We start from the raw sequence: 50,787 nt of genomic DNA, 5'->3' as shown, positions 1-50,787 counted from the left end.
CTCAAAGAACAACCACACACCATCCAGCAACCCCACATTCGCAGGGCCACCATCCGGGGCATTTCGTTCACCGCGACCGCCGCTCTCGCGCCGGGCACTTTTACTACGTTACCCGGTGGTTTCTGCCGTGTCAAACCGCTGTTTGGCGGTTCGTCGTGCTTCCACCCCTTTACCGGGCACCCCGATTCGACCGGCTCGCGCCGGGCGCCTCGTGGATTTCGGCAGGACGGCCGCCGCGCTTGCTCGCCCGTGTCCCTGCCGGCCAGTAACCTTACCCGGTCGGTTCCGCCTCGCCAAATCCGCCTCGCGGCGAATCCGGGGCACCACCCGGGTCCAGGTCAGACGGAGAGAACCATCCGATCCTGGCGGTCATTTCCGCGCTCCGGCCTTTTGGGCTTTCGCCCTGTTTCGTCCGTTCCGCGCTGGCAGAGAGAAAGTTACGCGCCCAGCGGTTTGATCGTCAAATCCGCTGGGCGCGTCCCACGTCACATTGTCGAGATACGACTATTTGCGCAGCTCAACACCCGCGAAGGAACGCTTCCCCCGGCGCAGCACCAGGTACCGCCCGTGCAGCAGGTCGTCCGCCGACACTGCCGCGTCGACGTCCGTCACCCGGGTGTTGTTGACGTACGCGCCGCCTTCGGCGATCACCCGGCGCGCCTCCTTCATGCTCGGCACCAGCCCGGACTCCTTGAGCAGGCCGGCGACGTCCGGCAGCTCGGCCAGGTGGACCAGGCCGGCCTCGGTCAACGCGGCGCGCAGGGTCGCCGGGGTCAGCTCCTCGAGCGAACCCCGGCCGAAGAGCGCCTGGCTGGCGGCGACCGCCTGGGCCATCTCCCGCTCGCCGTGCACCAGCGCGGTCAGCTCCTCGGCGAGCGCCCGCTGGGCGAGGCGGGCCTGGGGCCGTTCCTCGGTCGCCTTCTCCAGCTCCTCCAACTCCTCCCGCGAGCGGAAGCTGAAGTAGCGCAGGTAGCGGACGACGTCGCGGTCGTCGGCGTTGACCCAGAACTGGTAGAAGGCGTAGGGGCTGGTCATCTCCGGGTCGAGCCACACGGAGCCGCCCTCGGTCTTGCCGAACTTGGTGCCGTCCGACTTGGTGACCAGCGGCGTGGTGAAGGCCTCCACCGGCCCGGCGCCACGCCGGCGGATGTAGTCGACCCCGGCGGTGATGTTGCCCCACTGGTCCGAGCCGCCGTACTGGAGCTGGCAGCCGTGCCGGCGGTGCAGCTCGAAGAAGTCGTTGGCCTGCAGCAGCTGGTAGCTGAACTCGGTGAAGCTGATGCCGGTCTCCAGCCGGGCCTTGACCACCTCGCGGGCCAGCATCTTGTTCACCGGGAAGTGCTTGCCGACATCCCGGAGGAACTCGACCACCGACATCTCGCCGGTCCAGTCCAGGTTGTTGACCAGTCGGGCCGCGTTATCCCCGGTGTACGAGACGAACGGGGCGAGCTGGTCGTGGATGCGCTGGACCCAGCCCGCCACCACCTCGGGCGGGTTGAGGGTGCGCTCGGCGGTCTCCTTCGGGTCGCCAATCTGGCCGGTGGCGCCGCCGACCAGCAGCAGCGGCCGGTGCCCGGCGAGCTGGAGCCGGCGCGCGGTGATGACCTGCATGAGGTGGCCGACGTGCAGGCTGGGCGCGGTCGGATCGAAGCCCACATAGAAGGTGGCCGTCCCGCCGTCGAGCAGCTCGCGCAGCTCGTCAAGGCCGGTCGAGTCCTGGATCAGGCCCCGCCACTGCAGGTCTTCGGTCAGGGAGTCCCGCCCCTGCGGGAGGTTGCTGTCGGTCACGGCTACCGATTCTCCCCCATCACCGGCCCGGACCCGTACCGGGTTTGCCCACGCCCGGGCGACTAGGCTGGCGCTCCACCGAGAGCGAGGAGGGCTGCCGTGGAGAAGCCGGACCTGACCGGGGGCTTCGTGGCCCTGCTGGGCCTGAAGTTCGACGAGGTCAGCGGAGACCGGGTGGTGATCCGCTGGCAGGTCCGCCCGGAGCTGCACCAGCCGTACGGGATCCAGCACGGCGGGGTCTACTGCGCGGTGGTGGAGACGGCGGCCAGCATCGGCGGCGCGCTCTGGCTGGGCGACAAGGGCCAGGTGGTGGGCGTGTCCAACCAGACGGACTTCCTGCGCGCGGTGCGGGACGGCGAGCTCACCGCGGTGGGCACCCCGATCCACCGGGGCCGGAGCCAGCAGCTCTGGCTGGTGGAGATCACCGACGGGGACGGCCGGCTGGTCTCCCGCGGTCAGGTGCGTCTGCAGAACCTCACCGCCGCCTGACCCCGGACGGGTGCCGGGCGACGGCGCTGCCGGAGCCGGCGCGGGCGACGGCCTGGTCGATTCACCCTAAAAGAGATACTTGACGCCGATATCGTCGCGTCGATGAGATCACCCGCTCCCGACCCGACGTGAGGAAGCTCCTCGCCGCCACCCTCGGCGTCCTGTCCGCCATCGGCGGCTTCGTCGACATCGGCGACCTGGTGGCGGCGAGCCAGGCCGGCGCCCGGTTCGGCATGGCCCACGCGTGGGTGCTGGTCGTCGGGGTGCTGGGCATCTGCGCGTACGCGGAGATGGCCGGCCGGATCGCGGCGGTGAGCGGCCGGGCCGTGTTCGACCTGGTCCGGGAGCGGCTGGGGCCGCGGGTGGCGCTGCTCAACCTGGTCGCCTCCTACCTGGTCACGGTGGTCACCCTCGCCGCGGAGCTGGGCGGGGTGGCGCTGGCCCTGCAACTGGCGACCGGGCTCAGCTACCTGCTCTGGGTGCCGGTGGCCGCGGTCGCGGTCTGGCTGGTGCTGTGGCGGATGCGCTTCGCGCTGATGGAGCGGGTGTTCGGGCTGGCCGGGTTGGCGCTGCTGGTATTCGCGGTCGCACTGTTCGCCCTGCCCACCGACTGGGTGCGCCTCGGCCACGAGGCGCTGTATGTCAGCTCCGCCGGGGCGGGCTGGTCGGTGTACTGGTTCGTGGCGGTGGCGCTGTTCGCCTCCACGGTCAGCCCGTACGAGGTGTTCTTCTTCTCCTCCGGCGGGGTGGAGGAGAAATGGACCGCCGCCGACCTGGCCGACGCGCGGTCGAGCGTGCTGATCGGCTTCCCGGTCGGTGGGTTCCTGGCGCTGTCGCTGCTCGCCGTCGCGGCCGTGGCGTACCACCCGTCCGGGACGGCGCTGAACAGCCTCGACCAGGTGGCCCGGCCGGTGGCGACCGCGCTGGGCGGAGCCGGGCTGGCGGTCGCGGTGCTGGCGTTCTTCGCGGTTACCTTCGGCGCCGCGCTGGAGACCGGGCTGTCCGCCGCGTACGCGGTGGCGCAGTACTTCGGCTGGCAGTGGGGCAAGCGGGTCACCCCCCGGGAGGCGGCCCGGTTCCACACCGTGCTGCTGGTCAGCGTGCTGCTCGGGGTGCTGATGCTGCTGACCACCATCGACCCGGTGCAGCTCACCGAGTACATGCTGGTGCTCAGCGCGGTGGTGCTGCCGCTGACGTACCTGCCGATCCTGGTGGTGGCCAACGACCGCAACTACCTGGGCGACCGGGTCAACGGCCGGTGGATCAACCTGCTCGGGGCGGTGTTCCTGCTGCTCATCGTCGCCGCGTCGGTGGCGGCGATCCCGTTGGCGATCATCACGAGGATGGGACAGTGAGGCTCCAGCTGGCCAAGCAGCTGCTCGACCGGCAGATCGTCGACCGGGACGGCCGGCTGGTCGGCCGGGTCGACGACATCGCGTTCGCGATCGACGCCGAGGGGGTGCCGTACGTGGACTGCCTGCTCTCCGGGCACGGCGTGCTGGGGCAGCGGATCGGCGGCCGGATCGGGCGGTTCCTGGTGTCGATCGCCGAGCGGTTCGCCGAGGAGGTGCCGGTGCCGCCGCGACGCATCCCGCTCGCCCAGGTCGCCGAGGTGGACAGCGCGGTACGCCTGCGCTGCCGGGCGGCCGACCTGCCGCCGTCCCCCACGGAGTCCTGGCTGCGCCGGCACATGATCGACCGGATCCCGGGGGCGGATCATGCGCGCCGGTGAGCTGCTCGGCCGGATGGCGTACGACCTGCACGGGCGGCGGCTGGGCCGGGTGGTCGACGTGGTGGTGCGCGGCGGCTGGCCGCCGGACCAGCTGCGTATCACCGACGTGATCGTCGCCGGCCACTGGTGGACCCGGGTGGTCGGACGCCTGATCGCGCCGGAGCTGCACCCGTCGGGACCGTGGCTGCTGCGCGCCGCCGCCCGGGTCCTCGGCCGGAGCACCCACCAGTTCCCCGCTGACCGGGTGCGGCTGGTCCCGCCGGTCCCGGACTTCCCGTTCGGCCCGCCGTCCGGGCCGCCGGACCGCACCGGCTGAGGCGGCCCGGTCGGCACCGGCGGGTCGGTGCCCATCGGGCGGGCAGGCGGGCGGATCCTCCGCCGCGCGCCGGATCCGCTCCCCCGGCTACCCGCGCTGCCCGGCCGGGGCTGCGGGCAGGTCCAGCACGAACGCGTCACCCTCCCGGTTGAAGCCGAGCCGGTGGTAGTACGGGGCGACCATGCCGGGCGGGCTGACCACCCGGCGGAAGCCGCGGTCGGTGAAGAGGCGGCTGCGCCGGTAGACGAACTCGCCCGGCGTGAAGTCGCGGAACGGCGGGGTGACGTAGTCGAGGTCGACCTGGGCCACCCCGTCGGCCTCGGCGTGCGACACCACCACGCCGACCACCTCGTCGGCGCGGACCACGAGGAACGCCGAGCGGTCGGCACCGGCCGGGTCCCAGCGGAAGGCGGGGTTGAACCGGGCGATGTCGGCGGCGTGCACCCGCAGCGTGTGGGCCAGGAAGGCGTCCTCGGTGCCCACCTCGACCACCTGATAGGTCTGCTCGTCGTGCCGGGTGGCCAGCAGCTTCCGCAGGTACCAGACGTTGATCACGGCGAGCACCACGTTCAGCCCGACCATGGGCCACACGTGCACGGCGGCGTTGTAGCCGATCAGGATGAGGCAGCCGACGAGGTTGAGGGCACGCAGCCGCAGGATGCGCGTCTGCAGCAGCGACCAGACCAGCAGCGCGGAGCCGGCCCAGCCGACGAGTTCCAGCCAGTTCACCCGGGGAAGACTAGTGGTCGCGCTGGTCAGCCGCCTCGGCGGGCAGCTCCAGCACGTACTCCTCGACCTCGGTGCCGCGGCCGTTGGCGTACCCGGAGTCCGCACCGACCACCACGAAGCCGCACTTGCGGAGCACGGCGAGCGAGGCGGCGTTGTCCTTGGCGGCGCGGGCGTGCACCGGACGCTGCGGCAGCTCACGCAGCAGCGCGGCGAGCGCGGCGGTCGCGTGGCCCCGGCCCCAGCGGCGCGGATCGATCCAGTAGCTGACCTCGGTGCGCTCCCCCACCGGGAAGGCGGTCACGCGCCCGACCACCTCCCCGTCGACCGTCACGGTCCGGAGGATGATGCGCGGGTCGGCGCGGATGCGCGTCCAGTGGTCGTCGAAGGCGGCCCGGTCGGCCGGGTCCTTCGGGCCGAACGCGGCCATCCAGTTGGCCTGCGGATCCTGCTCGTGGCGAAAGAACGCGGGCAGGTCGTCGTCGCGCACCGGGCGGAGCCGCATCTCACTGGTCACCGCCGGAGGATACGCGGACCGACCGACAGGTTCGGACCGGCTGGCGAACGGGCGACGTCACCCGGGCGGTGGACCGGCGCCCGGACCCCGCCCCGGACGCCGAGTGGGAGCGGAGGATTCGTCGGGTGAAGAGGATGACCCACTGCCGGCACCGGCCGGCATTCCCGATGCGTACCCCCGGAGCCTCCGTCACGGGCCCGATGCTGGCCGGCCCGCGGGCCCTGGGCCCGACGGCGGCCGCGCCGCTGGCGCTCGCCGCGGCGGCGCTCGGTGCCGTCGCGGTCGGCACGCTGGCGATCGGTCGGCTGGCGATCCGCCGGGCGGTCATCAAGGAGCTGCGCATCGGCCGGCTGGAGGTGGACGAGCTGGTCGTGCGGCGGACCGACGGCGGTCAGCCGGTGGGCGGCAGCGTCGTCTGATAGCCGTACAGCTCCAACAGGCGGACCCGGGAGGCCTGCAGCCGGTCCACCACCACACTCATGAAGCGGGTGGTGAGCTGCCGGCCGAGCGCGTCGTCGGACTCCATCAGCCGGCGTACCCCGGCGGCCTGGAACTCGACGGCGAGGCTGCGCCGCACGGCCACCGCCCCGAACTGCCACCGGTACGGCGGGAAGAGCCAGGACCAGCCGACCACCCCGCCCGCGCCGATCGTCTCGATCCCCACGTCACCGCGACCGGGCACCGGGAAGTCCAGCGCCACCTCGCCGCCGCGGACCAGCCAGAACCGCTCCGCCGGCTGCCCGGCGCGGAACAGCCGGTGCCCGGGGTGCCACACGACGGGGCGGGCGTGACCGGTCAGCGGGGGCAGCCACTCCGGCGGCAGCCCGGCGAGGAACGGATGCGCGCGGAGCATCTCCAGCGGAGTCATCAGTCTCACCCCCGTCCACGGTGCGGGTCGACGGTCCTGGATCCATTGGACCTCGCCCCGGCCGGGATCGTCAGGGCCGAAGGTCCCGGGTCGCGGAGGCGCACCGCCTCTGCCGGCCGATCCCGCTCGGGAGCAGCCTGGGGGTGGACGTATGACCGACAAGACCGGCGGCCTGAGCCGATCGAAGGGATGCCGATGAACCGACCTGTCGTGGTGGGGGTCGACGGATCACCGACCAGCCTGACCGCCGCCGAGCACGCCGCGCGGGCGGCCGTCCAGCGGTCCCGGCCGCTGCACCTGGTGCACGGCTACCTGCACCCGCTCGGCTACGGCGTGCCACTCAACCCGTACGACCTCGGCGTGCCGGCACCGACCGAGGCGGCGCGGAAGATGCTCGAACAGGTGGCCGGCGACCTGACCGACCGGCATCCGGGCCTGCGGGTGGAGGTACGCCAGGTGGCCGGCGGTCCGGGCGCCACGCTGGTCGAGGAGTCCCGCCGGGCCGACCTGGTGGTGGTGGGCAGCCGCGGGATGGGCGGGTTCGCCGGGCTGCTGCTCGGCTCGGTCAGCGGCCAGGTCGCCCAGCACGGGCACTGCCCGGTGCTGGTGGTCCGCCCGGCCGAGCAGCCGATCCCGGTCGACGGACCGGTGCTGGTCGGCGTGGACGGCTCCGAGTCGGGCGGGCTCGCCGTCCGGCTAGCCGCCGACGAGGCGGACCGCCGCGACACCGACCTCGTGCTGGTGCACGTCCGGCCGCCCGAGCGGGCCGGCACGGTGCCGGAGCAGGCGGCCGAGTCCGCGGCGGCCGGGCAGGCCGAGTCGGCCGAGCTGCTGGCCCGGGCGGCGGCCCAGGTCCACGCGGACCATCCGGTGCTGACGGTGGTCGAGCGGCCGGTCCGGGCCGCCTCCCCGGAGCAGGCCCTGGTCGAGGCGAGCGGGGAGGCGGCGCTGGTGGTGGTCGGGTCGCGGGGCCGCGGCGGCTTCGCCGGACTGCTGCTCGGGTCGGTCAGCCAGGCGCTGGTGCTGCACGCGCACTGCCCGGTGCTGGTGGCCCATCCGTACGAGCGGGCGGAGTGAGGACCGCCGGGGACAGGCCGGTCAGACCGGGTCCCGGCCGGCGAGCAGGTCCTCGAAGGTGGTGGTGAGGGCGAACGGGTCGGCCGGGCCGGTCGCGACCGGGCGGCGGTCCACCTGCTCCGCCAACTCGATCCCGGCCCGCCGGATGCGGGCCCGCAGGGCACCGTCGGCGCTCTCGCCGGACCAGTCCTCCGGCGCCGCGTAGACCACCGTCGGCACCACCACCGCCCGCAGGTAGGCGAACATCGGCCGGACCGCGTGCTCCAGGGCGAGCGAGTGCCGGGCGGTGCCCCCGGTGGCGCCGATCAGCACCGGCCGGTCGGCCAGGGCGTCCCGGTCCACCACGTCGAAGAACGACTTGAACAGCCCGTTGTACGAGGCGTTGAAGATCGGGGTGACCGCGATCAGGCCGTCCGCTCCGGCGACGGTGTCGAGCGCCTCCCGCAGGGCGGCCGACGGGAAGCCGGTGAGCAGGTGGTTCACCACGTCGTGGGCGTGCTCGCGCAGCTCGATCGGGCGGATCTGCACCTCGGCGCCGCTCCGGACCAACTCGTCGCGGGCTGCCGCGGCGAGCTGGTCGGCGAGGAGCCGGGTCGAGGAGGGCTGGCCGAGGCCGGCGGAGACCACCGCCAGGGTGCGCCGGGTCATCGGGCCGCCTCGGGCGCCTTGCCGGTCACGTCGTCGACGGCGTGCACGGTGTTGTCCTTGGCGCCGCCCGCCGCGGCCAGCAGCGAGGCGTGGGTGGGCGCCTCCGGCACGTGCACCGGTCGCAGCGAGTCGAACTCCTTACGCAGCACCGGGACGACCTCCTCGCCGAGGAGGTCGAGCTGTTCCAGGACGGTCTTCAGGGGCAGCCCGGCGTGGTCCATCAGGAAGAGCTGACGCTGGTAGTCGCCGACGTACTCGCGGAAGCCGAGCGTGCGGTCGATGACCTGCTGCGGGCTGCCCACGGTCAGCGGGGTCTCCCGGGTGAACTCCTCCAGCGACGGCCCGTGCCCGTAGACCGGGGCGTTGTCGAAGTACGGCCGGAACTCGCGGACGGCGTCCTGGGAGTTCTTCCGCATGAACACCTGCCCGCCGAGGCCGACGATGGCCTGGTCGGCGGAGCCGTGGCCGTAGTGTTCGAAGCGCTGCCGGTAGAGCCCGATCATCCGCTGGGTGTGCTCCTTGGGCCAGAAGATGTGGTTGGCGAAGAAGCCGTCGCCGTAGTAGGCCGCCTGTTCGGCGATCTCGGGGCTGCGGATCGAGCCGTGCCAGACGAACGGCGGCACCCCGTCGAGCGGGCGTGGGGTGGCGGTGAACGACTGCAGCGGGCTGCGGAACCGGCCCTTCCAGTCGACCACGTCCTCACGCCACAGCCGGTGCAGCAGGTCGTAGTTCTCGATGGCGAGGGGGATGCCGTTGCGGATGTCCTGCCCGAACCACGGGTAGACCGGGCCGGTGTTGCCGCGCCCCAGCATCAGGTCCACCCGGCCGTCGGCGAGGTGCTGGAGCATCGCGTAGTCTTCGGCGATCTTCACCGGGTCGTTGGTGGTGATCAGCGTGGTCGAGGTGGAGAGCAGCAGCCGCTCGGTCCGGGCGGCGAGGTAGCCGAGCATGGTGGTCGGCGACGAGGGCACGAACGGCGGGTTGTGGTGCTCGCCGGTGGCGAAGACGTCGAGCCCGACCTCTTCGGCCTTGAGTGCGATGGCCACCATGGCCTTGATCCGCTCACGCTCGGACGGCAGCCGCCCGTTGGTCGGGTCGACCGTGACGTCGCCGACGGTGAAGACTCCGAACTGCATGATCCAGCTCCTCGCGTGACGTCCGGGCCGGTGCGGCCCGGATCGCACCCCACAACATATTTGACGAGTCAACTATTCCGTCGCGGGTCGTGGCCAGGGTGGCCCAGCTCACCGCCCGCCGGCCGGTTGCGGCCCGCCGGCGGCACTCGTGACCGGCGTACGGCCCCGTCAGCCGCCCGCCACGGAGGGGAGCACCTGCACCTCCGCGCCGTCGCCGACCGGGGTGTCCAGCCCGCCGGCGTGCCGGCAGTCCTCGCCGTCGACGTAGACGTTGACGTAGCGGCGCAGCTCGCCGCGCTCGTCGCGGATCCGGCGGCCCAACCGGGGCCAGGCGCCGTCGAGCTCGTCGAGGACGGCCCGCAGCGTGCCGGTGGCGGCGACGGTCAACCGGCTCGCTCCGCCCGCCTCGCCGCGCAGCGGGCCGGGCAGCAGCACGGTGATCACTCACACCTCCGCGGCCCGGACGCAGAGCACGTCCGGCAGGTGGGCGGCGACCAGCGACCAGGAGTCACCCTCGTCCGGGCTGGCGTAGACCTCGCCGGAGCGGGTGCCGAAGTAGACCCCGGCCGGGTCGGCGTCGTCGGCGCACATCGCGTCGCGCAGCACCGACGGGTAGAACGGCCCCTCGGGCAGCCCGACCGAGAGCGGCTCCCACTTGTCGCCCGCGTCCGTGGAGCGGTAGACCCGGCAGCGGTGGTCGACCGGGAAGCGCTGCCCGTCGGCGACCAGCGGGAAGACGTAGACCGTGCCGGGGCGGGACGGGTGGGCGACCGTCGGGAAGCCGAAGTCGCTGGGCAGGCCGGCGGCGATCGAGCTCCAGGTGCGCCCGTCGTCGTCGGAGCGGTAGACGCCATGGTGGTTCTGCGCGTAGAGCCGGTCCGGGTTGCCGGCGTCCCGGGCGATCTTGTGGACGCACTGCCCGAACTCGGGCCACTCGTCCGGCAGGAAGTAGGCCCGGATGCCCGTGTTGCCGGGCGTCCAGCTCGCCCCGGCGTCCTCGGTACGGTAGACCCCGCCGGTGGACATGGCCACCGCCATCCGGGCCGGGTCCCCCGGATGCGGCAGCACGCTGTGGATCGCCTGGCCGCCGAAGCCGGCGCCCCAGGACTCGCGGTGCGGATGGTCCCAGAGCGCCCGGACGAGCTGGAAGCTGCGCCCGCCGTCGTCGGAGCGGAACAGCGCGGACGGCTCGGCACCGGCCCAGACCACGGCGGGCTGGTCGGCGCCCGCCGGAGCGAGCTGCCAGACCCGGCCCAGGCTGGCGCCGGTGTCGGTCGGGAAGGCCACCGGCGCCCGGTCGGGCTCCTGCCAGGAGGCGCCGAGGTCGTCGCTGGTCGCCACGCTCGGCCCGAAGTGCGAGCTGGTCATCCCGGCGAGCAGGCGGGGCCGGCCGGCGCGCTTGTCGATGGCGACCGCGTAGACGCCGGTCATCGGGAAGTGCGGGCCGGTCACCTCCCAGGCGCGTCGATCGGTGCTGGTGGCGAGGAAGAGCCCCTTGCCGGTGCCGATTGCGAGCAGTGTCGCCATGCCGGTCCTCCGATCCGTGCCGAGCGGGTGGCTGCCGGGTCCGGGCGGCACCCGGCGAGAGGCGCACGACGCGGGCGGGTGGGACCTGGCGTCGTGATTATGGCCACCCCGTCCGACAGAATGCCGCTTCACCGGGCCGGTGGCCAGCCCGCACCGCCGTCCGGCAGCCGCCGGCGTCAGCGACGGGTGCGGGGCACGTGGCGGCGGTAGGCGCTCACCGTCGGGTCGCCGGCGATCCAGAACCGCCAGGGCACGTCGTGCGCCCCGGTCACCCCGACCCGGGGGCCGGCCGCGATCGCCGCCGCCGGCACCGGCGCCGCCGCGGGCCGCAGCCGTACCGGGCCGTCGCCGAGCAGGTCGACGCCGTAGACCGCGCCGTCGATGCCGAGCGCCGCGCAGAGCCGGGCGGGCCCGCGGGCCAGGTCCACGTCCCGGCGTACGGCAGGTCGCCGCGGCCGGGCCGCACCCAGCCCGTCGACCACCTCGCCGGCGCGCAGCAGCACCCCCGAGGCCTCCCCGTCCCGGCCGGTGACCACGTTCATGCACCAGTGCATCCCGTAGGTGAAGTAGACGTACGCCCGCCCGGACGGGCCGAACATCACCGCGTTGCGCTTGGTGCGGCCCCGGTGCGCGTGCGAGGCCGGGTCCCCGGCGGTGCCGGCGTACGCCTCGACCTCGGTGATCCGGATGGTGGCCCCGCCAGCGGTGAGCAGGCAGCCGAGCAGCCCGCGGGCGGCCGGCACGACCGGCCCGGCCAGCAGGTCGGCCAGGTCGGCTGCGGTGGTGGCGGGCTCGGCACTGGTCATGGGTCGACGATAGCCGGTCGGGCGCTGGCGATCTTTTCAATACACCGTTGACAAGATGCCGTTCAAGGGTGTCTCATGGAACACATGCCCACGCTGGACAACGACCCGTTCACCGCTCCGGACGCGGCCCAGGCCCGCGCGCACCGCAACTACGCCGCGCTGCTGCGGATCGCCGAGCGCCACGCCGGCACCAATGCCCGCCGACGGCGGTACGCACACCCCGACGTGCCAGACGCGTACGAGGCGGCCACGCTGGTGATGGCCCTCGCCGGCGGCGCGGAGCTGGAGCCCGGCGAGGAGCCGGTCGACCAGGCGGACCTGATGGCGGCGCTGACCCTGGTCCCGCACGTGCGGGCGGAGGTGGACGCGCTCGAGGCGGGCCTGGTGCAGGTGGCCCGCGGCCGGGGGCTGACCTGGCAGGCGATCGCGTATGGGCTCGGGCTGGGCAGCGCCCAGGCGGCCCGGCAGCGCTACGACCGGATCACGGTACGCACCGGCACCGCCGACTGAACCCGGTCGCCCCGCACGACCCGCCGCGCGCCGATCGGCTGTCACACGGGCACGCGAGAATGTGCCGGCAACCGGGGATGGAGGACGCGATGACGCGCGACGAGATGCGGGCGTACTGCCTGGCGAAGCCGGGTGCCTGGCTGGACCAGCCCTGGGAGGGCGACGAGGTGGTCAAGGTCGGCAGCAGGATCTTCGCCTTCCTCGGCTCGGCGGAGGGCGACGCGCGGGTGGGCCTGAAGTGCGGCCCGTCCCGGGAGGTCGCCGACGAGTGGCTGCACCGGTTCCCCGACGACGCCCGCGCCTCCCCCTACATCGGCCGTTCGGGCTGGAACACGCTGCGGCTCGACGGCGGCATCCCCGACGAGGAACTGCGCGAGGCGCTCGACGGGTCGTACGACGCGGTGGTGGCCAAGCTGCCCAAGCGCGAGCGACCGACGGCCTGACCGCAGTCACGGTGGGACACACCCGCCGCTTTGCGCTGGCCGGCAACCTGCCGGGCGTGGTTGCCGTCCGCGACAGCAAGGACCCGGCCGGTCCGCTGCTCGCCTTCGACCCGCAGGCGTGGCGCTCGTTCGTCGAGTTTGCCAAGCAGTCCTGACACGGAAAGGAGCAGGCCCTCAGCAGCATGCTGAGGGCCTGCTCCTTTCCGTCGCTGGGGTCAGCGGGGTACGACCTGCTCGGCGGCCCAGTCGCGCCAGCCGGCCAGCTTGTCCGCGGCGACGGCGAGCTGGTCGGCGACCGGGCCGGGGCCGGTCGAGCCGGGGGTGGTCCGGGCCGCGAGGGCGGAGCGCACCGAGAGCACGTCCCGCACCGAGGGGTCCAGGTGCGGGCTGACCGCGGCCAGGTCGGCGTCGGAGACCTCGTCCAGGGCACAGTCCCGGGCCACGCAGAGCGAAACCAACTGGCCGGTGATCTCGTGCGCGTCACGGAACGGCACGCCCCGGCGGACCAGCCAGTCCGCCACCTCGGTGGCGAGGGAGAAGCCGACCGGCGCGGCGGCGACCAGGCGGTCGACGCGTACGGTCATCGTGGAGATCATCCCGGCGAGTGCCGGCAGCAGCAGCTCCAGGGTGTCGACCGCGTCGAAGGCCGGCTCCTTGTCCTCCTGCATGTCCCGGTCGTAGGTCATCGGCAGGCCCTTGAGCATGGTGAGCACGCTCATCAGCCCGCCGACCAGCCGGCCGGACTTGCCCCGGGCCAGCTCGGCGATGTCCGCGTTCTTCTTCTGCGGCATGATCGACGAACCGGTGGCGAAAGCGTCGTCCAGCTCCACCCAGCCGAACTCGTGCGACGTCCAGAGCACCACCTCCTCGCCGAGGCGGGACAGGTGCACGCCGATCATCGCGGTGACGAAGAGGAACTCGGCGACGAAGTCCCGGTCGGCGACCGCGTCCATCGAGTTGGCGAAGGACGTGCGGAAGCCCAGCTCCTTGGAGACCGCCACCGGGTCCAGCGGCAGGCCCGAGCCGGCGAGCGCGCCCGCGCCGAGCGGGCTGACCGCCGCCCGGTGGTCCCAGTCGCGCAGCCGCTCCAGGTCGCGCAGCAGCGGCTGCACGTGGGCGAGCAGCCAGTGCCCGAAGGTGACCGGCTGGGCGTGCTGGAGGTGGGTCATGCCGGGGGCCGCGGTGTCCACGTGCCGCCCGGCCTGCTCGACCAGCGCCTCGGCCAGCTCGACCAGGCGGGCGGCCACGCCCCGGGCGTGATCGCGCAGGTAGAGCCGCAGGTCGGTGGCGACCTGGTCGTTGCGGGACCGGCCGGCGCGCAGCTTGCCGCCGAGGCTGCCGAGCCGCTCCAGCAGGCCGCGCTCCAGGGCGGTGTGCACGTCCTCGTCGTCGACGGTCGGGCGGAACGCCCCGGAGGCGCAGGCGGCCTCCAGGTCGTCCAGCGCGGCCAGCATCTTGCCCAGTTCCTCGGGGTCGAGCAGGCCGGCGCCGGCCAGAACCCGGGCGTGCGCCCGGGAGCCGGCGATGTCGTACGGGGCGAGGCGCCAGTCGAACTGGACGCTCACCGACAGCCGCGCGAGCGCCTCGGAGGGGCCGCCGGCGAACCGGCCACCCCAGAGACTCGTCCGGTTGGTGGCGGCGCTGTTCTCGGTCAGGCTCTTGTCGTCCACCCCACCCATTGTGCTGCTCACGATCAGGCGCCACCCAGCCGGGCGTCCCGTGCGGCGGCCATCCGGCTGGGCAGGCCCCACAGCTGCACGAAGCCCTTCGCGAGGGACTGGTCGAACGTGTCGCCGGTGTCGTAGGTGGCCATGCCGAAGTCGTACAGGCTGGCCTCGGAGCGCCGGCCGGTGACGGTGGCCCGACCGCCGTGCAGGGTGAGCCGCACCTCGCCGGAGACGTGCTGCTGGGCATCGTCGATGAACGCGTCGAGGGCGTTCTTCAGCGGCGAGAACCAGAGGCCGTCGTAGACCAGCTCGCCCCAGCGCTGGTCGACGCCGCGCTTGAACCGGGCCAGGTCCCGCTCGACGGTGACGTTCTCCAGCTCCTGGTGGGCGGTGATCAGGGCGATCGCGCCGGGCGCCTCGTACACCTCGCGGCTCTTGATGCCGACCAGCCGGTCCTCGACCATGTCCAGCCGGCCGACGCCCTGGGCGCCGGCCCGCCGGTTGAGCTCCAGGATCGCCTGGTACGGGGTGACGGTCTCGCCGTCGACGGCGACCGGCACGCCGGCGTCGAAGGTGATGACGACCTCGTCGGCGTCCCGCGACTCGGTCGGGTCGGAAGTGTAGGAGTAGAGGTCCTCGATCGGGCCGTTCCAGATGTCCTCCAGGAAACCGGTCTCGACCGCGCGGCCCCACAGGTTCTGGTCGATGGAGTACGGCGACTTGGCCGACACGTCGATCGGCAGCCCCTTCTCCTCGGCGAAGGCGATCGCCTTGTCCCGGGTCCAGGCGAAGTCCCGGGCCGGGGCGATGATCTTCAGGTCGGGGGCGAGCGCGCCGAGGCCGACCTCGAAGCGGACCTGGTCGTTGCCCTTGCCGGTGCAGCCATGCGACACGATGGTGCCGCCGTGCTTCTTCGCCGCGGCCACCAGGTGCTTGACGATAAGCGGCCGGGACAGCGCGGAGACCAGCGGGTAGCGGTCCATGTAGAGGGCGTTGGCGCGGATAGCCGGCAGGCAGTACTCGGCGGCGAACTCGTCGCGCGCGTCGACCACCTCGGACTCGGCGGCGCCGCAGTCCAGCGCCCGCTGCCGGATGACGTTCATGTCCTCGCCGCCCTGGCCGACGTCGACCGCTACCGCGATCACCTCGGCTCCAGTCTGCTCGGCCAGGTACGGGATGGCGACGGAGGTGTCGAGACCCCCGGAGTACGCCAGGACGACCCGCTCGCTCATGGTGTGGTGCTCCCTTCAACGTTCTCTTCCCGGCGGGCCCACGCGGCGAGCTTGTCGCCCAACGCGGCGCCGCCGACGGCCTCGCGGGCCACGACGAGGATGGTGTCGTCGCCGGCGATGGTGCCGACGACCTCGGGCAGGCCCGCTCGGTCCAACGCGCTGGCCAGATAGTGGGCTGCGCCCGGCGGGGTGCGCAGCACGGCGATGTTGCCGCTGGAGTCGACCCCGTTGAGCAGCTCACGCAGCAGCCGGACGAGCCGGGCCGGGGCGGCCTCGGCCTCGCGCAGCGGCCGGTGGCCGTCCTCCGGGATCAGGTAGACGCCCCGCCCGTCGCCGCCGCGCGCGGTGACCGCCCCCAGCTCCTTGAGGTCCCGGGAGAGGGTGGCCTGGGTGACCTGGATGCCGTCGCCGGCGAGCAGGTCGGCCAGCTCGGTCTGCGAGTGGATGGCCCGGTCGCGGATCAGCTCGACGATGCGGGCGTGCCGGGCGGCGCGGGTCAGCGGGGCGGTCATGGGGTTGATGCCTCCAGGAGAAACGTCAGCAGCGCCTTCTGGGCGTGCAGGCGATTCTCCGCCTGGTCGAAGACGCCGCTGCGCGGCCCGTCGAGCACCTCGTCGGTGATCTCCTCGCCCCGGTGGGCGGGCAGGCAGTGCAGCACGATGACGTCGGCCGCGGCGTGGCCGAGCAGCACGTCGTTGACCTGGTACGGCAGGAACGGGGTGGTCCGGTCGAGGCCGTCGGACTCCTGGCCCATGGAGGTCCAGGTGTCGGTGGCGATCACGTCGGCGGCGCGGACCGCCTCGACCGGGTCGGTGAGCACGCGGACCGACCCGCCGGTGCCGGCGGCGATCTTCTCGGCCCGGGCGACCACCTCGGGGTCGGGCTGGAACCCGGCCGGCCCGGCGATCCGGACGTGCATCCCGGCGGTCGCCCCGGCCAGCAGATAGGAGTGCGCCATGTTGTTCGCCGCGTCCCCGACGTACGCGAGGGTCCGTCCGGCGGTGGCGCCGAACCGCTCGCGGACGGTGAGCAGGTCGGCGAGCAGCTGGCAGGGGTGGTATGCGTCGGTGAGCGCGTTGACCACCGGCACGGTGGCGTGCGCGGCGACCTCGGCGATCCGGTCGTCGCCGTGGGTCCGCAGCACGATCGCGGCCACGTAGCGGGAGAGCACCCGACCGGCGTCGGCCAGGGTCTCGCCCCGCCCGAAGTGGGTGACCTGGGTGTCCACCACGAGCGGGTGCCCGCCCAGCTCGGCGATGCCCACGTCGAACGAGAACCGGGTGCGCAGGCTCTGCTTGTCGAAGAGCACCGCCACCGACCGCGGCCCGGCGAGGGGCCGGTGGCCGAAGCGGTCCGCCTTCATCCGGGCCGCGAGGTCGAGCACGGCCGACTGCTCGGCGGGCGAGAGGTCGTCGTCCCGCAGGAAGTGCCGGATCATGCGGGGACCTCCGTCGTGGTCGGGGCACTCTCGGCGGGGATCGCCGGGGCGGGCGCGGCGGCGTCGAACGCGGCCGGCAGGGCGGCGAGGAGGGCGTCGACCTGCGCGGCGCTGAGGATCAGCGGCGGGGCGAGCCGGACCACACTGGGCTGCACCGGGTTGACCAGGAAGCCGGCGTCGCGCAACGCGGTCGCCACCGCGCCGGCCACGGGCTGGTCGAGCACGACGCCGAGCAGCAGGCCGGCGCCGCGTACCTCGGCGACGAGCGGGTGGCCGAGCGCCTCGATCCCCCGCCGTAGCCGCTCCCCGATCCGCTTGACGTGGTCGAGCAGCCCCTCGCTGGCGATCGTCGAGATCACCGCGAGGGCGGCCGCGCAGCTGACCGGGTTGCCACCGAAGGTGGTGCCGTGTGAGCCGGGGCCGAGCAGCTCGGCGGCCCGTCCGAAGGCCAGGCAGGCGCCGATGGGCAGGCCCCCGCCGAGTCCCTTGGCGAGCGTGACCAGGTCCGGCTCGACGCCCTCGGCCTGGTGGGCGAACCAGTGCCCGGTGCGGCCGACGCCGGTCTGCACCTCGTCGAGCACCAGCAGGGCGCCGTGGGCGGCGGTGATCCGCCGCGCCTCGGCCAGGTAGCCGGGCGGCGGGACGACGACGCCGTTCTCGCCCTGGATCGGCTCGATGATCACCATGGCGGTGGCGTCGGTGACGGCGGCCGCCAGGGCCGCGGCGTCGCCGTACGGCACGTGGGTGACGTCACCGGGAAGCGGGCGGAAGGGGTCGGCCTTCGCCGGCTGGCCGGTGAGCGCCAGGGCGCCCATGGTCCGGCCGTGGAAACCGCCCCGGGTGGCGACCACGTGGGTGCGCCCGGTGAGCCGGGAGAGCTTGAACGCGGCCTCGTTCGCCTCGGCCCCGGAGTTGGCGAAGAACACCCGGCCAGGCCGGCCGGCGAGGGCCAGCAGCAGCTCGGCGAGGGCGACCGGCGGCTCGGCGACGAACAGGTTGGAGACGTGCCCGAGGGTGGCGACCTGCTTGGACACGGCGGCCACCACGGCCGGATGGGCATGGCCGAGGGCGTTGACCGCGATGCCGCCGAGCAGGTCGACGTACTCCCGGCCGGCCTCGTCGACCACGACCGCGCCGGAGCCGGAGACGAGCGCGAGCGGCGGGGTGCCGTAGTTGTCCATCATGGCCGCGCCCCAGCGCTCCACCAGCGTGCTCATCCGACCCTGCCTTCCTTGTTCGCGACTGCGGGGCTCGCAGGCTCACTCCTCGCGCTCACGACCATCGTGCCGAAACCTTCTGAGGTGAAGACCTCGAGCAGCGTGGAGTGGGCGACCCGGCCGTCGACGACGTGCGCGGCGGGCACTCCTCCGCCCACCGCCCGCAGGCAGGCCTCCATCTTCGGGACCATCCCCGACTCCAGGGACGGCAGCAGCTTCGCCAGCTCGTCGGTGCTGATCTCGCTGACCAGGCTGGACGTGTCCGGCCAGTCGGCGTAGAGGCCGGCGACGTCGGTGAGCACGACCAGCTTGCGGGCGTCCAGGGCGACCGCCAGCGCGGCGGCGGCGGTGTCGGCGTTGAGGTTGTGCAGCACGCCGTCGGCGTCGGGCGCGACCGTGGAGATCACCGGGATCCGGCCGGCGGCGATGAGGTCGGCGACCGCCGACACGTCCACCGACTCCACGTCGCCGACCTGGCCGACGTCGACCGGCTCCCCGTCCACGTACGCCGGGCGGCGCACCGCGGTGAACAGCCCGGCGTCCTCGCCGGAGAGGCCGACCGCGAACGGGCCGTGCGCGTTGATCAGGCCGACCAGCTCCCGGCCGACCTGCCCCACGAGGACCATCCGCACGACGTCCATCGCCTCGGGGGTGGTGACCCGCAGGCCGCCCTTGAACTCGCTGGCGATGCCGAGCCGGCCGAGCATGGCGGAGATCTGCGGCCCGCCGCCGTGCACGACGACCGGCTTGAGGCCGGCGTACCGGAGGAAGACCATGTCGGCGGCGAAGGCACGCTGCAACTCGGGGTCGACCATGGCGTTGCCGCCGTACTTGACCACGACGGTGGCACCGGAGAAGCGGGCCAGCCAGGGCAGGGCCTCGATCAGCGTCTCGGCCTTGGCCTGGGCCCGGGTGAGGTCCGCGGTGAGGCTCATGTGGAGTACGCCGAGTTCTCGTGCACGTACGCGTGCGACAGGTCGTTGGTCCAGATCGTCGCGGCGGCCTCGCCGGCGTGCAGGTCGATCCGGATGGTGACGTCCCGGCCGGTGAGGTCGACCTTGGCGCGGTCCTCGGCGGCCGCACCGCTCCGGCACACCCACACCCCGTTGACCGCGACGTCCACCCCGTCCGGCTCGAAGGCGGCGGCGGTGGTGCCGACCGCGGCGAGGATCCGGCCCCAGTTCGGGTCGTTGCCGAACAGCGCGGTCTTGACCAGGTTGTTCCGGGCCACCGACCGGCCGACCTCGACCGCGTCCTTCTCGGTGGCGGCGCCGACCACGTCGATGGCGATCTGCTTGGTGGCGCCCTCGGCGTCGGCGATGAGCTGCTGGGCCAGGTCGTGGCAGGCGGCGGTGACCGCGGCGGTCAGCTCCGCCTCGGTGGGCGCGATCCCGGACGCACCGCTGGCCAGCAGCAGCACCGTGTCGTTGGTGCTCATGCAGCCGTCCGAGTCGATCCGGTCGAAGGTGACCCGGGTGGCGGCCCGCAGCGCGGCGTCGAGGGTCTCCGGCCCGGCCACCGCGTCGGTGGTGAGCACGCAGAGCATGGTGGCCATCGCCGGGGCGAGCATGCCCGCGCCCTTCGCCATGCCGCCGACGGTCCAGCCGCTGCCGCCGGCCACGGTGGTCTTGGGCCGGGTGTCGGTCGTCATGATCGCCTCGGCGGCCGGCTGGCCGCCCTCGCGGGACAGCCCGCGGACCGCGGCGCGGACGCCGGGCAGGAGTTTGTCCATCGGGAGCCGCTCGCCGATCAGGCCGGTCGAGCAGACGGCGACCTCACCGGCGCCGAGCATCAGCCGGGGGCTGCTGGCGGTGAGCGCGGTGGCGGTGTGCTCGGCGGTGGCGTGGGTGTCCTGGAAGCCGGCCGGGCCGGTGCAGGCGTTCGCCCCGCCGGAGTTGAGCACGACGGCGCGGACCACGCCGCCCCGGACGACCTGCTGGGTCCAGAGCACCGGGGCGGCCTTGACCCGGTTGGCGGTGAAGACGGCGGCCACCCCGGCGTCGGGGCCGTCGTTGAGGACCAGGGCGACGTCGCCGGCGCCGCTGGCCTTGAGGCCGGCGGCGACACCGGCGGCCCGGAAGCCCCGGGGGGTGGTGACGGTCATGGGGCTACTCCGAAGACGGGGAGTCCGGTGGTCTCGGGGAGGCCGAGCATCAGGTTGGCGTTCTGCACGGCCTGGCCGGCCGCGCCCTTGCCCAGGTTGTCGATGGCGCTGACCACGATCACCCGGCCGGAGTCGACGTCGACGGTGGCCTGGAGGTGGCACGAGTTCGAGCCGGCGGTGGCGGCGGTGTGCGGCCACACCCCCTCCGGCAGCACGTGCACGAAGGGCGCGTCCGCGTACGCCCGCGCCAGCACCGCGCGCGGGTCGGCGTCACCGGTGGGGACGGCGGTGACCGTGGCGAGGATGCCCCGGGGCATGGGGGCGAGCACCGGGGTGAAGGAGAGGCCGGTCGCCCCGGTGGCCTGCTTGATCTCCGGCACGTGCTGGTGGGCGCCGACCTTGTAGGGCGACAGGTCGCCCATCACCTCGCTGCCGAGCAGGTGGGCCTTGGCGGCCCGGCCGGCGCCGGACGTGCCGGAGGCGGCGACCACCACCACGTCGGCGGGGTGGACCGCACCGGCGGCGATCAGCGGGGCGAGGGCGAGGGTGGTGGCCACCGCGTAGCAGCCGGTGCTGGCCACCCGGGTCGCCGCGGCGATCGCGGCCCGCTGGCCGGGCAGCTCCGGCAGCCCATAGGTCCAGGCCCCGGCGTGCGGGCCGCCGTAGTAGCGGGACCAGGCGTCGGCGTCACGCAGCCGGTGATCGGCGCCGAGGTCGACCACCTTGACGGTGGCGGGGAGCGCCGCGGCGAGCGCCGCCGACTGGCCGTGCGGCAGGGCCAGGAAGACCAGGTCCGCGTCGGCCAGGGTGGCCGGCTCGGTCGCCCCGAGCACCAGGTCCAGCCCGGCGAGCTGCGGGTGTACGGCGGCGACGGGCTGGCCGGCCTGCGAGTGGGCGGTGGCCGCGACGAGGTCGAGCTCGGGGTGCCCGGCGAGCAGACGCAGCAGCTCACCACCGGCGTACCCACTCGCCCCGGCGACCGCGACCCGGATACCCATACTCACCTCCGCATGACTATGCATAGCAGGCTAGCAGGATCGGCGATGCGCTGCAAGTTCATACAGACGGCTGCATGAACCTGCCGTCAGGCCCTCGGCGGCACGTCGGGGGGCGCCGCCTCCCTCGGGTACAGCCGCCAGGAGATCACGTTGGCGGTGGCGACGCCGACCAGCACCAGGGCCGCAGCCAGGGCCACCAGCAGGGGTGGCATGGCGTGCGCCACCGGGACCAGGACCGCGAGCAGCGCGAGCCCGATCAGCCGCGACCAGGAGACGCGACTGAAGGCGGCGTAGTCGAGCATCCCCCGGCCGACCAGGAACAGCGCCGGGCCGCCGAGGATGACCAGGAACCGCGACGGCTTGGTCTCGCCGAAGGGTTCCGCGATGATCAGCCGGTCCCCCACGGCGCTGACCGCAACGCCGACCACCATGATCAGGTGCGCGTACGACGCGAGCTCACCGACGTAGGCCGGGGCCCGGGACGACGCGATGGCGGCGGGGAGCAACTCACCCGCCCGGTAGTAGTAGATCTGCCAGAGCAGCACGGTGATCACGAACGCCACGAGCAGCGCGGCCGTCCGCTCGCGCTGGAAGCCGTACGGGCTGATCTGGATGCCGGACGTCAGGATGGTTTCCCCGAAGGCGATGATGAGCACCTGCCGGTAGCGCTCGGTCAGGTGCTCCTCGGCGATCGGCTGACCGCGCAGGCCCGCGCGGCCCAGCCAGGGGGTCGGGAAGTCGAGCAGCCCGCCGACGTAGTCGATGAGGACCGCCACGGTCCACCAGACCAGCCGGATGTTCCCGTGGGCGAAGATCCCGGCGAGCCACGGGACTGCCGAGATGCAGGCCCAGAAGAGGATCCGGATGCTGACCCCCCGCGCGTAGCCGTCCCCGCCGAACAGCACGAGCCAGAGATGCCGGAGAACCTCGACGGCGACGTAGACCCCCGCGAAGACGGCCCCGTAAGCCTCGAACGCCGCCGGCAACGCGGCGCCCATCAACAGGGCGCCGAGCATGGTCACGATGACCATGACCTGGATCATCGGACGGGTGGGGTCGTACCGGTTGGCCGTCCAGGCCATCCGGTACCAGAGCCACCAGATGGCCAGGGTGAGCACCAGCGCCGAGTAGAAGCCGTGCCAGTCGAGCTGGTGGACCAGGCGGTCGGAGAGGCGGGTGAGGGCGAAGACCAGCACCACGTCGAAGAGCAGTTCGACGAAGCCGGCCCGCTGCGGGGGCTGGCGGCTCCCCGGCAGCTCAGCCGCCCCACCCCGCACGACCATACAGATCTGCCCTACTTTTCCCCTTTTGGGCAGTATTCCACGCCATCGCGCAGGGGAGCGTCAGGTCGAGGGATTCCGGGTGCGCCGGCGGGCGAGGCGGGCGGCCAGGGCCATCAGCAGCACCGCCTCCGCGGCCAGGATGGCGACGGCCCACCCGGGACCCACCCAGCCGGCCAGCGAGACGTACCAGTAGCGCACCAGCAACGTCAGCACCGTCACCGCGAACGCCAGGGAGGCGAGACCGTAGAGGGCGTACGCCACCCGGTCCCGGGGGCGGTAGCCACGGACCGCGCCCGGGCCCTGGCGCAGCAGCCGGCCATAGAACCGGTAGCTGTCGGTCCGCAGGTCGCCGAGGTTCAGCGCGTGGCTGAGCATGTAGTAGCCGTCGAGCCGGAGGAAGGGCACCAGGTTGAGCGCGGCGGTCGCGGTGCCGAAGAGCAGCATCGTGCCGGCCAGGTCGTGGAGCACACCCGGCGCACCCCAGAGCCGGATGGCGGCGAACGGCACCAGCGCCAGCATGCTGACGAACACGCCGGCGAACGCGGTCGCCACCCGCCGGCGCGGGGTGAACAGCACGATGTCGTCGACCTTGCAGTACGGGGCCAGCAGCGGGAAGCGCCACATCACCCCGATCTCGGTGCCACGCCCGCCGAAATGCCGGCAGGTCAGCCCGTGGGCGCACTCGTGCAGGAAGACGATCACCCAGGTGATCACCACGGCGGCCAGGATCGCGGGGAGCGGGCGGTCGCCCCGGGCGACCACGTCGAGCAGCGCCGGCAGGTGCAGCGCCACGTACCCGGCGACCGCCAGCACGACCAGCAGCGCCGGCAGCACGAACCACCAGGTGAACAGCGGCGCCAGCCGGGGCAGCAGCCGGTCGAAGAACCGGTCGGGGTCGTACAGCGGCCAACGGGCCGACAGCGGGCCGCGCCGGGTCTTGGCCGCGCCCTCGGCGGCCGCCGCGGTGAGCCGGGCGACAGCCTCCGGATCGGTGGCGCCGTCGAGCAGTTGCCGCTTGTGCAGCATGCCGAAGAGCTGCTGCCAGTTCTCCGGCCCGAGCCGCCGCCGGAACGCGGCAGCGTACTCGGTGGCCAGGTCGTCGAGCGTCCGGGTGCCGTCCATCCGGGACAACAGGAAGTGCTCGCGCGGCCCGACCCGGTAGTACCAGCCGGTCTCCGGGTCCTTGACGTGGTGGACGAGCTTCTCCCCCCGCCACTGACCCGGACCGAGCACGATCCCGGCCCGCAGCCGGGGCCGGGTCCAGGTCGCGTCCACCGTGGTCATCGCGGACCGGCCGGAGCGACGTCGTCGAGGAGCGCGGTCCGCATCACGTACGAAAGGTAGATCTCGTCGAGGATGCTCACGCCGAGCCGGTTGTTCGTCATGTGCAGGTACGAGCTGAGCAGGATGGGCAGCGCGACGTCGAGGTCGCGGACCGGGGTGGGTTCGCCGCCGCCACGCTGGAACACCAGGTCACCCCGTTCGACGGCGGCGACGACCCGGTCCCGCAGCTCCCGGCAGTGCGCCGACCAGCGGCCCTCCACACCGCCGGGCCGGACGCCGGCCCCGTCCCGGGCGGCCGCGCGGATCTGCGCCAGGCGCCCGCGCAACGCGGCGTCCATCCGCCGGTAGCTGGTGTCGAAGCTGGCGTGGTACTCGTCGCTCGGCTCCGAGTAGGAGACCTCCCAGAACCGGCGGTACTCGTCGAGGAAGTCGGCGACCCGCCGGTCGTCGGCGAGGAACACCGCGCACATCATCATGCTGAGCTGGGCGGAGAGCCCGAGCAGCACCGGGCGGACGTGCACGTTGGTGGTGGCCAGCAGGTCCAGCACCACGTCGCTGGAGTGCTCGAAGTGCCACTCGGCGAGTTCGATCCCGGCCGGTCCGCCGTAGCGGCCGTACTCCCGCTCGTACGCGATGTGGTGGTAGCTGTTGTTCGCCCGCATCGGCATCACGCCGTCCGGCCCGTACTCCTCGTCCCACCGTTGCCGGCCGTACTCGGCGAGGAACATCTGCTTGTACAGGTCGCCCAGTCCCTCGCTGTCCACCTCGTAGAGGGCGGGACGGCGGCGCAGGAACGCCCCGATCGCCTCGTCCACCCGCGCCCGGACCACCGCCGGGTCGACGCCCGGCGCCGGCAGCACCCGCAGCCGCACGTGCGGCCCCTCCATCCAGTACTTGATGAAGAAGTACCGGCTGATCAGCCCCTCGGCCCGGAGCTCGTCCACCAGCGGCCGGACGCCCTCGACGAGCATCGGGTTGGCGTTGCTGGCGTAGAAGACGTGGACGCTGAGCCAGCCGTGCTCCACCGGGGAGGGGAAGTGGTTCATCGGTCCACCTTTCCGGCGCGGACGCCGTTGAGTTCCACCGTCAGTTCGGTGACGTGGCTGCCACCGGGGCCGCGGAGCACCTGCTGGTCGCGCTCCGGCAACATCTCGGTGAGCACCAGGCGGCTGCCCGCCCCCCGTCCGGTCGCCTCCAGCAACTGCAGGCAGAAGTGGCTGTCGAAGTCGACGTAGAGCGGCTTGTGGTCCGGCCGGCCGCCCGGCTGCGCCCCGGCCTGGCCGTCGTCACCGGCGGCCGGGGTGAGCCGGGTGCCCTCCGGCGTGGCGAAGACCCGCCGGGGCAGGCCGTTGTCGCGCCGCCACCGCTGCCAGCGCAGGAACCAGTCGGCGTCGCTCTGCTCCGGGGTACGCGCCGCCGGCAGGTGGTCCGGGTGCAGCTTCCACATCCGCCGTTGCAGCACCAGGTCGCCGTGCACGATGCGCGGGTACCCGGCGATGCCGCGACCGGGCAGCGGCACGGTGGTGCCGGCCCACAGGTCCGGCTGGGCCATGCCCAGGTAGGCGAAGGTGAGCAACACCTGCTGCACCTCGGGCAGCGCCATCGGCAGCAGGAAGCCCAGGTAGACCGGAATGACCTCGGCGTCGAGCCGGCGCGAGCGCAGCAGCAGCCGGTCGGCGACCGGGTCGTGTTCGACGCTGAGGTCGTCCATGTGGATCTGCTCACCGGCCGGCCGGAAGCTGATCTCTCCGGGGCAGACCAGCTCGTACGGGGTGACCGCCGGGTGCAGGTTCAGGTTGGTGGCGTCGTACCCGCCCTTCAGCTCGGCGAGCACCGCGCCCGGCGGCTGCAGCCGGGCCAGCTCGGCGCGGAGCGTGCCGGCGAGGTCCTGGTCGGCGAAGAGGTGGGCGAACCGGGAGAACAGCAGCGTCATGCCGGAGTAGATCCGGTTGACCACCACCCGGTGCCGGTCGCCCTGATCGGCGAGCTGGAGGAAGAACGACCGGGGATCGAGCGTGCCGAGCGTCTCCGGCACCATGGCGGCGACGTCCGCCATGAAGTCGTCGTCCAGCCGCAGCTCCTCGGCGCCGGCCGGCAACCGGTCGTACGCCTCGTTCACCCGCCGGGCCACCTCGATCCGGGCGTCGTCCAGCGCGGTGATCTCCTCCTGCCGGAACCAGTTCTCCTGCCGCACGTACGCGTTGTCGGCGTCGAACGCCCGGCGCCGCATCATCCGGCCGGAGTAGTGCTCGAAGAAGTCCTGTTGGAACTCGTGGGCGAAGGTGAGCAGGTCGTCGCAGCGGCCACCGGCCCCGTAGCGGGCCCGGAAGAAGCCTTTCGTGGCGAGCCGACGCGGCAGGTTGATGTCGAACACCGGCATGATCCGGGCCAGCGCCCGCAGGCCGGGCAGGACGTCGCGCTCCCAACGGCCCCGGTCGGCGGTGACCGGCACCCGGGTGCGCAGCGTCGCGTCCTCGTACACCAGGGTCCGGGGGGCCGGGACGTCGGCGCGGCCGAGATCCGCGTGGGCCGCGACCAGCTCCCGCCGGATGTCGGCGAGTACCCGGCGGCGGCCGGCCACGTCCTGGTCGGGATAGCCGGCGGCGAGCCGGTTGACGGTGCCGACCCGCTCGGCGAGCCGGTCCGCCCAGTCCCGGCCGATCTCCCGCAGCGCCCGCCGGTAGCCCTCGACCGGGTCGTCGGCGTGGATGTCCAAGTGCAGGTTCGGCACCACCAGCAGGCCCACCCGCAGCAGGTGGTGCAGGTACTGCTCCATCTCGGCCGCCGGGCGGTCGGCGGTGGCCAGTTCGGCGACCAGGTCGGCCATCCGCCGAGCCCGGCCGCCGTCGAGCGCGGCCAGGATGTCGTGCAGCACCCGGCCGGTGGGCAGCACGAACAGCGACTCGTGGATCGACTCCAGGGTGATCGCGGCCTCGCCGTCCTCCGAACTGGTCCGCCGCCGGCGCAGGTAACGCAGCCGGCCACGCTCGATGCGCCAGCCGGTGGTGAGGGCGACCGGCAGGTCCGCCCGCAGCCCCTCGTCCGCGAGCACGATGGCCGACAACCGGCCCAGCGCGGCCAGGTTCAGCCGGGCCACACCCCACTTCGTCTCCTCGCTCCGCCCGGTCACCGGCACGGCGTCGAGCAGCGCGCCGGCGCCCGGGCCGAAGGTGCCGACGTTCACCGTGGTCAGCCGGCTGAACGGGCTGGTCTTGGCGGTGGTGCGCAGCGCGTACTCCAGCAGCGACCGTTCCACCCGCCGGGCCCGCTTGCCGAGCCGGCCCTGCCCGGCGAGGTACGCGGGCAGGTACTGGTCCAACGAGGGCGATGCGAGCAGGATGCCGCCGCGAAGGTCGGGATCCTCGGCCAGCTCGTGCAGCACGGCCCGGCGTTCCGCCAGCTCACCGTCCAGCACCGCCGCGCCGTCGGCCAGCTCCCGCCGGTACGCGGCGAAGGTCTCCAGCCAGCCGACCAGCATCCGGTGCGTGTCCCCGCCCAGCGGACCGGCCGGCCAGGCCCCGGGGTCGGCGGGATCGGGCCGGCGGAGGTTCCAGACGTCCCGGCGCAGCCGGATCAGCCGCCGCCGCAGCTGGTCGTCGCCCAGGTTGCGGGCCACCGCCTCCTGCAGCGCGTCGGCCAGCGGCGGCCCGGTCGCCCGCAGCCGGTCCTCCAGGTCCAGGACGCGGCGGGCCCAGGCGGCGCTGCGGTCGAAGGCGAGCCGGTCGGCGACCTCCAGCGGCAGGCCGGCGGTGCGGAGCATGAACACCTCCGGCATCCGCCAGGACAGCTCGGTGACCGCTGGCGCGGGCAGGGACACGGTCACGGGTCTCTCCTTCGTCGACGTCTTCGCGAGGCGGGTGGTCACAGCCGGTACATCAGGTCGGCGGTGGCGTCCGGATGCCGCCCGAGCAGCAGGAACAACACGGTCCGTTCGTCGGTCCCGGTCAGGCCGAGGGCCTCGTCCATGGCGACGTTGTCGAAGCCCAGCACCGCGCCGCAGCCCAGGCGCTGGGCCGTGGCCGCGCAGTACGCCCGCTGGGCGACGGCGCCGATCTCGGCGTTGAGGATGCGGTAGCCGCGCGGGCCGACGGCGTCGAGCACGGCGTCCAGCCGGCCGGCGATCGCCAGCACCGCCCCGACCTGCCCCATCGTGTAGTTGGTGAGGAAGTACTGCTGCTGCAGGAAGGCGGACATCCCGCCGTCGGGCTCGGGCGCGGCGGGCAGCAGCACGTGCCGCCGGGAGCAGTAGGCGTAGGTGCCGGCGTCGAGGCCATCGACGTGGTTCGCGAAGACCCAGAGGCGGGTGAGGGCCGGGGCGTCCCCGGGCAGCCCGGCGTCGGCCGGGTGGTGTCGGCCCGCGGTGGCGAAGGCGAGGGTGGTGCCGAGTTCGGCGGCGGTCAGCTCGGGCGGCCGGCGGAACCGGCCGAAGCTGCTGGACCGGGTGGCCAGCACCGCCGACAGGGGACGGGCCAGCCGCGCCAGCTCCGGCGCGGGCAGGGCCTGCGGTTCGCCGGGCAGTTCGCGGGGCGCGGCGTCCGCCAGGGCGTCCGGGGCCGGGGTGGCCGGGGCCGCCGCCGCCCGGTGCACCTCGGTCGCGGCCGGGAACTCCCGCAACCGGCGGGACCGCTCGAACGCTGGGTACCGGACCCGGACCTCCGCCGGCCGCTCCCCGCTGGGTCCGCTTCCGCCCGCACGACCGCTGCCGTCGGGGGCGGTGTCGGCGCCGGCGTCCGGGGCGGCGCCGGCCCAGTCCAGGGGTACGACCGCGAAGGCGCTCTCCCGGTCGCTGTCGAAGCCGAGCAGCCGGTCCACCGGCGCCGAATCGAAGCCGAGCAGCCGGGGCAGCGGCACGCCGAGCCCGCGCGCGAGCAGGTCCCAGGAGCCGAGCAGGGCGCCGAGGTCCTGGGTGACCACGTGGTAGCAGAAGCTGTTGTACTTGAATGAGTTCTTCCAGAACCGGATGCTCGCCACCAGGAAGCTGTCCGCACCGCCCGCCGGGTCGCCGACGGCGGCGCGGACCGTGCCGCTGACGTCGCCGAGCAGCAGCCGCTCCAGCACGTGCTGGCCGGTGCCGTAGTGGTAGACCCCCGGCAGCAGCGGCGCGGAGGGCCCGGCGACCAGGAAGAGCTCCACCGGGTACATGCCCCCGCCGGAGGCGGTGGCCCGCCCCCAGACGGCGTGCTCGAAGTGCGCCCGCTTGGCCAGGTCCTGGTTCCAGTTCACGGTCAGCCGCCGGTCGAGCACCCCGTACGACAGGCGCAGCAGCGTGGCCAGGCGGTCCAGCGTCCAGCCCCCGGGCGGCGGCAGGTGCTCCCCGGTGAACAGGTCGCGCAGGGTGGGCAGGTCGGGCAGCGCCACCGGCAGCGGCACCCGGGGGGCGCCGGGGTAGCTGGTGTGCCGGGAGGGCTGGTCGGCCCAGTCCACCTCGTAGTTGAGCGGTTCCATCGGGACCCGGGCCCGGCGGAACACCGCCTGCGCGTACTCCCGGACGACCTCGAGGGCCTCCTGCTGCATGTCGGTGCTCCTACGGGAAGGGGTGCGGGTGAGGGTTGCGGCCGGTGGCACCGAGCCGGTCGCGTCCGTGCGTGCCCCGGGCCAGGTGGCGCTCCAGCCGGTCACTCCAGAGCACCCGCTGCCGCTGCCAACCGAAGTCGATGGGGACCAGGGCGGGCGCCACCACGGCCATCGTGTGCACCCCGGCGACCTCCTGCTCCGGGCAGGTCTGGTCGACCGCGACGACGTCGCCGCCGAGCCCGGCGATCAGCCCGGTGAGGTACTCCATGTCGGCCCGCAGGTCGTCGTGGTTCGGCCGGGCCGACAGCCAGTCCCCGTACAGCTCGGTCATCGACCGCAGCGGCGGGTCGTCGAAGAGGAACGCGGCGTGGCGGGTCATCTCCGGCAGCCCGTAGAGCAGGGCGTGATGGCTCAGCTCGGTGACCTTGGTGTAGTCCCGGGTCATCTCGCGCAGCTCCGGCTCGCTGGCGGCGACCCGTTCGTCGAAGCCGGGCACGTAGGAGGCGGTCTCGCAGACCGCGGCGCGGACCGCGTCGTCCGGGTCGAGGCTGGCGCCGGCGGCGAAGCAGAGCTGACCGAGCCCGTCGCCGCGCTTGACCGCGACCGCGGTGACCACCGGGACGGGCAGGTCCGCGCGGGTGTCGAAGAGCCGGATGTCGTAGCCGAGCAGGTCAACCCGGTCGAGCATGAAGTGCACCCGCTCGTCCCGGCAGGTGCTCGGGTCGATCTCGGCCAGCCGGGCCGAGCCGTACCAGGCGAGCAGGAAGGCGTCCCGCTCGATGAGTTCGAGCATGCCGTGCAGCAACGCCTCCTCCGGGCAGCTGCCGCTGGCGCAGCCGTTGGAGCACTCCTGGACGAACTTGCGGTGGTCGGTGCGGCGGTCCAGGTAGTAGACGAGCTGCTCGGGCACGAGACGGGGGGTGCGGTCGCGCAGCGAGTAACCCCAGACCCAGGGCATCGGCGCGTCCGGCGAGTACGGGGCGTAGTAGAGCCCATGCCCGTGGTAGAATGCCGGGTGGTAGCCCAGACCGGCCGGGTCGAGTGCGTCCGGGGCCAGGGTGGCGTAGCTGTCGACGACCGTGGTCCGCCGCGCCCGGGGGAACTGGCCGGCGTACCGCTCCAGCCCCTCCAGCAGGGCGTACGTCTCGCTGCTGCCGTAGCTGTTGGCGTGCCCGCTCCACCACATCTCGTGCAGGTCGTAGCGGCTGCGGATCCGGAAGTAGCCGGTCACCGGCGCGGTGGCGGTGGCGTTGTACGCGCGCAGGGCGCTGCCGCCCAGCGCCCCGGCGACCGGGTTCGCCAGCGCGGCGACCGGGAGGTCCAGCTCGCCGGCCGACCGCAGCCGGTACGCGGACGGGTCCGGCTTGGGCCGGCTGGTGAGCGGGATGACCGCGGCTTCCGCGGTGTCCGGGCGGACGGTCGCGCAGGCCGGGCACTCGGAGTCGGCCAGCACCTCGACGACGGTGGTCTCCAGGGTGTCCATCCGCAGCTGCCGCAGGCGTCCCACGCCGGGCCGGTCGGTGCGGGGGCGGCAGGCGTCCAGCAGGAGCTGCCACAGCGCATCGACCGCGAACGGCGTCAGGTGGGGCAGCGGGGCCACGGTGCCGACCCGGGCCTGGTGCTCCAGGGCGTGCCGTTCCTCGCGCACCCGGATGGCCTGCCAGCGCCGCTGCACACAGAGCGGGCACGGGCCGGGCCGGGCACCCGCCGCGTCGTCGGTGTCCGTCCAGCGTGGCCCGACCAGCGCGGTCGCACCGTGCAGCCAGATCGGCACCACGTCGCCGGTCAGGCCCTCGTCGCCGTCGGCGTACGCGTCGGTCAGGCCGAGGGCGGCGATCCGGACGGTGATCCCGTCGAGCGGCGCGGCGGGGCGGGCCGGCTGCCGCACCTGGTCCTGGCGTCGCTCGTGGAACGCCTCGCCGAGCTGCTTGAGGCTGCTGTCCCACCCGGTGGAGGTGGTCCGGACATCGACGATCATGCGGTTCACCTGTCTGCGGTCGCGACCTGTGCTGATGGGATTGGGACCGGCGCCCCGCCGACGTGGCCCGCCGGCGGGGACGGTTACGGCGCTGGGCTGGGTCAGCCGCCGCCGCATCCGGTGCTGGTGCTGCTGCTGCAGCAGCTGGACGTGCTGCAACTGCAGCAGCTGGAGCAGGAACAGCTGGAGCTGGACCAGTCCATGACCATCGCGTCGATGGCGTCGACGTCCTCGATCTCGAACGTCTCCGTCTCCAGCGCGCGGAGTTCCTCAGTGAGTTCCGGCATTTCCTTCCACCTCCCCTCGGTCGATCAGGGCCGCGGTGCCGGCCGGGCGTCCGGAGCGACCGGCGGCGCCGTGGCTCAGCTGGTGCTGCTGCAACTCGACGAGGTGCAGCTGCAACAACTGGACGTGCTGCAGCTGGAGCAGCTGGACGTGCTCGTGCTGCTGCTGCAGATGTCCATCAGGTCGGCGGACAGCTCAGCGATGTCCTCGACCTCGAACGTCTCGGTCTGCAGGTCGCGCAGCTCGCTGCGGACCGAGTCGGGCAGTAGGCCGGATGTCGGGGGTTGTGTCGGCACGGGCCTCTCCTTGAGCCGCGGTGGCGCCAGTCGTCGGTGGGTCCGCGTCGCACCACCACGGTGGATCCAGCGGAGGCACGCAGGGCTACTCGCCGGCCGAGCCGGCGGCGGATGGTGCGTCGTTCGTGCGGCGTCCCACCGGGGACTGGAAGTCGTCAGCGTCGGGGGCAACCCCGTTCACCCGGTCAGCCGCAGCTGGAGGTGCTGGTGCTGGTGCTGCAGCAGCTCGAGGTGCTGCAGCTGCAGCAGCTGGAGCAGGAGCAGCTGGAGCTGGTCGCAGCGAGCGCCTCGCCGCCGTCCTCGACCTCCTCGATCTCGAAGGTCTCGGTCTCCAGCTCGCGGAGCTCGTCGTTCAGGGTGATCGGCATCTTTTCACCTCCCTCCATGGTGCGTGCCTCGCCGAAACCACTGACGTGGTGGTTCAGTCGGCCGCCGGGGCGGACCGGCGCAGCAGGACGACCCCACTGCGGAAGGCCCCGGTGGCCCGGACGTCCCGGGTGGTCGTCTCGATCAGCAGGGCGCTCATTTCCTGCTCGTCCAGCGCGGCCAGCACGGCCGCCCGGTCGGTCGCCGGTCCGGCCGGGCCGGCGGGGGTGGCGCCGGCCGTGAGCGCGGCCGGGTCGAAGTCACGCAGCACCGGGTCGCCGAGGTCGGCGGCGGCGTCCTCGAAGTGCCGCACCTGAACACGCCCGACCGCGTCCCGGACGGCGGCCAGCCGAGTGGCGACCGGGTCGAACCCGCCGGCCAGCGCCCAGTCTCGGGCACCGCCGTCCGGCGACTCGGCGACGGCGAGCACGGCGTACGCCGGATCGGCCCCGGCCAGCGCGAACACCGACAGCCGGCGGCCGAACCGGTGGGCGGCCTTGACCACGAAGGCGGTGTCGTCGTCGCCGACCAGGTCCTCCTCGTTCACCACCCGCGGCCCGCCCCGGCCGCGCAGCGCGGCGGTCAGCGCCCGGTAGGCCAGCGCGTCGGCCAGCCCCTGGTCGATGACCCCGTCGAGGGTCCCGGCGGCGGCCGCGCCGGCCACCGTCGACTCGGCCCAGCCCTCGGCGTTGAACACGGAGGTGGGCAGCGCCAGCGCGGCGGGCACCCACACGGACTCCGCCCGGCCCAGCACGACGGCCGGCAGCCAGCGCACCGGCCGGTCGTCGGGCGGCACGACGGTCGCCGTCGCCAGGTCCGTCCAGGGCACCGGGTGCTCGCCCCGCTCGCGCAGCTCGGCCGCGGAGGCCGTGATCGCCGCGGCCGGGTCCGCGTACCGGGCGGCGTGGTCGCGGACCGCCGCCCGGTAGGCGGCCAGTCGGGCGCCCATCACGGTGTGCACATCGAAGGCGCTCACCTCACGCGGGCCACGCCGGCCGGGCAGCCGCAGGCGGGCCGTCTTCAGCGGGGCCTGCTCCAGCGGGTCGTCGACGAACCGCGTGAAGACCCCGGCGTTCGGCGAGACCAACGCCTCGGCCCGCTGGTAGGTCTCGTCGTCGGAGCCGGCCGGCGGCCCCGGCTCGGTCACCTCGACGTCCCGGCAGACCGGGCACCCGGGGTGCGGCAGCACCCGCTCCCGGCTGGACTCCAGGGTGGCCGCGTCGAGCAGCAGCACCCCACCGGCGGTGTCCGGGGCGACCGCGCCGGTGAGGGCCCGGAACAGTTCGAAGGCGGCGGCGTTGCCGAGCATTCGCGCGATCACCTCGGGCAGCGCCGCCGCTGCGGCCGGGTCGCCGACGGCGAGCTGTCGCCAGAACTCCGCGGCCGCCGCCGGGTCGTCGCCAGCCGCGAGCCGGAGCTGAGCGCAGTGCCAGCAGGGAGCCTGTCCCGCCCCGACGGTCGGCCCGACCACCGCCCGCCGGTCGTCCCAGATCACCGGTACGAGCAGCGGACCGTCCCGGTGAGCGGCGCGGGCCAGCTCGGCCAGGCGGGCCAGGCCGGCGGGACCGGTGCAGCAGACCACCGCGTCGACCGCCCGCGGGTCGGGGCCCCCGGTGGGGAACCTGACCTCCGCCGGCAGGCCGTCGGCGCGCAGCTCGGCCAGCTCGGGGCGCAGCGCCTCGGCGTACCGGGCGGGGTCGTCGTCCGGGTGGACGTCCAGCCGCACGCACCCGTTGCGGAGCAGGCCGCTCGCCGCGGCGAGCAACGTCTCTCCCTCGCCGCACAGCGCCACCCGGGCGGCGTGGAAACGCTGGAACCGGCCGGTGGGGTCGTCCGCGAAGTGGTCGATGAACTCAATCTGGGCGGCGAAGCGGCGGGCGACCGGCTCGGACAGCTCGCTGCGGGCTACCGCGTCCTTGGCGAACCCTCGGGAGATCAGGGCACGGACCAGGGTGAGCACGGTCTGCCGCTGCCCCGGGTCGAGGGCGGCGGTGAGCTGCCCGAGCGTGTGTTCGCCGGTCAGGTAGGGACTCAGCGATGTCAACCACCGGAAGGCCGACTTGCCCTTGATCAGGAATGCGCTGTCCGGGCCGCGCAGGTAGGCGCCGGCAGGGGCGTCCAGGAAGACCACGTCGTGCCGCAGCTTGGGACGCATTTCCAGGCTTGTTCCACCGTCCGACGGCTGGTTCATGCGTCCCCCATGGCAACTCCTGTGGCGGTCTCGAAAGTGCCTTCATGTTGCCCAAGATCAAGTATTAAGTCAACAGAATGTTTCGGGTCAGGCAGTGGCGGAAGTAAATTGAGGGGCGGTGAGCTGCGGCTAAGACAAAAACGCCACACCGCCGCCCCGGGCGACCTTCCGGAGCCGATCAACCTCCGCTAGTCTGTGGGCGCCGCCTACGCCGCCGCAGGTCAGAGGGCCTTTCATGACGGCATTCTGGCCGCTGGCGATGGCGGGTTACGAGGGCGCGACCGCGGGCCAAATCGGTCGCCACCGACCCAGTCCGCCCGAAACGAACAGTTAATTGACGTTACCCAATTAACCCTGTGGTGCGGTAGGGAATTCGAGGGACTGCGGATGAACGCAAAGGAAATTCAGGTCGAGCGGCGCTTTGCTCGGCATCGCTCGATTGCGGTGCCACGTTGAGAAATGACCGTTTTGCCATTGAAGTTCATGAGGTGACCAAGCGTTATCCCGGCGGGGTCACCGCGGTCGACGGCCTTGACCTGCTGGTGCGCGAGGGCGAGGTCCTCGGCTTCCTTGGCCCCAACGGGGCCGGCAAGACCACCACGATGCGCATGCTGGTCGGGCTCGTCCGGCCGACCAGCGGTTCGATCCGGGTCCTCGGCCGATCGCCCGGCACGCCGGAGCAGCTGGCCAAGGTGGGTGCGCTCATCGAGTCGCCGGCCTTCTACCCTCACCTGTCCGGCCGGGACAACCTGCGGCTGGCCGCCCGGTACGCGGGCGTCCCGGACACCGCCGCCGACCGGGTGCTGGCCGAGGTCGGGCTGACCGAGCGGGCGGGCTCGAAGTTCCGGACCTACTCCCTCGGCATGAAGCAGCGCCTCGGCGTGGCCGCGGCCCTGCTCAAGGAACCGAGCCTGCTGATCCTGGATGAGCCCACCAACGGCCTCGACCCGGGCGGGGTGACCGACATCCGCGAGCTGCTCCGGGCGCTCGGCCGGGGCGGGCGCACCGTGCTGCTGTCCAGCCACGTCCTCGGCGAGGTGGAGCAGATCTGCGACCGCATCGTGGTCATCGACCGCGGCCGGCTGATCGCCGACGGCACGCCCGACGAGCTGCGCGGAACGCTGGGCCAGGCGGTGCTGCTGATCGACGCCGACCCGATCGACGAGGCGGCGGCGTGCCTGCGCGCACACGACCGGGTCCGGGCGGTGGACCCGGTCGACGGGCAACTTCGGGTCACCACGGACCCGGAGCTCGCCGCGGCCCTCAACCGGCGGCTGGTCGAGGCCGGCATCGACGTACGGGAACTGCGCCCGCTGCGCCACTCGCTGGAGGAAGCCTTCCTGGAACTGACCGCGCCCGAGCGGCACGCCCGCCAGGAACAGACGATCACGACGGGAGGCACCCGATGATGGCCTCGGTGCGGGCGGCCTGGTTCGCCGACCGGAAGCGGCCGGCGGTCTGGACGGTCACCGCGACCTGGGCGGCCCTCGCGCTCGCCTTCGGCATCGGTGTGCCGTACCTCGTGCACCTGGCGCTGGCCGGTGACCCGAAGGAGACGGACGCCGCCGAGTCCCTGCTGGCCACCGTCCTGCCGGGGCAGCTCGTGCCCACCGGGATCGGGCTGTTCCCGCTCTTCGGCGGCGCCATCGTGGTCATCCTCGGCGCGCTGGTGGTGGGCAACGAGTACCGCTGGGGGACGTGGAACCTCCTCTTCACCCAGCGACCCCGGCGCGCGCAGGTGATGGCCGGGCACGCCGTCGTCCTGTGCGGCCTGACCCTGCTGATCGCCGTGCTCACCTTCGGCTTGCTGGCGGTGACCACCGGGTCGCTGGCGGCCGCCGAGGGACGGGCCGCCGACTGGCCGACCGTCGCCGATCTCGCCGGCGCGGTGGCAGCTGCCTGGTTGATCTGCACCGCCCACGCCAGCGTGGGCTGGTTTCTGGCGATCGCGTTCCGCAGCGCCACCACCGCCATCGCGGTCGGTCTGATCTGGACGCTGGTCCTGGAGAACGCGATCAGCGGACTCGCCCTCGTGCTGAGCCCGCTGACGGCGGTGCAGAAGATGCTGCTGGCACCGAGCTCCGGCGCGCTGGCCGGCGCGCTGGGTGCGCGGTCGCAGTTCGACGGGGGCACCCCCGGCGTGATCGAGTCCGCCGGCGCGCTGGTGCCGGCCGTGGTGTTGCTGGGTTACGTGCTGGTGATGTTCGGCCTGGGCAGCTGGCTGGCGGCGCGCCGGGACATCGGTTGACCGGGCGGGAGAGAATGCCGAGATGGACTTCCTGCTCGCCTTCGCGGTGACCGGCCTGGCGGCCTCCGGCGGCTGGATCGCCTGGGCCGCCGTCCGGAGCTGGTCCCGCATCCGCGACCGCCGGCACGAGTTGCGGCTGGCCCGCGCCCGGGCGGCGGCCGACGTCCGCCGGGCCGAGCTGGCCGCGCAGGTTCGCGAGATCGAACTCGCCAACGAGACCTACCAGGACTTCGTCCGCCGCCACCCCGAGCACTGAGCGACCGCACGCCCGGCCCAGGGCCGCTGTCAAAGCCCCTGGCCGGTCGACGATATTGACACCGGCCCTCGGTGGTGGCCGACGCGTTCGCGTCGGCCACCACCGGCGATCGGACGAGCGGCCCCGGTCAGGCGCCGCGGAGCGTGGCGCCGAAGCGGCGCGCCGCCTCGGCCACCGCCGCGTCCCGGGTGGCCACCGCCTCCTCGACGGTGAGCGTCCGGTCCGGGGCCCGGAACGTCAGCTTGTACGCCAGCGACTTGCGGCCCGCGCCGAGCTGCTCGGAGGCGTACACGTCGAACAGCCGGACGCCCTCCAGCAGCTCGCCGGCCCCCTCGACGAGAGCCCGCTCGACCTCGGCCGCCGGCACCGAGTCGTCCACCACCAGCGCCACGTCGATCAGCGCGGGCGGGAAGGTGGAGATGGCCGGGCCGGCCACCATCGGCGCCGGAGGCAGCGCGTCCAGGTCCAGCTCCATGGCGCAGGTGCGGCGGGGCAGCTCCAGCGCCGCCACCACGGCCGGGTGCAGCTCACCGGCGTGCCCGACGACGGTGTCGTCCACCAGCAGCTCGGCACAGCGGCCGGGGTGCCAGGGGGCGTACTCGGCGGACCGGACGGTGACCCGGTCGGCCGGGATGCCGGCGGCGTCGAGGACGGCCCGGCCGGCCGCCACGGCGTCCGCCCAGCCTGCCGCCCGGCCCGGGCCCCACCAGCCGGCCGGCTCGAGCTCGCCGGTGAGCGCCACGGCGACGTGCTGCGGCTGGTCCGGCACCACCGCGTCGGCGGCGGCGAACTCCTCGTCCGTGGGGCGCCGGTCCACGCCCATGGCCGGCGGGGTGCCGGCGCCGGGGCGCGGGTGGAACACCGTGCCGATCTCGTAGATCGCCAGGTCGCGCAGGCCCCGGCTCACGTTGCGCTTGAGGATGCCGAGCAGCGGGCCGAGCAGCGTGGTACGCAGCAGCGGCTGCTCCTCGGACAGCGGGTTCGCCACCCGCACCGCCCGGCGGCGCGGGTCGTCGGCGGGCAGGCCGAGCTGGTCGGCGAGTTCTCCGGCGACGAACGGGTGGGCGAGCACCTCCACGTACCCGCGCTCGGCGAGCGACCGGGCGACCGCCCGGCGGCGCTGCTGCGGCCAGGTGAGACCACGGCCGGGCGGCGCGGTGGGCAGCACCGACGGCACCCGGTCGTACCCGTCGAGGCGGACCACCTCCTCGACCAGGTCGGCCGGGTCGGTGAGGTCGGGCCGCCAGCTCGGCGGGGTCACCGTGAGCACCTCGGCCCGCCCGGCGGCGGCCACCCCGACCTCGCCCGGGTCCTCACCGAGCCGGTCGCCACCTCGGGTGACCGTGCAGCCGACCTGCTCCAGCAGCTCGACCACCCGCTCCGGCGGGTACGCCACCCCGACCCGCCGCGACGCCAGGTCCGCCGGCAGGGTGACCGGGGTACGCGGCCGGACGTGGTCGATGTCCAGGATCTCCGCACCGACCGTGCCGCCCGCGTGCTCGGTGAGCAGCCGTACCGCCTGCTCCAGCGCGACCAGCGGCAGGGCCGGGTCGACGCCCCGCTCCCAGCGCTTCGCCGCCTCGCTGAACAGCTTGTGCCGGCGGGCGGTGCGGCCGACCATCGCCGGGTCCCAGTGCGCCGCCTCGAACAGCACGTCGCTGGTGGTGGCGACCACCTCGCTGGTCTCGCCACCCATCACGGCGGCGAGCGAGATCGGGACGCCGGAGCCCTCGCCCGCGAGGGCGTTGGGCAGCCCAGCGTCGCAGATCACCATGTCCTCGGCGGACAGGGTGCGGTCGACCCCGTCCAGGGTGGTCAGCTTCTCCCCCGGCTCGGCCCGGCGGACCACCAGCGGGCCGCGGATCCGGTCGGCGTCGAAGGCGTGCATCGGCTGGCCGAGTTCGAGCATCAGGTAGTTGGTGATGTCGACCGGCAGCGAGATGCTGCGGATGCCGGCGACGGTGAGCCGCTGCTGCATCCAGCCGGGCGTCTGCGCGGTCGGGTCGACGCCGCGGACCATCCGGGCCGCGAACCGGTCACAGCCGACGGTGTCCCGCACCTCGACCGGGTACGCCGGCGCGGCGGTGGCGCCGGGCGCCGGGACGTCGGCCGGGTCGCGGAACGGCACCCCGAGGGCGTGCGACAGCTCCCGGGCGATGCCCCGCACACTCAGCGCGTACCCGCGGTCGGGGGTGATCTCCATCTCGACCACGACGTCGTCGAGGCCGACCACCGGGCGGGCGTCGTCGCCGGGCTTGGCCGGGGTGTCCTCGGGCAGCACGATGATGCCCGAGTGGTCGTCGCCCAGGCCCAGCTCCTTCGCGGAGCAGATCATGCCGTTGGAGTTGCGCCCGTACGTCTTGCGCGCGCCGATGGCGAAGTTGCCGGGCAGCACGCCGCCGGGGAGGATCACCACCACCCGGTCGCCGGGGGCGAAGTTACGCGCCCCGCAGACGATCTCCTGCGGCTCGCCGGTGCCGTTGGCGGCACCGACGTCCACCTTGCAGAACCGGATCGGCTTCTTGAAGCCGGTCAACTCCTCGATCTCCAGGACCTCACCGACCACCAGCGGGCCGGTGACGGTCTCCCGCAGGTCCACGACGGACTCGACCTCGATACCCAGGTCGACCAGCGCCTGCTCCAGGTCGCCGGCGGGCAGGTCGGCGGGGAGGTCGACGTACTCCCGCAGCCAACTGACAGAAACTCGCATGACTGTTAACCACCGTCTCCGTAGCTCGTGGCGCCGATCAGGCCCCGAACGCGCGGGTGAACCGCACGTCGCCCTCGGCCATGTCCCGCATGTCGCTGACCCCGTGCCGGACCATCACGGTCCGGTCGATGCCCATGCCGAAGGCGAATCCGGAGTAGACCTCCGGGTCGATGCCGCAGGCGCGCAGCACCCGCGGGTTGACCATGCCGCAGCCGCCCCACTCGACCCACTGCGGCCCGTCCCGGTGCTCCGGGAACCAGACGTCGAACTCGGCCGACGGCTCGGTGAACGGGAAGTAGTGCGGCCGCCAGCGGGTCTTCGCGCCCTCGCCGAACATCGCCCGGGCGAAGTGGTCCAGCGTGCCGCGCAGGTGCGCCATGGTGATGCCCTTGTCCACCACCAGGCCCTCGACCTGGTGGAAGACCGGCGCGTGGGTGGCGTCCAACTCGTCGGTGCGGTAGACCCGGCCGGGCACGACCACGTAGATCGGCGGCTTGCGGGTGAGCATGGTGCGCGCCTGCACCGGCGAGGTGTGGGTACGCAACACCAGGCCGGACGCCGCGCCGGCTGACCCGTCCTGCGGGGCGATGTGGAAGGTGTCCATCAGGCCACGGGCCGGGTGGTCGGCCGGGATGTTGAGCGCGTCGAAGTTGGTCCACTCCAGCTCGACCTCGGGGCCTTCGGCGATCTCGTAGCCCATCCCGATGAACAGGTCGCTGATCTGCTCCATCAGTACGGTCAGCGGGTGGCGGGCGCCACGCGGCCGGCGGTCGTAGGGCAGGGTCACGTCGACCCGCTCCTCGACCAGCACCCGCTCGGCCTGCTCGCGCTCCAGCGTCTCCTGCCGGGCCGCGTACGCGGTCTCGATGGCGCGGCGGGCCTCGTTGACCCGCTTGCCGGCGTCGGCCTTGGCGGCCGGCGGCAGCGCGCCGATCTCCCGGCGGGCGAGCGAGACCGGAGCCCGGTCGCCGAGGTGCGCGGGGCGCAGCGCGTGCAGCGCGTCCGGGTCGGTGGCGGTGGCGAACGCCTTCTCGGCCTCGGCCACGGCCTCGGCCAGGGCGTCCGGGTCGAGCAGGGCGACCTGCTTCGGGTCGTACGGATCGTTGCGGTAGCTCATGGCGTACGGGCACTCCCTCACGGCGGCGCCGGCCCTCACGGGCGGCTAGGCGAGTCTACGGACGCGCGGCTTCGCCGCAGCCCGCCGGTGGGAGGTATGCAGGAGGAAGGGTCACGCCCGCCGCCCGCCGACACCGGCGGGCTGGCTAAACGAACGCCGTGGCGCGTTCATCATCCGGACGACTCCCCTGCTGTGTGACCGCGCGGACCCGACGGTCGGCGCAGTGCTCTGGCTGAAGCGTACAGGCAGATTGCCGCGGCCGCAGCCAGGTTCAGGCTCTCGGCACGCCCGTGCAGCGGCACCCGGACCCGGGCGTCGGCCGCCTCGGTCAGCTCCCGGGGCAGGCCATGGGCCTCGGACCCGAAGAGCCAGGCGGTGGGCGTGGCGAGCCGGCCGGCATCGGCCAGGTCGTCGAGGTCGGTGTCGCCGTACCCGGTGGTAGCCAGCACGGTGCGGCCGGCGGCGCGCAGCGCATCGACCACCGCGACCGGGTCGGGGGCGCGCACCACGTCGACGTGGAAGAGGCTGCCGGCGGAGGCCCGCACGCACTTGCCGTTGTACGGGTCGACCGCGTCCCCGGCGAAGACCACCGCGCCCGCGCCGGCGGCGTCGGCGGTGCGCAGCACGGTGCCGGCGTTGCCCGGGTCGCGGATCTCGGCGAGCACCGCGACCAGGCGCGGCCCGCGTGCCAGGGCCTTCTCGAGCGGTACGTCGAGGTGCCGGCAGACGGCGACCAACCCCTGCGGGGCGACGGTCTCCGCGAGCGCCGCGAGGGCCTCCTCGGTGACCTCGGACACGGGCACGTCGGCCTGGGCGGCCTCGGCGGCGAGGTCGGCGTACCGGTCGAGGGCGGCCGGCGTGCCGAACAGCTCGACGACGGTGCCGGCGCGGCCCAGGGCCTCCCGGACGGCCTGCGGACCCTCGGCGAGGAACCGGCCGGTGGCCTCGCGGTCCCGGCGGCGCTGGAGCCGGCGGGCGGCGACGATCCGGGGGGTACGCGGGGTGAACGGGCCGGGAACAGCGTCGAGGCGCCTCCCGCGCGACGGTGACTGCATGGGAGACGCCTCGATCTGCTGGTGCGGGTGGGTCAGGCGGCCTGGGCCGCGGCGCCACCGGTGCCCTCGGCCGCCACGGCGGCGCGGGCGAGCTCGACGATCGCGGCGAACGCCGCGGCGTCGTTGACGGCCAGGTCGGCCAGGATCTTGCGGTCGACCTCGATGCCGGCCAGGCGCAGGCCCTGGATCAGCCGGTTGTAGGTCATGCCGTTGGCCCGGGCGCCAGCGTTGATCCGCTGGATCCAGAGCTGCCGGAAGTCGCCCTTGCGGTCGCGGCGGTCCCGGTAGGCGTACTGCATCGAGTGCAGCACCTGCTCCTTGGCCTTGCGGTAGAGGCGGGAGCGCTGACCGCGGTAGCCGCTCGCGGTCTCGAGCAGGGTACGACGCTTCTTCTGGGCGTTCACAGCCCGCTTGACGCGTGCCATCTCAACTCCTTCTTCGGTTCAGGTGGCGCGCGTCAGCGGCCGAGCAGCTTCTTGATTCGCTTCACGTCGGCCTTGGCCAGCTCGACGGTGCCGGTCAGCCGGCGGGTCTGGGTGGAGGCCTTCTTCTCCAGGTTGTGGCGGAGGCCGGCCTGCTGGGCAACGATCTTGCCCTTGCCGGTCACCTTGACCCGCTTGCCCATACCCGTGTGGCTCTTCATCTTCGGCATGTGGAACGTCTCTCCCCTGTTACTGGCCGCTGGTGTCAGCGGTCGTGCCGGTCTCACCGGCTGCTGCGGTCTCGCCAGCCTCCGGAGCGACGGATTCCTCCGCGGCCCGCTCCCGGGGCGCCCCGCCCCGGGAGGCCGTCGCGGCGACCGCGGCGGCCTTGGTGGCGCGGTGCGGCGCGAGCACCATGATCATGTTGCGGCCGTCCTGCTTCGGCGCGGCCTCGACGTACCCCAGCTCCGAGATCTCGGACTCGAGCCGGCGCAGGAGCCGGTAACCCAGCTCCGGGCGGCTCTGTTCGCGACCGCGGAACATGATCGTCACCTTGACCTTGTCGCCGGCCTTGAGGAACCGCACCACGTGACCCTTCTTGGTCTCGTAGTCGTGCGGGTCGATCTTCGGCCGGAGCTTCATCTCCTTGATGACGGTCTGCTGCTGGTTACGCCGCGCTTCGCGCGCCTTCAGTGCGCTCTCGTACTTGAACTTGCCGAAGTCCATGAGCTTGCACACCGGCGGGCGCGCCATCGGCGCAACCTCGACCAGGTCCAGGTCGACGTCCGCGGCCAGCTGAAGGGCGCGCTCCAGCGGGACGATGCCCACCTGCTCACCTTCAGGGCCGACCAGTCGGACCTCACGTGCCCGGATCTGCTCGTTCACGCGTGGTTCGACGCTGATGGGGCCTCCTCGAGTCGAGTCTTTCTGCATGTGTGCCGACTCCGCGGGCTCCCGGGCGGGAGCCGACCCGGAAAGCAGAGGGCCCCGGCACATGCCAGGGCCCGCTCGACCGGTCGGCACGATCACATGATCGCGCATCCGGCGCCGGGACGTACCCGGAACCGGTGACCGGACCCGGCCGCCGCGTGGCGACACGGGTGGGAGCAGGCGCTCCGCTTCAGGACCACCCACACGTCAGCGACGGGGGCAGTCTGGTCGACTCAGCAACACTACACCCCCGGCCCACCCGTCCCCAAACCAGCCCCACCCGCGCCTCGCCGGGTGACCAGGCCACTCATCCCTGGAAAGGGTGCCCACTCCGGGGCGGATGCCCACTCTTTCCGCGAATCTGCGGTCTTCGACCGGGAACGGCCTGGGCGGGTAAGGGCGGCGGGGTCAGCGGGAGGCGTTGGCGAGGGTGGCCAGGTGGGCCTGGTGCAGGCGACGCAGGGCCCGCACCCCCTCGACCGCGCGCTCCTTGTCGGCGGCCTGCAGGGCCACCATCGGCAGCAGGTCGTCGTCGTGCAGCTCCAGGCTGGCCCAGGGGGCACCCCGGTCGAAGCGGACCCCGCGGACGACCTCCCAGGGCAGCTCGTACGAGCCGATCACGTTGCGCACCCGGATGCCCTTGGCGTCGGCCACCACCCGGGGGCGGGTGAACAAAAGGGCGCCCAGGGCGCCGAGGACGCCCAGCCCGATCATGGCGAACTGGTCGCCCCGCTGGAACGTGCCGTAACCCTCGCCGGTGGCCCCGGTCAGGGAGGTAGCCACCAGGCTGAACACCACCACCAGGGTGGCCGCCGAGGCCCAGCAGACCAGCCGGATCCGACGCGGCCGCACGGTCACCACCGAATCGCTCACGCCGCCGCCTCGCTTCGCTTCGCGGCGCGAGGCGCCACGCTGCTGAGCCTGATGGTTCGCTCGCTCCACTCGCTCACCCGACCAGTCTGCCATCCGGCTCGGACGCGGGGTCCGCTGCCACACGGGTCGGTGTCCGCCGGCGTACGCCGGCCAGCAGCACCGCCACGGCGGTGAGCCCCGCGCCGGCCAGCACCGGCAGCCGCGCGCCCGCCCCGCCGGGCAGCGCCACGTCCAGCAGCAGGGCACCGCCGAGCTGCCCGGCGACCAGTGCCAGGCCGGTCCGCAGCACCCCGGCCGCCCGGACGCCGACCAGCAGGGCGAGCACGATGCCGACCCCGAGCAGGCCGCCGATGTAGAGCCACCACTGCCCCGGCCAGGCCGGTCGGATGGCGAACGCCCCGACCACGGCCGCGACCGCCAGGATCACCGGGGTGCTCACGGCGAAGTTGACCGCCAGCCCGGCGGCGGTGCTGCTGGCGGCGGAGACCCGGCCGTTGAGCGCGGACTGCAGGGCGACCGCCAGACCGCCGGCGACCGCGAGCAGGACCAGCCCGACCGCCAGGTCGCCGACCGGGCGGCCGAGCTGGGCCAGGGCCACCGCGCCGACGCCGAGCAGTGCCCCGGCGACCCGGGGCACAGTGAGCGGCAGCCGCCCCGCCGGGGACACCCCGGCCCGGTCCACGGCCAGCCCGCCCAGGCTGCCGCCGGCGACCTGGGCGATCGTGAACACGGCCACCCCCAGCACCGGCACCACGTACGTGCCGATCACCACGATCGCCGCGCCACCGAGCCCGCCCAGGTAGGCCCACCAGGGCAGGCCGCCGCGCCGCAGCACGGCCAGCCCGGCCCGCATCGACGGGACGGCGAACAGCCCCACCAGGACCAGCAGGCAGCCGCCGAGGTTGTTGACCACCGCGCCGAGCACCGGGTTGCCGGCCCGCTCCCCCAGCTCGGAGTTGACCACGCCCTGCGCCGCCGAGGCCATCCCACCGAGGACGACCACGCCCAGGGCGGCCGGCGCGGGCAGCGCCCTCACAGCCGGCACGCGTGGATGTTGGTGACCAGGATGGCCCGCGCGCCCAGCTCGTACAGCTCGTCCATGATCCGGTGCACGTCGTCGCGCTGGACCATCGCCTGCACGGCCACCCAGCCTTCGCGGTGCAGCGGGGAGACGGTCGGCGACTCGATGCCGGGAGTCAGCGTGCTGGCCCGGTCGAGCAGGCCGGCCGGCACGTCGTAGGCGAGCATCACGTAGCGCCGGGCGACCAGCACGCCGTGCAGCCGGCGCAGCAGCTGGTCGGCCTGGGCGCAGCCGGGGGCGCCGGCCCGGCGGACCAGCACCGCCGAGGAACGCAGCAGCGGCTCGCCGAAGACCACGAGGCCCGCCTGGCGCAGCGTGGCGCCGGTCTCCACCACGTCGGCGACCACGTCGGCGACGCCGAGGCGGATGGCGTTCTCCACCGCGCCGTCCAGGCGGATCACCTCGGCCTTGACGCCCAGCTCAGCCAGGTGCCGTTCGACCAGCCCGGGGTACGCGGTGGCGATCCGGTGCCCGCCGAGCTGCTGGACGGAGTCCACGTCGTCGGGGCGGGCGGCGAAGCGGAAGGTGGCCCGGCCGAAGTTCAGGTCGACGACCTCCTCGGCCGGCGCGCCGGAGTCGACCAGCAGGTCCCGCCCGGTGATGCCGACGTCCAGATCACCGGAGCCGACGTAGGTGGCGATGTCCTTGGGGCGGAGGTAGAAGAACTCGAGGTCGTTGGGCTCGTCCCGGCAGACCAGGTCCTTCGGGTCGGTGCGCTGGCGGTAGCCCGCCTCGCGCAGCATCTGGGCGGCCGACTCGGCCAGGGCGCCCTTGTTGGGTACGGCGACACGCAGCATGACGGAGTGCTCCTTCGATCGATGAGATGATCAGCGGACGGGCACTCACAGATGTCGGTAGACGTCCTTGAGCTCGAGACCGGTGGCGAGCATCAGCACCTGGGCCTGGTAGAGCAGCTGGGAGATCTCCTCGGCGGCCCGCTCCGGCCCCTCGTGCTCGGCGGCCATCCACGACTCGGCCGCCTCCTCGACCACCTTCTTGCCGATGAAGTGCACCCCCTTCTCGAGCGCGGCGACCGTGCCCGAGCCCGGGGTGCCGGCGGCGGCCTTGGCCTGCAGCTCGGCGAACAACTCCTCGAACGTCTTCACGGAAGGCGATTCTTCCAGTTCACCGGCCGGGCCGCGTGCGGCGGGTCGGGCCGGGCCCACCGGCCGGGACGGCGCGCGGACCGGTGTGACGGAATTCCCTACCACCACGGTGGGACACGCTTCGGCCCCGAACACGCCTGGCTCTACGCTGTCCGCCATGGCCAGCAGCTCACGGATCGTCGCGCTCACCCTCGCCGCCGCCACCGCCGTCGCGGTGGCCGGCTGCGCCCCGCAGGACGACGGGAAAACCACCACCGCCAGCCCCACCGGCGCGGCCGCGGCGTCCTGCGCCAAGGACAGCCTGCCGACGCGGACCCCGGGCAAACTCACCATCGCCACTGACGAGCCGGCGTACGAGCCGTGGTTCCGCGAGAACAAGCCGGAGAACGGCGAGGGCTTCGAGGCCGCCGTCGCGTACGCGGTGGCGGAGCAGCTCGGGTACGCCCGCGAGGACGTCACCTGGACGCGGGTCAAGTTCGACGCCGCCATCGCTCCCGGCGCGAAGAGCTTCGACTTCGACGTCAACCAGTTCTCCATCACCGAGGAGCGCAAGCGGGCGGTCGACTTCTCCGCGCCCTACTATCGGGTGCGGCAGACCGTGATCGCGCTCAAGTCCTCGAAGATCGCCGGAGCGAAGACCCTGGCCGACCTCAAGGACGCCACCCTCGGCGCCCAGGTCGGCACCACCAGCTACCAGGCGATCACCGGCGTGATCAAGCCGGCCCCGAAGCCGCAGGTCTACAACAGCAACGACGACGCCAAGAAGGCCCTGCAGAACGGCCAGCTCGACGGGCTCGTGGTGGACCTGCCGACCGCCTTCTACATCACCGGGGCGGAACTCACCGACGCCACCATCGTCGGTCAGCTACCGCAGGTCGGCGCACCCGAGGCGTTCGGGCTGCTGCTGGACAAGAACTCCCAGCTCACCCCGTGCCTCGACGCGGCCGTCGGCAAGCTCGACGAGGCGGGCACGCTCAAGCAGCTGGAGCAGAAGTGGCTCGCCCAGGTGGCCGGAGCGACCGAGCTGACGTGAGCCTGCTCGAACACACCCCCTCCGCCGCCCAGCTGAGGCGGACCGCGTACCGGCGGCGGCAGACCGTGCGCAGCGTGCTGGTCGCCGCCTCCTCGACGGCGGCACTCGGCACGCTGCTGGTCCTCGCGGTCACCGGCGCGCCCGGGTGGGACCGGGTCCGCGAGTCGTTCCTGGACCCCTCGATCGCCCGGGACGCCCTGCCGGCGGTGCTCGCCGGGTTGTGGCTCAACGTCCGGCTGCTGGTCTGCTGCGCCGCCGGCGCGCTGCTGCTCGGGCTGCTGATCGCGCTCCTGCGGACGCTGCGCGGCCCGGTCTTCTTCCCGGTGCGGGCGCTCGCGGCCGGCTACACATACACCTTCCGCGGCCTGCCGCTGATCATCGTGTTGTACGTGCTCACTCTCGGCGTGCCCGGGCTGCGCCTGCAGGGCATGCCGCCGGTGCTGGTGCTCGGCGGCCTCGCGCTGGTGCTCACCTACGGCGGCTACCTGGCGGAGGTGTTCCGGGCCGGCATCGAGTCGATCCACCCCAGCCAGCTCGCCGCCGCCCGGTCGCTCGGGCTGACCTACCGGCAGACCATGCGGCACGTGGTGCTGCCACAGGCCGTCCGCCGGGTCGCCCCGCCACTGCTCAACGACGTGGTGGCGTTGCAGAAGGACGTGGGCCTGGTCTCCCTGGCCGGGCCGATCGACGCGGTCCGCGCCGCCCAGATCGCCACCGCGGAGACCTTCAACTACACCCCCTACATCCTGGCCGGGGTGTTGTTCGTGCTGCTCGCCATCCCGCTGATCGCGGTCACCGACTGGGTGACGCTGCGCTCGGCCCGACGCCAGTCCGGAGGCTGAGATGCCGGTGCTGACCTGCCGTGGGCTGCGCAAGGAGTTCGGCGGCCACATGGTGCTCGACGGGCTCGACCTGACCGTCGACGAGCATCAGGTGGTGGCGCTGATCGGGGCGTCGGGGTCGGGCAAATCGACCCTGCTGCGCTGCGTCAACCTGCTGGAGGAGCTGGACGACGGGAGCATCGAGCTGGACGGGGAGGAGATCTCCGACCCCCGTGTCGACCCGGACCTGGTCCGCCGCCGGATCGGGATGGTCTTCCAGTCGTACAACCTCTTCCCGCACCTCACCGTGCTGGAGAACATCACCCTGGCGCCCCGGCGGGTGCACCGGCGGGCGCGGGCCGAGGCCGACGCCCAGGCCCGGGAGCTGCTCGACCGGGTGGGGTTGGGCGCGAAGGCGGACGCCTACCCGGACCGGCTCTCCGGCGGGCAGCAGCAGCGGGTGGCGATCGTCCGGGCCCTGGCCAACTCGCCCAGGCTGATGCTGCTGGACGAGGTCACGTCCGCGCTGGACCCGGAACTGGTGGGCGAGGTGCTGACGATGATCCGCGACCTCAAGGCCGATGGGATGACCATGGTGCTGGCCACCCATGAGATGGGGTTCGCCCGCGAGGTCGCCGACCAGGTCTGCTTCCTCGACGGGGGCCGGGTGGTGGAGGCCGGGCCGCCGGCGCAGGTGCTCGGCGAGCCGACACAGCCGCGTACCCGGCAGTTCCTCAGCCGAATCATCGAGGCCGGCCGGCTCTGACGGCCGGGCGCGGCCGGGGCAGGTCCCCGTACCTCACGGTCGTCATGTCGGAAGTCAATCACGAACATCATGGAAACAGAGCTTTCGAAGGTCGCCTTTCGAAAGGGACGCTTCGACGCATGGCCGAGCAGCAGCCCCGCGAGATCACCGACGTCGACACCCTCCGCGCCCTGGCGCACCCGTTGCGACTGCGCATCCTCGACGCCGTCGGCCTGTACGGCCCGCTGACCGCGACCGAGGTGGCCGAACGGGTCGGCGAGAGCCCGGCGAACTGCTCCTGGCACCTGCGTCAGCTCGCCCGGTACGGCTTCGTCGCCGAGGCCGGCGGTGGCACCGGGCGGCAGCGACCGTGGCGGCTGGTCACCGACGGGCACCGGTGGGGCGAGGGCGAGGAGAGCCCGGAGCTGGCGCGGGCCGGCGACGCCGCCGCCCAGATCCTGCTCGACCTCGAATACCGCAAGCTCCGGGACTGGATGGCCGTCCGCCGGCAGCAGTCCCCCGCCTGGCGGGACGCCGGCTTCTTCAACCAGTTCATCGGCTGGTACACCGCCGACGAACTCGGCGAGCTGAAGGAGGAACTCCGGTCGCTGTTCGGGCGCCGTCTGGACCGGCTCACCGACCCGGCGGCCCGCCCGCCGGGTTCCCGGCCGGTGCGGCTGATGGCGTGGGGCGTACCCGAGGTCGACGGGCCGGTCGTCGGTGGCGCCGACGCCGGGAAGGACACGGAACACGGACCGGTCGTCGGCGACGCCGACGCGGAGCGGAACGGGGAACGATGAGACACCTGCTGCGCCGGCCGGACTTCCGGCTGTTCTTCATCGCGTTGACCGTCAGCATGGTCGCCGAGTCGGTCCTCCTCCTGGCCCTGGCCGTGTGGGTGAAGGAGCTGACCGGCTCCGACGGGCTGGCCGGCGCCACCTTCGTCGCGCTGACCGCGCCAATGGTGCTGGCCCCACTCGTCGGCTGGGTGGTCGACCGGGCGCCCCGCCGAACGCTCTTCGTGGCGCTCAACGTGGCCACCGCCGTGCTGCTGCTGCCGCTGCTGGCGGTCCACGACGACGGCCGGCTCTGGATCGTGTACGCGGTCGCCGCCGGCTACGGGCTTTCCTACATCGCGCTCGGCGCGACGATCACCGCGCTCGTGCAGGAGCTGGTCCCGGCCGCGCTGCTGCCCGACGCCAACGGCGCGTCCCAGACCGTCAAGCAGGGGCTGCGGCTGGCCGGTCCGCTGCTCGGTGCCGGCCTCTACGTGCTGCTCGGCGGACCGGCGCTGGCCGCCACCTGCGCGCTCGGCTTTGTGGTGGCCGGCGCGGTCGGGCTGGGGCTGCGCCGCGCCCCGGCTCCGGCAGCGGGCGCGGGTGACGGGTTCGGGACGGTGACCGGCGGCGACCCGGGCGCCGCGCCGACCGGGGCGGCGCCCCCGGGCGGAGCCGACGTCCTGGCCGCCGCCGGCGGGCGCGGTGCCCTGGTCGCCGGGGTCCGACACCTGATGGCCGAGCCCGCGCTGCGCCGGGCACTGGTGGCGGTGGTGGTCGCCACCATCGGGCTCGGGTTCGGGGAGACGCTGTGGTTCGCGTACGTCGACCAGGGCCTCGGCCGGGAGCCGGCCTTCCTGGGGGTGCTGGTCTCGCTCCAGGGGATCGGCGGGCTGGTCGGCGGCCTCGCCTCGGCGGCGCTGGTGCGCCGGATCGGGGAACTGGGCACCATGGCGCTCGGCGTGGCCGCGCTGGCCGCCGGCAGCCTGGCCCTGGTCCGGCCGGCCCTGGGGCTCGCCGTCACCGCCAGCGTGCTGATCGGGCTCGGGCTGCCGGCCGCGATGGTGGGCACGATGACGCTGATCCAGCGACGTACCCCCGGGGACCTGGTCGGCCGGGTCTCGGCCGCGCTGGACGCGCTGGCCAGCGGCCCACAGGCGGTGGCGATCGGGGCGGGC

General features: G+C 73.4%; 54 protein-coding genes (1 of these 54 cut by a window edge). 17 read left to right on the top strand and 37 right to left on the bottom strand.

Features of this window, described 5'->3' with window-relative positions; all coding sequences use genetic code 11:
• Positions 1-504: 504 nt before the first annotated feature.
• A complete protein-coding gene (gene tyrS / locus A6A27_RS15590) occupies positions 505-1,788 on the bottom strand; it encodes a tyrosine--tRNA ligase (protein WP_073835329.1) in 1,284 nt (427 codons plus the stop codon).
• Positions 1,789-1,887: 99 nt separating this feature from the next.
• Here tyrS and A6A27_RS15585 point away from each other — a divergent pair, with 99 nt between their 5' ends.
• The 4 genes from A6A27_RS15585 to A6A27_RS15570 all read left to right on the top strand — a co-directional run bounded on the left by A6A27_RS15585 (position 1,888) and on the right by A6A27_RS15570 (position 4,325).
• Positions 1,888-2,277: a PaaI family thioesterase gene (locus A6A27_RS15585; protein WP_073835328.1), complete on the top strand. Its 390-nt coding sequence runs from the start codon at positions 1,888-1,890 to the stop codon at positions 2,275-2,277.
• A gap of 128 nt (positions 2,278-2,405) precedes the next feature.
• Complete coding sequence (locus tag A6A27_RS15580; protein ID WP_073835327.1) at positions 2,406-3,632, top strand: NRAMP family divalent metal transporter; 1,227 nt, start codon at positions 2,406-2,408, stop codon at positions 3,630-3,632.
• On the top strand, positions 3,629-4,009 hold the full coding sequence (locus A6A27_RS15575; protein ID WP_073835326.1) for a hypothetical protein: 381 nt from the start codon (positions 3,629-3,631) through the stop codon (positions 4,007-4,009). The genes A6A27_RS15580 and A6A27_RS15575 overlap by 4 nt, the downstream gene beginning before the upstream one ends.
• Complete coding sequence (locus A6A27_RS15570) at positions 3,996-4,325, top strand: hypothetical protein (RefSeq protein WP_073835325.1); 330 nt, start codon at positions 3,996-3,998, stop codon at positions 4,323-4,325. The genes A6A27_RS15575 and A6A27_RS15570 overlap by 14 nt, the downstream gene beginning before the upstream one ends.
• 87 nt (positions 4,326-4,412) lie before the next feature.
• Here the strand turns inward: A6A27_RS15570 and A6A27_RS15565 are convergent, their stop codons facing one another.
• On the bottom strand, positions 4,413-5,054 hold the full coding sequence (locus tag A6A27_RS15565; protein WP_073835324.1) for a YgjV family protein: 642 nt from the start codon (positions 5,052-5,054) through the stop codon (positions 4,413-4,415).
• A 10-nt stretch (positions 5,055-5,064) separates the two neighbouring features.
• Positions 5,065-5,568: a GNAT family N-acetyltransferase gene (locus A6A27_RS15560; protein ID WP_073835323.1), complete on the bottom strand. Its 504-nt coding sequence runs from the start codon at positions 5,566-5,568 to the stop codon at positions 5,065-5,067.
• 134 nt (positions 5,569-5,702) lie between these two features.
• Between A6A27_RS15560 and A6A27_RS15555 the strand changes: the two genes are divergently transcribed.
• Positions 5,703-5,987 carry a hypothetical protein gene (locus A6A27_RS15555; protein WP_073835322.1) on the top strand — a complete coding sequence of 95 codons (285 nt, stop codon included), beginning with the start codon at positions 5,703-5,705 and terminating at the stop codon, positions 5,985-5,987.
• On the opposite strand, the gene A6A27_RS15550 is transcribed toward A6A27_RS15555, so the two are convergent.
• Positions 5,960-6,436 carry a cyclic nucleotide-binding domain-containing protein gene (locus A6A27_RS15550; RefSeq protein WP_073835321.1) on the bottom strand — a complete coding sequence of 159 codons (477 nt, stop codon included), beginning with the start codon at positions 6,434-6,436 and terminating at the stop codon, positions 5,960-5,962. The two genes, A6A27_RS15555 and A6A27_RS15550, sit on opposite strands and share 28 nt — an antisense overlap.
• Before the next feature lie 189 nt (positions 6,437-6,625).
• On the opposite strand from A6A27_RS15550, the gene A6A27_RS15545 reads away from it, so the two are divergent.
• Positions 6,626-7,513 carry a universal stress protein gene (locus A6A27_RS15545; RefSeq protein WP_073835320.1) on the top strand — a complete coding sequence of 296 codons (888 nt, stop codon included), beginning with the start codon at positions 6,626-6,628 and terminating at the stop codon, positions 7,511-7,513.
• 21 nt (positions 7,514-7,534) lie between these two features.
• Here A6A27_RS15545 and A6A27_RS15540 read toward each other — a convergent pair whose 3' ends face one another.
• From A6A27_RS15540 to A6A27_RS15520, 5 genes are all read right to left on the bottom strand, one after another.
• Complete coding sequence (locus A6A27_RS15540) at positions 7,535-8,161, bottom strand: FMN reductase (RefSeq protein WP_073835319.1); 627 nt, start codon at positions 8,159-8,161, stop codon at positions 7,535-7,537.
• Complete coding sequence (locus A6A27_RS15535) at positions 8,158-9,297, bottom strand: LLM class flavin-dependent oxidoreductase (RefSeq protein WP_073835318.1); 1,140 nt, start codon at positions 9,295-9,297, stop codon at positions 8,158-8,160. The genes A6A27_RS15540 and A6A27_RS15535 overlap by 4 nt, the downstream gene beginning before the upstream one ends.
• A gap of 168 nt (positions 9,298-9,465) precedes the next feature.
• Positions 9,466-9,741: a ubiquitin-like small modifier protein 1 gene (locus A6A27_RS15530; protein ID WP_073835317.1), complete on the bottom strand. Its 276-nt coding sequence runs from the start codon at positions 9,739-9,741 to the stop codon at positions 9,466-9,468.
• Positions 9,742-10,824 carry a WD40/YVTN/BNR-like repeat-containing protein gene (locus A6A27_RS15525; protein WP_073835316.1) on the bottom strand — a complete coding sequence of 361 codons (1,083 nt, stop codon included), beginning with the start codon at positions 10,822-10,824 and terminating at the stop codon, positions 9,742-9,744. It lies immediately after the preceding gene.
• A gap of 176 nt (positions 10,825-11,000) precedes the next feature.
• Complete coding sequence (locus tag A6A27_RS15520) at positions 11,001-11,630, bottom strand: DNA-3-methyladenine glycosylase (protein WP_073835315.1); 630 nt, start codon at positions 11,628-11,630, stop codon at positions 11,001-11,003.
• Between the two features lie 84 nt (positions 11,631-11,714).
• On the opposite strand from A6A27_RS15520, the gene A6A27_RS15515 reads away from it, so the two are divergent.
• The 3 genes from A6A27_RS15515 (at position 11,715) to A6A27_RS15505 (ending at position 12,738) form a co-directional block, all read left to right on the top strand.
• Complete coding sequence (locus A6A27_RS15515) at positions 11,715-12,140, top strand: DNA-binding protein (RefSeq protein ID WP_073835339.1); 426 nt, start codon at positions 11,715-11,717, stop codon at positions 12,138-12,140.
• 89 nt (positions 12,141-12,229) lie between these two features.
• On the top strand, positions 12,230-12,583 hold the full coding sequence (locus tag A6A27_RS15510; RefSeq protein ID WP_073835337.1) for an MmcQ/YjbR family DNA-binding protein: 354 nt from the start codon (positions 12,230-12,232) through the stop codon (positions 12,581-12,583).
• Positions 12,580-12,738 carry a DUF397 domain-containing protein gene (locus A6A27_RS15505; protein ID WP_073835338.1) on the top strand — a complete coding sequence of 53 codons (159 nt, stop codon included), beginning with the start codon at positions 12,580-12,582 and terminating at the stop codon, positions 12,736-12,738. The genes A6A27_RS15510 and A6A27_RS15505 overlap by 4 nt, the downstream gene beginning before the upstream one ends.
• A 60-nt stretch (positions 12,739-12,798) precedes the next feature.
• On the opposite strand, the gene argH is transcribed toward A6A27_RS15505, so the two are convergent.
• The 18 genes from argH to A6A27_RS15415 all read right to left on the bottom strand — a co-directional run bounded on the left by argH (position 12,799) and on the right by A6A27_RS15415 (position 34,400).
• Entirely contained in the window at positions 12,799-14,262 is a 1,464-nt protein-coding gene (argH, locus tag A6A27_RS15500) for an argininosuccinate lyase (RefSeq protein ID WP_073835314.1), read from the bottom strand.
• A 14-nt stretch (positions 14,263-14,276) separates the two neighbouring features.
• On the bottom strand, positions 14,277-15,482 hold the full coding sequence (locus A6A27_RS15495) for an argininosuccinate synthase (protein WP_073835313.1): 1,206 nt from the start codon (positions 15,480-15,482) through the stop codon (positions 14,277-14,279).
• Positions 15,479-15,994 carry an arginine repressor gene (locus A6A27_RS15490; protein WP_073835312.1) on the bottom strand — a complete coding sequence of 172 codons (516 nt, stop codon included), beginning with the start codon at positions 15,992-15,994 and terminating at the stop codon, positions 15,479-15,481. The genes A6A27_RS15495 and A6A27_RS15490 overlap by 4 nt, the downstream gene beginning before the upstream one ends.
• Positions 15,991-16,920 carry an ornithine carbamoyltransferase gene (gene argF / locus A6A27_RS15485; RefSeq protein ID WP_073835311.1) on the bottom strand — a complete coding sequence of 310 codons (930 nt, stop codon included), beginning with the start codon at positions 16,918-16,920 and terminating at the stop codon, positions 15,991-15,993. The genes A6A27_RS15490 and argF overlap by 4 nt, the downstream gene beginning before the upstream one ends.
• The gene (locus tag A6A27_RS15480) at positions 16,917-18,137 is read right to left on the bottom strand and encodes an acetylornithine transaminase (RefSeq protein ID WP_073835310.1); all 1,221 of its coding nucleotides are present in this window, start codon (positions 18,135-18,137) and stop codon (positions 16,917-16,919) included. The genes argF and A6A27_RS15480 overlap by 4 nt, the downstream gene beginning before the upstream one ends.
• On the bottom strand, positions 18,134-19,072 hold the full coding sequence (gene argB / locus A6A27_RS15475) for an acetylglutamate kinase (protein WP_073835309.1): 939 nt from the start codon (positions 19,070-19,072) through the stop codon (positions 18,134-18,136). Before argB ends, A6A27_RS15480 begins: the two co-directional genes overlap by 4 nt.
• Entirely contained in the window at positions 19,069-20,241 is a 1,173-nt protein-coding gene (gene argJ / locus A6A27_RS15470) for a bifunctional glutamate N-acetyltransferase/amino-acid acetyltransferase ArgJ (RefSeq protein WP_073835308.1), read from the bottom strand. The genes argB and argJ overlap by 4 nt, the downstream gene beginning before the upstream one ends.
• A complete protein-coding gene (gene argC, locus A6A27_RS15465) occupies positions 20,238-21,239 on the bottom strand; it encodes an N-acetyl-gamma-glutamyl-phosphate reductase (RefSeq protein WP_073835307.1) in 1,002 nt (333 codons plus the stop codon). The genes argJ and argC overlap by 4 nt, the downstream gene beginning before the upstream one ends.
• 86 nt (positions 21,240-21,325) lie before the next feature.
• A complete protein-coding gene (locus A6A27_RS15460) occupies positions 21,326-22,522 on the bottom strand; it encodes a low temperature requirement protein A (protein WP_073835306.1) in 1,197 nt (398 codons plus the stop codon).
• 60 nt (positions 22,523-22,582) lie between these two features.
• The gene (locus A6A27_RS15455) at positions 22,583-23,806 is read right to left on the bottom strand and encodes a M50 family metallopeptidase (protein ID WP_073835305.1); all 1,224 of its coding nucleotides are present in this window, start codon (positions 23,804-23,806) and stop codon (positions 22,583-22,585) included.
• On the bottom strand, positions 23,803-24,852 hold the full coding sequence (locus tag A6A27_RS15450) for a lantibiotic dehydratase C-terminal domain-containing protein (protein WP_073835304.1): 1,050 nt from the start codon (positions 24,850-24,852) through the stop codon (positions 23,803-23,805). The genes A6A27_RS15455 and A6A27_RS15450 overlap by 4 nt, the downstream gene beginning before the upstream one ends.
• A complete protein-coding gene (locus A6A27_RS15445; RefSeq protein ID WP_083672626.1) occupies positions 24,849-27,629 on the bottom strand; it encodes a lantibiotic dehydratase in 2,781 nt (926 codons plus the stop codon). Before A6A27_RS15445 ends, A6A27_RS15450 begins: the two co-directional genes overlap by 4 nt.
• A 38-nt stretch (positions 27,630-27,667) precedes the next feature.
• Complete coding sequence (locus A6A27_RS15440) at positions 27,668-29,320, bottom strand: nitroreductase family protein (protein WP_073835335.1); 1,653 nt, start codon at positions 29,318-29,320, stop codon at positions 27,668-27,670.
• Between the two features lie 10 nt (positions 29,321-29,330).
• Positions 29,331-31,298 carry a TOMM precursor leader peptide-binding protein gene (locus A6A27_RS15435; protein ID WP_073835303.1) on the bottom strand — a complete coding sequence of 656 codons (1,968 nt, stop codon included), beginning with the start codon at positions 31,296-31,298 and terminating at the stop codon, positions 29,331-29,333.
• A gap of 101 nt (positions 31,299-31,399) precedes the next feature.
• Positions 31,400-31,585 (bottom strand): thiazolylpeptide-type bacteriocin, encoded by a 186-nt coding sequence (locus tag A6A27_RS15430; protein ID WP_046564718.1) that lies wholly within the window; start codon positions 31,583-31,585, stop codon positions 31,400-31,402.
• Positions 31,586-31,660: 75 nt separating this feature from the next.
• Positions 31,661-31,879: a thiazolylpeptide-type bacteriocin gene (locus A6A27_RS15425; RefSeq protein WP_241825274.1), complete on the bottom strand. Its 219-nt coding sequence runs from the start codon at positions 31,877-31,879 to the stop codon at positions 31,661-31,663.
• 185 nt (positions 31,880-32,064) lie between these two features.
• Positions 32,065-32,247 (bottom strand): hypothetical protein, encoded by a 183-nt coding sequence (locus A6A27_RS15420; RefSeq protein ID WP_046564715.1) that lies wholly within the window; start codon positions 32,245-32,247, stop codon positions 32,065-32,067.
• A gap of 53 nt (positions 32,248-32,300) precedes the next feature.
• Positions 32,301-34,400, bottom strand: coding sequence for a TOMM precursor leader peptide-binding protein (locus A6A27_RS15415; RefSeq protein ID WP_073835301.1), 2,100 nt, complete (start codon positions 34,398-34,400; stop codon positions 32,301-32,303).
• A gap of 524 nt (positions 34,401-34,924) precedes the next feature.
• Between A6A27_RS15415 and A6A27_RS15410 the strand changes: the two genes are divergently transcribed.
• The 3 genes from A6A27_RS15410 to A6A27_RS15400 are packed head-to-tail and all read left to right on the top strand — an operon-like array spanning position 34,925 to position 36,940.
• The gene (locus A6A27_RS15410) at positions 34,925-35,845 is read left to right on the top strand and encodes an ABC transporter ATP-binding protein (protein WP_241825273.1); all 921 of its coding nucleotides are present in this window, start codon (positions 34,925-34,927) and stop codon (positions 35,843-35,845) included.
• A complete protein-coding gene (locus A6A27_RS15405; RefSeq protein ID WP_083672624.1) occupies positions 35,842-36,684 on the top strand; it encodes an ABC transporter permease in 843 nt (280 codons plus the stop codon). Before A6A27_RS15410 ends, A6A27_RS15405 begins: the two co-directional genes overlap by 4 nt.
• Before the next feature lie 22 nt (positions 36,685-36,706).
• On the top strand, positions 36,707-36,940 hold the full coding sequence (locus tag A6A27_RS15400; protein WP_073835298.1) for a hypothetical protein: 234 nt from the start codon (positions 36,707-36,709) through the stop codon (positions 36,938-36,940).
• Positions 36,941-37,067: 127 nt separating this feature from the next.
• Here A6A27_RS15400 and pheT read toward each other — a convergent pair whose 3' ends face one another.
• The 10 genes from pheT to A6A27_RS15350 all read right to left on the bottom strand — a co-directional run bounded on the left by pheT (position 37,068) and on the right by A6A27_RS15350 (position 46,234).
• Entirely contained in the window at positions 37,068-39,650 is a 2,583-nt protein-coding gene (gene pheT, locus A6A27_RS15395) for a phenylalanine--tRNA ligase subunit beta (RefSeq protein ID WP_073835297.1), read from the bottom strand.
• Positions 39,651-39,687: 37 nt separating this feature from the next.
• On the bottom strand, positions 39,688-40,767 hold the full coding sequence (gene pheS, locus A6A27_RS15390) for a phenylalanine--tRNA ligase subunit alpha (protein WP_073835296.1): 1,080 nt from the start codon (positions 40,765-40,767) through the stop codon (positions 39,688-39,690).
• A gap of 170 nt (positions 40,768-40,937) precedes the next feature.
• Positions 40,938-41,822: a TrmH family RNA methyltransferase gene (locus A6A27_RS15385; RefSeq protein ID WP_073835295.1), complete on the bottom strand. Its 885-nt coding sequence runs from the start codon at positions 41,820-41,822 to the stop codon at positions 40,938-40,940.
• Between the two features lie 32 nt (positions 41,823-41,854).
• The gene (rplT, locus tag A6A27_RS15380) at positions 41,855-42,247 is read right to left on the bottom strand and encodes a 50S ribosomal protein L20 (RefSeq protein WP_030335718.1); all 393 of its coding nucleotides are present in this window, start codon (positions 42,245-42,247) and stop codon (positions 41,855-41,857) included.
• A 32-nt stretch (positions 42,248-42,279) separates the two neighbouring features.
• Positions 42,280-42,474, bottom strand: coding sequence for a 50S ribosomal protein L35 (gene rpmI / locus A6A27_RS15375; protein WP_073835294.1), 195 nt, complete (start codon positions 42,472-42,474; stop codon positions 42,280-42,282).
• 19 nt (positions 42,475-42,493) lie between these two features.
• Entirely contained in the window at positions 42,494-43,129 is a 636-nt protein-coding gene (infC, locus tag A6A27_RS15370) for a translation initiation factor IF-3 (protein ID WP_073835293.1), read from the bottom strand.
• Between the two features lie 453 nt (positions 43,130-43,582).
• The gene (locus tag A6A27_RS15365) at positions 43,583-44,047 is read right to left on the bottom strand and encodes a PH domain-containing protein (protein ID WP_073835292.1); all 465 of its coding nucleotides are present in this window, start codon (positions 44,045-44,047) and stop codon (positions 43,583-43,585) included.
• Positions 44,048-44,120: 73 nt separating this feature from the next.
• Positions 44,121-45,092: a DMT family transporter gene (locus A6A27_RS15360; protein ID WP_241825272.1), complete on the bottom strand. Its 972-nt coding sequence runs from the start codon at positions 45,090-45,092 to the stop codon at positions 44,121-44,123.
• Positions 45,080-45,925 (bottom strand): ATP phosphoribosyltransferase, encoded by an 846-nt coding sequence (gene hisG / locus A6A27_RS15355; protein WP_073835290.1) that lies wholly within the window; start codon positions 45,923-45,925, stop codon positions 45,080-45,082. The genes A6A27_RS15360 and hisG overlap by 13 nt, the downstream gene beginning before the upstream one ends.
• A 45-nt stretch (positions 45,926-45,970) precedes the next feature.
• Entirely contained in the window at positions 45,971-46,234 is a 264-nt protein-coding gene (locus A6A27_RS15350; protein WP_036375234.1) for a phosphoribosyl-ATP diphosphatase, read from the bottom strand.
• A gap of 157 nt (positions 46,235-46,391) precedes the next feature.
• Here A6A27_RS15350 and A6A27_RS15345 point away from each other — a divergent pair, with 157 nt between their 5' ends.
• The 5 genes from A6A27_RS15345 to A6A27_RS15325 all read left to right on the top strand — a co-directional run.
• Positions 46,392-47,267 carry an ABC transporter substrate-binding protein gene (locus A6A27_RS15345; RefSeq protein ID WP_073835289.1) on the top strand — a complete coding sequence of 292 codons (876 nt, stop codon included), beginning with the start codon at positions 46,392-46,394 and terminating at the stop codon, positions 47,265-47,267.
• Positions 47,264-48,109: an amino acid ABC transporter permease gene (locus tag A6A27_RS15340; protein ID WP_073835288.1), complete on the top strand. Its 846-nt coding sequence runs from the start codon at positions 47,264-47,266 to the stop codon at positions 48,107-48,109. The genes A6A27_RS15345 and A6A27_RS15340 overlap by 4 nt, the downstream gene beginning before the upstream one ends.
• A 1-nt stretch (position 48,110) precedes the next feature.
• Complete coding sequence (locus A6A27_RS15335; RefSeq protein ID WP_073835287.1) at positions 48,111-48,854, top strand: amino acid ABC transporter ATP-binding protein; 744 nt, start codon at positions 48,111-48,113, stop codon at positions 48,852-48,854.
• Positions 48,855-48,973: 119 nt separating this feature from the next.
• Positions 48,974-49,633: a winged helix-turn-helix domain-containing protein gene (locus tag A6A27_RS15330; protein ID WP_073835286.1), complete on the top strand. Its 660-nt coding sequence runs from the start codon at positions 48,974-48,976 to the stop codon at positions 49,631-49,633.
• Positions 49,630-50,787 carry the 5' portion of an MFS transporter gene (locus tag A6A27_RS15325; RefSeq protein ID WP_073835285.1) on the top strand. 177 nt of this gene lie beyond the right edge of the window, so 1,158 of the gene's 1,335 nt are visible here — the first part of the coding sequence; its start codon is at positions 49,630-49,632; the stop codon falls past the right edge of the window. The genes A6A27_RS15330 and A6A27_RS15325 overlap by 4 nt, the downstream gene beginning before the upstream one ends.

Source organism: Micromonospora sp. CB01531 (assembly GCF_001905095.1).
GTDB lineage: Bacteria > Actinomycetota > Actinomycetes > Mycobacteriales > Micromonosporaceae > Micromonospora.
Note: the sequence above shows the minus strand (reverse complement) of the source record. Positions and strands in the feature narration are given on the sequence as shown.

Bases quoted from the DNA above. Each gene is read 5' to 3' on its own strand.
- A6A27_RS15570 (WP_073835325.1), top strand. From the start codon at position 3,996: ATGCGCGCCGGTGAGCTGCTCGGCCGGATGGCGTACGACCTGCACGGG.
- A6A27_RS15555 (WP_073835322.1), top strand. From the start codon at position 5,703: ATGACCCACTGCCGGCACCGGCCGGCATTCCCGATGCGTACCCCCGGA.
- A6A27_RS15550 (WP_073835321.1), bottom strand. From the start codon at position 6,436: ATGACTCCGCTGGAGATGCTCCGCGCGCATCCGTTCCTCGCCGGGCTG.
- A6A27_RS15545 (WP_073835320.1), top strand. From the start codon at position 6,626: ATGCCGATGAACCGACCTGTCGTGGTGGGGGTCGACGGATCACCGACC.
- A6A27_RS15540 (WP_073835319.1), bottom strand. From the start codon at position 8,161: ATGACCCGGCGCACCCTGGCGGTGGTCTCCGCCGGCCTCGGCCAGCCC.
- A6A27_RS15535 (WP_073835318.1), bottom strand. From the start codon at position 9,297: ATGCAGTTCGGAGTCTTCACCGTCGGCGACGTCACGGTCGACCCGACC.
- A6A27_RS15525 (WP_073835316.1), bottom strand. From the start codon at position 10,824: ATGGCGACACTGCTCGCAATCGGCACCGGCAAGGGGCTCTTCCTCGCC.
- A6A27_RS15520 (WP_073835315.1), bottom strand. From the start codon at position 11,630: ATGACCAGTGCCGAGCCCGCCACCACCGCAGCCGACCTGGCCGACCTG.
- A6A27_RS15515 (WP_073835339.1), top strand. From the start codon at position 11,715: ATGCCCACGCTGGACAACGACCCGTTCACCGCTCCGGACGCGGCCCAG.
- A6A27_RS15510 (WP_073835337.1), top strand. From the start codon at position 12,230: ATGACGCGCGACGAGATGCGGGCGTACTGCCTGGCGAAGCCGGGTGCC.
- argH (WP_073835314.1), bottom strand. From the start codon at position 14,262: ATGGGTGGGGTGGACGACAAGAGCCTGACCGAGAACAGCGCCGCCACC.
- A6A27_RS15495 (WP_073835313.1), bottom strand. From the start codon at position 15,482: ATGAGCGAGCGGGTCGTCCTGGCGTACTCCGGGGGTCTCGACACCTCC.
- A6A27_RS15490 (WP_073835312.1), bottom strand. From the start codon at position 15,994: ATGACCGCCCCGCTGACCCGCGCCGCCCGGCACGCCCGCATCGTCGAG.
- argF (WP_073835311.1), bottom strand. From the start codon at position 16,920: ATGATCCGGCACTTCCTGCGGGACGACGACCTCTCGCCCGCCGAGCAG.
- A6A27_RS15480 (WP_073835310.1), bottom strand. From the start codon at position 18,137: ATGAGCACGCTGGTGGAGCGCTGGGGCGCGGCCATGATGGACAACTAC.
- argB (WP_073835309.1), bottom strand. From the start codon at position 19,072: ATGAGCCTCACCGCGGACCTCACCCGGGCCCAGGCCAAGGCCGAGACG.
- argJ (WP_073835308.1), bottom strand. From the start codon at position 20,241: ATGACCGTCACCACCCCCCGGGGCTTCCGGGCCGCCGGTGTCGCCGCC.
- argC (WP_073835307.1), bottom strand. From the start codon at position 21,239: ATGGGTATCCGGGTCGCGGTCGCCGGGGCGAGTGGGTACGCCGGTGGT.
- A6A27_RS15460 (WP_073835306.1), bottom strand. From the start codon at position 22,522: ATGGTCGTGCGGGGTGGGGCGGCTGAGCTGCCGGGGAGCCGCCAGCCC.
- A6A27_RS15455 (WP_073835305.1), bottom strand. From the start codon at position 23,806: ATGACCACGGTGGACGCGACCTGGACCCGGCCCCGGCTGCGGGCCGGG.
- A6A27_RS15450 (WP_073835304.1), bottom strand. From the start codon at position 24,852: ATGAACCACTTCCCCTCCCCGGTGGAGCACGGCTGGCTCAGCGTCCAC.
- A6A27_RS15440 (WP_073835335.1), bottom strand. From the start codon at position 29,320: ATGCAGCAGGAGGCCCTCGAGGTCGTCCGGGAGTACGCGCAGGCGGTG.
- A6A27_RS15435 (WP_073835303.1), bottom strand. From the start codon at position 31,298: ATGATCGTCGATGTCCGGACCACCTCCACCGGGTGGGACAGCAGCCTC.
- A6A27_RS15430 (WP_046564718.1), bottom strand. From the start codon at position 31,585: ATGCCGGAACTCACTGAGGAACTCCGCGCGCTGGAGACGGAGACGTTC.
- A6A27_RS15420 (WP_046564715.1), bottom strand. From the start codon at position 32,247: ATGCCGATCACCCTGAACGACGAGCTCCGCGAGCTGGAGACCGAGACC.
- A6A27_RS15415 (WP_073835301.1), bottom strand. From the start codon at position 34,400: ATGCGTCCCAAGCTGCGGCACGACGTGGTCTTCCTGGACGCCCCTGCC.
- A6A27_RS15405 (WP_083672624.1), top strand. From the start codon at position 35,842: ATGATGGCCTCGGTGCGGGCGGCCTGGTTCGCCGACCGGAAGCGGCCG.
- A6A27_RS15400 (WP_073835298.1), top strand. From the start codon at position 36,707: ATGGACTTCCTGCTCGCCTTCGCGGTGACCGGCCTGGCGGCCTCCGGC.
- pheT (WP_073835297.1), bottom strand. From the start codon at position 39,650: ATGCGAGTTTCTGTCAGTTGGCTGCGGGAGTACGTCGACCTCCCCGCC.
- pheS (WP_073835296.1), bottom strand. From the start codon at position 40,767: ATGAGCTACCGCAACGATCCGTACGACCCGAAGCAGGTCGCCCTGCTC.
- A6A27_RS15385 (WP_073835295.1), bottom strand. From the start codon at position 41,822: ATGCAGTCACCGTCGCGCGGGAGGCGCCTCGACGCTGTTCCCGGCCCG.
- rplT (WP_030335718.1), bottom strand. From the start codon at position 42,247: ATGGCACGCGTCAAGCGGGCTGTGAACGCCCAGAAGAAGCGTCGTACC.
- rpmI (WP_073835294.1), bottom strand. From the start codon at position 42,474: ATGCCGAAGATGAAGAGCCACACGGGTATGGGCAAGCGGGTCAAGGTG.
- hisG (WP_073835290.1), bottom strand. From the start codon at position 45,925: ATGCTGCGTGTCGCCGTACCCAACAAGGGCGCCCTGGCCGAGTCGGCC.
- A6A27_RS15345 (WP_073835289.1), top strand. From the start codon at position 46,392: ATGGCCAGCAGCTCACGGATCGTCGCGCTCACCCTCGCCGCCGCCACC.
- A6A27_RS15335 (WP_073835287.1), top strand. From the start codon at position 48,111: ATGCCGGTGCTGACCTGCCGTGGGCTGCGCAAGGAGTTCGGCGGCCAC.
- A6A27_RS15330 (WP_073835286.1), top strand. From the start codon at position 48,974: ATGGCCGAGCAGCAGCCCCGCGAGATCACCGACGTCGACACCCTCCGC.